Source organism: Sphingomonas sp. 35-24ZXX (assembly GCF_000786215.1).
Classification (GTDB): Bacteria; Pseudomonadota; Alphaproteobacteria; order Sphingomonadales; family Sphingomonadaceae; genus Blastomonas.
Genome location: NZ_JROG01000003.1, coordinates 283601 through 341271 on the forward strand (window position 1 = coordinate 283601; position 57671 = coordinate 341271).

51 protein-coding genes and 1 riboswitch (2 of these 52 running past the window's edge) are annotated in these 57671 nt (G+C 63.9%); of the genes, 32 read left to right on the top strand and 19 right to left on the bottom strand.

Annotated elements, in window-relative coordinates; genetic code table 11:
- From LI72_RS04045 to gcvPB, 5 genes are all read left to right on the top strand, one after another.
- Nucleotides 1-239, top strand: the final stretch of a protein-coding gene (locus tag LI72_RS04045) for a deoxyguanosinetriphosphate triphosphohydrolase (protein WP_033924579.1). The gene continues 931 nt to the left of window position 1, outside the view; 239 of the gene's 1170 nt are visible here — the last part of the coding sequence; the start codon falls outside the window, past its left edge; its stop codon occupies nt 237-239.
- A gap of 88 nt (nt 240-327) precedes the next feature.
- A riboswitch (glycine riboswitch) is annotated at nt 328-420 on the top strand.
- A 172-nt stretch (nt 421-592) separates the two neighbouring features.
- A complete protein-coding gene (gene gcvT, locus LI72_RS04050; protein WP_081984619.1) occupies nt 593-1726 on the top strand; it encodes a glycine cleavage system aminomethyltransferase GcvT in 1134 nt (377 codons plus the stop codon).
- Between the two features lie 28 nt (nt 1727-1754).
- Nucleotides 1755-2126 (top strand): glycine cleavage system protein GcvH, encoded by a 372-nt coding sequence (gcvH, locus tag LI72_RS04055; protein ID WP_033924580.1) that lies wholly within the window; start codon nt 1755-1757, stop codon nt 2124-2126.
- A gap of 52 nt (nt 2127-2178) precedes the next feature.
- Complete coding sequence (gene gcvPA, locus LI72_RS04060) at nt 2179-3537, top strand: aminomethyl-transferring glycine dehydrogenase subunit GcvPA (protein ID WP_033924581.1); 1359 nt, start codon at nt 2179-2181, stop codon at nt 3535-3537.
- A complete protein-coding gene (gcvPB, locus tag LI72_RS04065) occupies nt 3534-5114 on the top strand; it encodes an aminomethyl-transferring glycine dehydrogenase subunit GcvPB (RefSeq protein ID WP_033924582.1) in 1581 nt (526 codons plus the stop codon). The genes gcvPA and gcvPB overlap by 4 nt, the downstream gene beginning before the upstream one ends.
- 39 nt (nt 5115-5153) lie before the next feature.
- Here the strand turns inward: gcvPB and LI72_RS04070 are convergent, their stop codons facing one another.
- Nucleotides 5154-5654 carry a methyltransferase family protein gene (locus LI72_RS04070; RefSeq protein WP_052129489.1) on the bottom strand — a complete coding sequence of 167 codons (501 nt, stop codon included), beginning with the start codon at nt 5652-5654 and terminating at the stop codon, nt 5154-5156.
- 79 nt (nt 5655-5733) lie between these two features.
- Here LI72_RS04070 and LI72_RS04075 point away from each other — a divergent pair, with 79 nt between their 5' ends.
- Together LI72_RS04075 and LI72_RS04080 are read left to right on the top strand one after the other, a co-directional pair.
- Complete coding sequence (locus LI72_RS04075) at nt 5734-6372, top strand: DUF938 domain-containing protein (protein WP_052129490.1); 639 nt, start codon at nt 5734-5736, stop codon at nt 6370-6372.
- Nucleotides 6373-6467: 95 nt separating this feature from the next.
- Nucleotides 6468-8051 carry a fatty acid--CoA ligase gene (locus LI72_RS04080; RefSeq protein WP_033924583.1) on the top strand — a complete coding sequence of 528 codons (1584 nt, stop codon included), beginning with the start codon at nt 6468-6470 and terminating at the stop codon, nt 8049-8051.
- Here the strand turns inward: LI72_RS04080 and LI72_RS04085 are convergent.
- A complete protein-coding gene (locus LI72_RS04085; protein ID WP_081984621.1) occupies nt 8048-8977 on the bottom strand; it encodes a DMT family transporter in 930 nt (309 codons plus the stop codon). The genes LI72_RS04080 and LI72_RS04085 overlap by 4 nt on opposite strands.
- A 214-nt stretch (nt 8978-9191) precedes the next feature.
- Between LI72_RS04085 and LI72_RS04090 the strand changes: the two genes are divergently transcribed.
- From LI72_RS04090 to LI72_RS04105, 4 genes are all read left to right on the top strand, one after another.
- A complete protein-coding gene (locus LI72_RS04090; protein ID WP_033924584.1) occupies nt 9192-10337 on the top strand; it encodes an acyl-CoA dehydrogenase family protein in 1146 nt (381 codons plus the stop codon).
- A 12-nt stretch (nt 10338-10349) separates the two neighbouring features.
- Nucleotides 10350-11405 carry an enoyl-CoA hydratase/isomerase family protein gene (locus LI72_RS04095; RefSeq protein WP_033924585.1) on the top strand — a complete coding sequence of 352 codons (1056 nt, stop codon included), beginning with the start codon at nt 10350-10352 and terminating at the stop codon, nt 11403-11405.
- Complete coding sequence (locus LI72_RS04100) at nt 11402-12175, top strand: enoyl-CoA hydratase (RefSeq protein ID WP_033924586.1); 774 nt, start codon at nt 11402-11404, stop codon at nt 12173-12175. The genes LI72_RS04095 and LI72_RS04100 overlap by 4 nt, the downstream gene beginning before the upstream one ends.
- Nucleotides 12176-12262: 87 nt before the next feature.
- On the top strand, nt 12263-13045 hold the full coding sequence (locus LI72_RS04105; RefSeq protein WP_033924587.1) for an alpha/beta hydrolase: 783 nt from the start codon (nt 12263-12265) through the stop codon (nt 13043-13045).
- Nucleotides 13046-13051: 6 nt separating this feature from the next.
- On the opposite strand, the gene LI72_RS19930 is transcribed toward LI72_RS04105, so the two are convergent.
- Both LI72_RS19930 and LI72_RS04110 read right to left on the bottom strand, forming a co-directional pair.
- Nucleotides 13052-13711: a hypothetical protein gene (locus tag LI72_RS19930; RefSeq protein ID WP_156139477.1), complete on the bottom strand. Its 660-nt coding sequence runs from the start codon at nt 13709-13711 to the stop codon at nt 13052-13054.
- A 31-nt stretch (nt 13712-13742) separates the two neighbouring features.
- Nucleotides 13743-15227, bottom strand: a complete 1485-nt coding sequence (locus LI72_RS04110; RefSeq protein WP_269429425.1) for a flavin monoamine oxidase family protein — start codon at nt 15225-15227, stop codon at nt 13743-13745.
- 190 nt (nt 15228-15417) lie between these two features.
- Between LI72_RS04110 and LI72_RS04115 the strand changes: the two genes are divergently transcribed.
- Nucleotides 15418-15606 (top strand): hypothetical protein, encoded by a 189-nt coding sequence (locus LI72_RS04115; protein ID WP_156139478.1) that lies wholly within the window; start codon nt 15418-15420, stop codon nt 15604-15606.
- On the opposite strand, the gene LI72_RS04120 is transcribed toward LI72_RS04115, so the two are convergent.
- Nucleotides 15607-17163, bottom strand: coding sequence for a CpaF family protein (locus tag LI72_RS04120; RefSeq protein ID WP_033924590.1), 1557 nt, complete (start codon nt 17161-17163; stop codon nt 15607-15609). It lies immediately after the preceding gene.
- A 214-nt stretch (nt 17164-17377) separates the two neighbouring features.
- Between LI72_RS04120 and LI72_RS04125 the strand changes: the two genes are divergently transcribed.
- Complete coding sequence (locus tag LI72_RS04125) at nt 17378-18295, top strand: DMT family transporter (RefSeq protein WP_231562358.1); 918 nt, start codon at nt 17378-17380, stop codon at nt 18293-18295.
- Nucleotides 18296-18334: 39 nt separating this feature from the next.
- A complete protein-coding gene (locus LI72_RS04130) occupies nt 18335-18787 on the top strand; it encodes a DUF6265 family protein (protein WP_052129492.1) in 453 nt (150 codons plus the stop codon).
- A gap of 48 nt (nt 18788-18835) precedes the next feature.
- On the opposite strand, the gene LI72_RS04135 is transcribed toward LI72_RS04130, so the two are convergent.
- The 5 genes from LI72_RS04135 to LI72_RS04155 all read right to left on the bottom strand — a co-directional run bounded on the left by LI72_RS04135 (nt 18836) and on the right by LI72_RS04155 (nt 23697).
- On the bottom strand, nt 18836-19093 hold the full coding sequence (locus LI72_RS04135) for an ATP synthase F1 subunit epsilon (protein ID WP_033924591.1): 258 nt from the start codon (nt 19091-19093) through the stop codon (nt 18836-18838).
- Between the two features lie 52 nt (nt 19094-19145).
- On the bottom strand, nt 19146-20588 hold the full coding sequence (atpD, locus tag LI72_RS04140; protein ID WP_033924592.1) for a F0F1 ATP synthase subunit beta: 1443 nt from the start codon (nt 20586-20588) through the stop codon (nt 19146-19148).
- Between the two features lie 24 nt (nt 20589-20612).
- Complete coding sequence (locus LI72_RS04145) at nt 20613-21488, bottom strand: F0F1 ATP synthase subunit gamma (protein ID WP_033924593.1); 876 nt, start codon at nt 21486-21488, stop codon at nt 20613-20615.
- A 117-nt stretch (nt 21489-21605) separates the two neighbouring features.
- Nucleotides 21606-23135, bottom strand: coding sequence for a F0F1 ATP synthase subunit alpha (atpA, locus tag LI72_RS04150; RefSeq protein WP_033924594.1), 1530 nt, complete (start codon nt 23133-23135; stop codon nt 21606-21608).
- A gap of 7 nt (nt 23136-23142) precedes the next feature.
- Nucleotides 23143-23697 carry a F0F1 ATP synthase subunit delta gene (locus LI72_RS04155; protein WP_033924595.1) on the bottom strand — a complete coding sequence of 185 codons (555 nt, stop codon included), beginning with the start codon at nt 23695-23697 and terminating at the stop codon, nt 23143-23145.
- A 247-nt stretch (nt 23698-23944) separates the two neighbouring features.
- On the opposite strand from LI72_RS04155, the gene LI72_RS04160 reads away from it, so the two are divergent.
- From LI72_RS04160 to LI72_RS04170, 3 genes are all read left to right on the top strand, one after another.
- Nucleotides 23945-25711, top strand: a complete 1767-nt coding sequence (locus LI72_RS04160; protein WP_081984623.1) for a methyl-accepting chemotaxis protein — start codon at nt 23945-23947, stop codon at nt 25709-25711.
- An 89-nt stretch (nt 25712-25800) separates the two neighbouring features.
- Nucleotides 25801-26265: a DUF1203 domain-containing protein gene (locus LI72_RS04165; protein WP_033924597.1), complete on the top strand. Its 465-nt coding sequence runs from the start codon at nt 25801-25803 to the stop codon at nt 26263-26265.
- A gap of 14 nt (nt 26266-26279) precedes the next feature.
- Nucleotides 26280-27296 (top strand): bifunctional transcriptional activator/DNA repair enzyme AdaA, encoded by a 1017-nt coding sequence (locus LI72_RS04170; RefSeq protein ID WP_052129628.1) that lies wholly within the window; start codon nt 26280-26282, stop codon nt 27294-27296.
- Between the two features lie 7 nt (nt 27297-27303).
- Here the strand turns inward: LI72_RS04170 and LI72_RS04175 are convergent, their stop codons facing one another.
- The 5 genes from LI72_RS04175 to lepB are packed head-to-tail and all read right to left on the bottom strand — an operon-like array spanning nt 27304 to nt 33482.
- Entirely contained in the window at nt 27304-28848 is a 1545-nt protein-coding gene (locus LI72_RS04175; RefSeq protein ID WP_197051810.1) for a S1C family serine protease, read from the bottom strand.
- 33 nt (nt 28849-28881) lie between these two features.
- Nucleotides 28882-31047 carry a primosomal protein N' gene (locus tag LI72_RS04180; protein ID WP_033925279.1) on the bottom strand — a complete coding sequence of 722 codons (2166 nt, stop codon included), beginning with the start codon at nt 31045-31047 and terminating at the stop codon, nt 28882-28884.
- A 46-nt stretch (nt 31048-31093) separates the two neighbouring features.
- Nucleotides 31094-32002, bottom strand: coding sequence for a GTPase Era (gene era / locus LI72_RS04185; RefSeq protein ID WP_033924600.1), 909 nt, complete (start codon nt 32000-32002; stop codon nt 31094-31096).
- Nucleotides 31999-32715 carry a ribonuclease III gene (rnc, locus tag LI72_RS04190; RefSeq protein ID WP_231562359.1) on the bottom strand — a complete coding sequence of 239 codons (717 nt, stop codon included), beginning with the start codon at nt 32713-32715 and terminating at the stop codon, nt 31999-32001. The genes era and rnc overlap by 4 nt, the downstream gene beginning before the upstream one ends.
- Complete coding sequence (gene lepB / locus LI72_RS04195; protein ID WP_033924601.1) at nt 32670-33482, bottom strand: signal peptidase I; 813 nt, start codon at nt 33480-33482, stop codon at nt 32670-32672. Before lepB ends, rnc begins: the two co-directional genes overlap by 46 nt.
- Nucleotides 33483-33604: 122 nt before the next feature.
- On the opposite strand from lepB, the gene pgi reads away from it, so the two are divergent.
- Together pgi and gor are read left to right on the top strand one after the other, a co-directional pair.
- Nucleotides 33605-35122 (top strand): glucose-6-phosphate isomerase, encoded by a 1518-nt coding sequence (pgi, locus tag LI72_RS04200; protein ID WP_033924602.1) that lies wholly within the window; start codon nt 33605-33607, stop codon nt 35120-35122.
- Between the two features lie 26 nt (nt 35123-35148).
- A complete protein-coding gene (gene gor / locus LI72_RS04205; RefSeq protein ID WP_033924603.1) occupies nt 35149-36495 on the top strand; it encodes a glutathione-disulfide reductase in 1347 nt (448 codons plus the stop codon).
- A 25-nt stretch (nt 36496-36520) separates the two neighbouring features.
- Here the strand turns inward: gor and LI72_RS04210 are convergent, their stop codons facing one another.
- Nucleotides 36521-37927, bottom strand: a complete 1407-nt coding sequence (locus LI72_RS04210; protein WP_033924604.1) for a helix-turn-helix domain-containing protein — start codon at nt 37925-37927, stop codon at nt 36521-36523.
- Nucleotides 37928-38043: 116 nt separating this feature from the next.
- Here LI72_RS04210 and LI72_RS04215 point away from each other — a divergent pair, with 116 nt between their 5' ends.
- From LI72_RS04215 to alr, 10 genes are all read left to right on the top strand, one after another.
- Nucleotides 38044-39570, top strand: coding sequence for an acyl-CoA carboxylase subunit beta (locus tag LI72_RS04215; protein ID WP_033924605.1), 1527 nt, complete (start codon nt 38044-38046; stop codon nt 39568-39570).
- A 264-nt stretch (nt 39571-39834) separates the two neighbouring features.
- Entirely contained in the window at nt 39835-40278 is a 444-nt protein-coding gene (gene mce / locus LI72_RS04220; protein ID WP_033924606.1) for a methylmalonyl-CoA epimerase, read from the top strand.
- 192 nt (nt 40279-40470) lie between these two features.
- Complete coding sequence (locus tag LI72_RS04225) at nt 40471-41253, top strand: enoyl-CoA hydratase-related protein (protein WP_033924607.1); 783 nt, start codon at nt 40471-40473, stop codon at nt 41251-41253.
- 25 nt (nt 41254-41278) lie between these two features.
- Complete coding sequence (gene scpA / locus LI72_RS04230; RefSeq protein WP_033924608.1) at nt 41279-43417, top strand: methylmalonyl-CoA mutase; 2139 nt, start codon at nt 41279-41281, stop codon at nt 43415-43417.
- Nucleotides 43414-43782 carry a hypothetical protein gene (locus tag LI72_RS18920; RefSeq protein ID WP_052129493.1) on the top strand — a complete coding sequence of 123 codons (369 nt, stop codon included), beginning with the start codon at nt 43414-43416 and terminating at the stop codon, nt 43780-43782. The genes scpA and LI72_RS18920 overlap by 4 nt, the downstream gene beginning before the upstream one ends.
- On the top strand, nt 43761-44774 hold the full coding sequence (bioB, locus tag LI72_RS04235; protein ID WP_033924609.1) for a biotin synthase BioB: 1014 nt from the start codon (nt 43761-43763) through the stop codon (nt 44772-44774). Before LI72_RS18920 ends, bioB begins: the two co-directional genes overlap by 22 nt.
- A 133-nt stretch (nt 44775-44907) precedes the next feature.
- Nucleotides 44908-45774 (top strand): alpha/beta hydrolase, encoded by an 867-nt coding sequence (locus LI72_RS04240; protein ID WP_033924610.1) that lies wholly within the window; start codon nt 44908-44910, stop codon nt 45772-45774.
- Entirely contained in the window at nt 45753-47750 is a 1998-nt protein-coding gene (locus tag LI72_RS04245; RefSeq protein WP_033924611.1) for an acetyl-CoA carboxylase biotin carboxylase subunit, read from the top strand. The genes LI72_RS04240 and LI72_RS04245 overlap by 22 nt, the downstream gene beginning before the upstream one ends.
- A 26-nt stretch (nt 47751-47776) precedes the next feature.
- Entirely contained in the window at nt 47777-49393 is a 1617-nt protein-coding gene (locus LI72_RS04250) for an MFS transporter (protein WP_052129494.1), read from the top strand.
- 1 nt (nt 49394) lies between these two features.
- The gene (gene alr, locus LI72_RS04255; protein WP_033924612.1) at nt 49395-50429 is read left to right on the top strand and encodes an alanine racemase; all 1035 of its coding nucleotides are present in this window, start codon (nt 49395-49397) and stop codon (nt 50427-50429) included.
- Between the two features lie 3 nt (nt 50430-50432).
- On the opposite strand, the gene LI72_RS04260 is transcribed toward alr, so the two are convergent.
- Nucleotides 50433-51605: an acetyl-CoA C-acetyltransferase gene (locus LI72_RS04260; protein ID WP_033924613.1), complete on the bottom strand. Its 1173-nt coding sequence runs from the start codon at nt 51603-51605 to the stop codon at nt 50433-50435.
- Between the two features lie 41 nt (nt 51606-51646).
- On the bottom strand, nt 51647-52687 hold the full coding sequence (locus LI72_RS04265; protein WP_081984624.1) for an alpha/beta hydrolase: 1041 nt from the start codon (nt 52685-52687) through the stop codon (nt 51647-51649).
- 73 nt (nt 52688-52760) lie between these two features.
- Between LI72_RS04265 and phaR the strand changes: the two genes are divergently transcribed.
- The 3 genes from phaR (at nt 52761) to rnr (ending at nt 57308) form a co-directional block, all read left to right on the top strand.
- Nucleotides 52761-53336, top strand: coding sequence for a polyhydroxyalkanoate synthesis repressor PhaR (phaR, locus tag LI72_RS04270; RefSeq protein WP_033924615.1), 576 nt, complete (start codon nt 52761-52763; stop codon nt 53334-53336).
- Nucleotides 53337-53452: 116 nt separating this feature from the next.
- Nucleotides 53453-54985 carry a proline--tRNA ligase gene (proS, locus tag LI72_RS04275; RefSeq protein ID WP_033924616.1) on the top strand — a complete coding sequence of 511 codons (1533 nt, stop codon included), beginning with the start codon at nt 53453-53455 and terminating at the stop codon, nt 54983-54985.
- A gap of 61 nt (nt 54986-55046) precedes the next feature.
- On the top strand, nt 55047-57308 hold the full coding sequence (gene rnr, locus LI72_RS04280; protein ID WP_052129495.1) for a ribonuclease R: 2262 nt from the start codon (nt 55047-55049) through the stop codon (nt 57306-57308).
- 4 nt (nt 57309-57312) lie between these two features.
- Here rnr and LI72_RS04285 read toward each other — a convergent pair whose 3' ends face one another.
- Nucleotides 57313-57671, bottom strand: the 3' portion of a protein-coding gene (locus LI72_RS04285; protein WP_033925282.1) for a universal stress protein. 97 nt of this gene lie beyond the right edge of the window; only the last 359 of its 456 coding nucleotides appear in the window; the start codon falls outside the window, past its right edge; the stop codon is at nt 57313-57315.

Here is a 57671-nt window from a genome sequence, read left to right on the forward strand (position 1 = left end):
ACCACCCCCGCCAGCTGGAGGCGGCCGAACTCGCGCGGCAGGTGATCGCGGCGCTGTTCGCCGCCTATCACGCCGATCCTGCACTGCTGCCGGACGATTGGCGTGAGCGGCTGCCGGCGGATGAACCGCTCAAGAGCCGCCACATTGCCGACTTTCTGGCAGGCATGACCGATCGCTTTGCGCTGACCTGCCACCGCCAGATTTTCGGCCATGCGCTCGAGGGGCTCAGCCACGTCTGACCCGTCTATATTGCATCGCAGCATAATTTGATTGACAGCCCTTGCAGCTTTTGGTCATTCCGTCAGCGTCGATGGGGCGCAAGCTCTTGAAAACGACACGGGAGAGCGCGGGGTGCAAGCCCCGCCACCGAAGGAGCAACCGCCCCGGAATCTCTCAGGTCATCGGGACCGTGTCGTTAGTCGGCGCTCTGGAAAGAGAGTGGTCCTGCCGGGCTGCTCCACCGAAGGGGTAAATGGCCGGGCTCGCCCGCTCATGAAAGCTCTCAGGTTCAAGTGACAGAGGGGGTTGAATGCCGGGCATGGCCTATGGGGGCTATGGACGCTGTTCAGCCTCATGCCACTGGAGTGCCCTGATGACCGACTTTATCGCTGAAATGATGGAACGCCTGCCCGAGAAGCTGCTACCGCTCGATGCTTGGCATCGCGAGCGCGGCGGGCGCATGGTGCCCTTCGCTGGCTATCAGATGCCCGTTCAGTATGAAGGCGTGATGGCCGAACATCTGTGGACGCGCGAGAATGCCGGTCTGTTCGATGTTAGCCATATGGGCCAGGTACTGCTGACCGGCGAAGCGCCGGACGTCGCGCTCGAAGCGGTCGTGCCCGGCGAGATCCAGAAGCTGGGTGTCAACCGCATGCGCTATTCGGTGCTGCTGAACGATGAGGGCGGCATCCTGGACGACCTGATGGTCACCCGGCGCGAGCGCGACCTGTATCTGGTGGTCAACGGCGCCTGCAAATACGACGACCTGGCGCACATGCGCGAAGTCTTTCCTGACGAGGTGGTGATCACCCTGCTCGACGAACGCGCGCTGTTCGCGCTGCAGGGTCCCAAGGCCGGCGAAGCACTCGCCAGCCTGATCCCCGATGTCGCATCGCTCTATTTCATGCAGGCCGGCGCGTTCACGCTCGATGGTATGGCGCTTTGGATCAGCCGCTCGGGCTACACCGGCGAGGACGGCTTCGAGATCAGCGTCGATTGCGATCATGCCGCTGCCTTGGCGGATCGTCTGTGCGCGCTCGAAAGCGTCAAGCCGATCGGCCTGGGTGCCCGCGATTCGCTGCGGTTGGAAGCGGGCCTGCCGCTTTACGGCCATGACCTTGATGAAACGGTGAGCCCGGTCGAAGGCGATCTGGCGTTCTCGATCAGCAAGCGTCGCCGCAGCGAGGGCGGCTTTGCCGGGGCCGAACGCATTCTCGAAGAGCTCGCCGAAGGCGTGGACCGCAAGCGCGTCGGCCTGATGGTCGAAGGCCGCCAGCCGGTACGTGAAGGCGCAGAGCTGTATGTCGGCGACCGCATGGTCGGCAAGGTGACCTCGGGCGGCTTTGCCCCCTCGATGGGCGCGCCGATCGCGATGGGACTGGTCAAGGCCGCCTTCATCGAAATGGGTACCGTTCTCGAAGCCGAAGTGCGCGGCAAGCGCATTCCGGTCACGGTGGCCCCGATGCCGTTCGTGCCGCACCGTTACCACCGCGCGAAAGCTGTCTGATTATCTCACGAGTTGATGGAGCAACAACATGAGCCGTTATTTTACCGAAGAACATGAATGGGTTGAAGTCGAAGGCAAAGTCGCCACGGTCGGCATCACCGAATATGCGCAGGAACAGCTGGGCGATGTCGTGTTCGTTGACGTGCCTGGTGAAGGCAAGCAGTTCGACAAGGGCGACGAAGCCGCCGTGGTCGAATCGGTCAAGGCCGCAAGCGACGTCTACAGCCCGGTTTCCGGCACCATCGTCGAAGGCAATGACGTGCTCGCCGACGAGCCGGCCCTGGTCAATTCCGACCCCGAAGGCGACGGCTGGTTCTTCAAGCTCGAACTTTCCGACCCCAGCGAACTCGAAGGCCTGATGGATGAGGCCGCATACAAGAAGTTTGTCGCAGGTCTCTGATTTCTAACGATCGAACCTGCAGGCACTGAAGCGATAAGGATCTGATAAGGCGATGCGCTATCTCCCCCTCAATACCCAGGACCGTGCCTCGATGCTCGCGACCATTGGCGCGGCATCGATCGACGATCTGTTCATCGACATCCCCGAAGAGGCCCGGCTGACCGGACCCATTCACGATCTGCCGATGCACGCGCCCGAAATGGCGGTCGAGCGGCACATGAAGAAACTGGCGGCACAGAATGTGGTGGCCGGAGACGTGCCGTTTTTCATGGGAGCAGGGGCCTATCGCCATCATGTTCCCGCCTCGGTCGATCACCTGATCCAGCGCGGCGAGTTCCTGACCGCGTACACGCCCTATCAGCCGGAAATCGCGCAGGGCACGCTGCAGATGCTGTTCGAATTCCAGACCCAGGTTGCACGGCTGCTGGGCTGCGATGTCGCCAATGCGTCGATGTACGATGGCTCGACGGCGTGCTGGGAAGCGATCAGCATGGCTCGGCGCATCACCAAGCGCGGCACGGCCCTGCTGTCTTCGGGCCTTCACCCGCATTATGTCGGCGTCGCCAAGACGATGGCGCGGTTCACCGGCGATGCGCTGGTGCACCAGGCACCCAGCCTTTCGGCCGAGACCGACATCGACGCGCTGATCGGCCAGATCGACAAGAACACCAGCTGCGTCGTGGTCCAGTATCCCGATATTCTGGGCCGGATCGACGACCTGTCGGCGCTGGCGAGTGCCGCGCAGTCGGCTGGTGCGCTGCTGATCGCGGTGGTGACCGAGCCGGTTGCACTCGGCGCGCTGCGCAGCCCGGGAGAAATGGGCGCAGACATCGTTGTCGGCGAAGGCCAGTCGCTGGGCGTCGGCCTGCAGTTTGGCGGACCCTATGTCGGCCTGTTCGGCTGCAAGCAGAAATATGTCCGCCAGATGCCGGGCCGTCTGTGCGGCGAGACGGTGGATGCCGAGGGCAAGCGCGGCTTCGTGCTGACGCTGTCGACCCGCGAACAGCACATCCGCCGCGAAAAGGCGACGAGCAACATCTGCACCAACAGCGGCCTGTGCGCGCTGGCGTTCAGCATCCACATGACGCTGCTGGGCGAAAAGGGTCTGCGCGGTTTGGCCGAGATCAACCACGCCATGGCGGTGACCGCCGCCGAGCGTCTGGCCCAGGTGCCCGGCGTAACGCTGCTCAACGATAGCTTTTTCAACGAGTTCACGCTGGTTCTTCCCGAAGATGCTCGGCATGTCGTGCGCGAGCTGGCGGATCGCCAGATCCTGGGCGGTGTGTCGCTGGGCCGGCTGTTCCCCGAAGAGGCGGGCCTTGCCAACGGGCTGGTCGTCGCCGTCACCGAAACCGTCTCGATGGACGATATCGAAGCATTCGCTAACACCCTTCAGGAGTTGCTGGCATGAGCATGAACAATCAGGGCCGCCCCACCCGGCAGGCTGAAGACACCGTGGTCGAATTCGCCGCTGCCACCAGCACCGGCAACCGCGCACTGATGCTGGAAGAAGCGCTGATCTTCGAGATCAGCGATCGGACCCGCACCGGTGTCGATCTCGCCGAAGCCCCGAAGGTCGCCTCGCGGCTTGGCGGGCTGGAGCGCAAGGCGGCGATCGGCCTGCCCGGTCTGTCCGAGCAGGAAACCGTGCGTCATTACACGCGCCTGAGCCGTCAGAATTACGCGATCGACCTCGGCCTTTTTCCGCTGGGATCGTGCACGATGAAGCACAATCCGCGTCTCAACGAGAAGATGGCGCGGCTGCCCGGCTTTGCCGACATCCACCCGCTCCAGCCGATCCACACGGTGCAGGGCGCACTCGCGGTGATCGACGAACTGGGCGAATGGCTCGTCAAGCTGACCGGCATGGCTGGCGTTGCAATGTCGCCCAAGGCCGGCGCGCATGGCGAACTGTGCGGAATCCTCGCGATCCGTTCGGCGCTCGAAGCCCGCGGTGACAAGCGCTCGGTGATTCTGGTGCCTGAAAGCGCACACGGCACCAACCCTGCGACCGCCGCATTCGTCGGCTATCAGGTCGAAGACATTCCCGCCAAGCCCGATGGCCGCATCGATGTCGATGCGCTGATTGCGCGTCTGGGCCCGGACGTCGCTGGCGTGATGATCACCAACCCCAACACCTGCGGCCTGTTCGAGCGCGACCTCAAGGTCATCTCGGACGCGGTGCATGAAGTCGGCGGATTCGTCTATTGCGATGGCGCCAACTTCAACGCGGTGGTCGGCAAGGTGCGTCCGGGCGATCTGGGCGTGGATGCGATGCACATCAATCTGCACAAGACCTTCTCCACCCCGCATGGCGGCGGCGGTCCTGGTTCGGGCCCGGTGGTGTTCTCCGAAGCGCTGGCTCCTTTTGCGCCGCTGCCTTTCGTCGAGCGTCTCGACGATGGCAAGCTGGTGCTGATCGAGGAAGAAAGCGCCGAGGATCACCACGCGTCGAGCTTTGGCCGGATGGTGGCGTTTCACGGCCAGATGGGCATGTTCACCCGCGCGCTGTCGTACATCCTCAGCCATGGCGCTGACGGACTGAAACAGGTTGCCGAAGACGCGGTGCTCAACGCCAACTATGTCCTTCGCTCGCTCGAGGACATTCTCGATGCACCGTTTGCTGCGGCAGGTCCGTGCATGCACGAGGCCCTGTTCTCCGATGCCGGTTTTGCCGAGGGCTTCTCGACCCTTGATCTCGCCAAGGGACTGATCGACGAGGGCTTCCACCCGATGACGGTCTACTTCCCGCTGGTGGTGCACGGTGCGATGCTGGTCGAACCGACCGAGACCGAAAGCAAGGCGGCTCTCGATCAGTTCATCGGTGCATTCCGTTCGGTGGCTTTGCGCGCCAAGCAGGGCGATCCGTCGCTGCACAGCGCCCCGCATTTCGCGCCGCGCCGCCGTCTCGACGAGACGCTGGCCGCGCGCAAGCCGGTGCTGGTGTGGACCGAGCCTGCGATCGAGCAGGCCGAAGCTGCCGAGTAAACCTTCTCAACCCGCCCGGTTCCATGCCGGGCGGGTTTTTCATATCCAGCGCCGCACGCGGGCGCAGTAATCTTCAAACGGCTTGCCAAATCTCTCGGCCAAGTATTTCTCTTCCTTGGCAATGACCGCGCGGTCGATGGCAATGAAGGCAAAGGGCACGAAGCCCAGCACACCCATGCTGCCATCCCACAAGGCATAGCCCAGCTGGATGACCAGCATCCCCAGGTACATCGGGTTTCGGCTGTGCCGATAGGGACCGCGGGCGATGATCGCCTGGCTGGGTGTCCAGGGTTCCGGGTTCTCGCCATAGGCGCGAAACAGGCCCAGCGACACGATCAGCAGACCAATGCCTCCCACGATCAGCGAAAACCCCACCCACTCGACCGATCGCGCCATCGGAATCGGGGGAAGCGCCAACACCCGATCTGCCAGCAGTCCGAGCAGGATGAAGCCGAGGAACACCAGCGGCGGCGGAAATCCCACAGCCGGGGCAATGCTCGCATCCACGCGCGGCAACTGGGGCGGTTCGTCGTTGATCATGCTCCCAACCTGCCGTCTCGCCGGGCGGCTTGCAAGCGGCGCGATTGCGTGGCCCTGTCTTTGACGGCATGATGCACTGATGAGCGAACCCAAACCCTGGCTGATCGACGAGGCTGGCACCGAAGCCCGCCGTCACGCCCCGGCGACATTGCGCAACCGGGATGCAATTGCCGATGTGCTGCAATCGGTCGTCCCCGCGCACGGCACCGTGCTCGAGATCGCGAGTGGCAGCGGCGAGCATATCGTCCACTTTGCCGGGCTTTTTCCTGATGCGCAGTGGCAGCCGAGCGATTGCGAGCCTGCCGCGCTGGACTCGATCGCGGCCTGGAGCGCGCAGGCGGGGCTCGCCAATATCTGCCCGCCGCTGTTGATCGATGTCGAACAGCCAGGCTGGCCGATCGATCGTGCCGACGCGATGCTGTGCATCAACATGCTGCACATCAGCCCCTGGAGCGCGAGCGAGGCGCTGTTCAGCCAGGCAAACCGCCTGCTTTCGCCGGGCGCGCCGCTCTATCTCTATGGTCCGTTCGTGCGTCATGACGTCATGACCGCACAGAGCAATCTGGATTTCGATGCCTCGCTCAAAAGCCGCAACCCTGCCTGGGGGTTGCGCGATGTCGCGGCTGTGGATGATCTGGCGCGTAGCCACGGCTTTGCGCGCGCCGCGCTGATCGAGATGCCGGCCAACAATCTGTCGCTGATCTATCGTCGCTGCTGACGCATATCTATTGTCAAGCGGTCGGCTTTGCGCCTAGCCTTCTCCAAAGGGCAGGGCCGCAAAGGCTCGCCCCACCGCCATAGTGGGAGAGAGATATGCTGGCCAGCGTCACCGAAGCGCGTACCGACCTGGGTTCCACCGTGCGTTACTGGGCCGAGGAGCGGCCCGACGGCATCGCTCTGGACGATGGTGTCACCCGCATCAGCTATCGCGAGCTCGATGAACAGGTCGATCGCTACGCGCGGGCCTTTGCCGCAGCCGGGCTGGAGCCCGACAGCCGCATTGCATGGCTTGGCAAGAATGCGAGCCTCTATTTCATCCTGCTGGTCGCGGCCAGCCGCGCTGGGCTTGCCATGGTGCCCGTGGGCTGGCGCCTGGCCGTTCCCGAAATCCGCTATATCCTGGCCGATACCGGCGCAGCGTTGCTGGTATGCCAGCCCGGCTTTGCCGCCACCGCCCAAGCGGCAGCCGAAGGGTTGGACAGCCTGCGCACTGTGCTGGTCGACACGCCCGAGGATGCCGCAGGACTGGAGACGCTCGACGACTGGGCCGCAGCGCAGGGTTCGGGCGGGCTGCCCGATATCGACCCCGAGCGCGGGGTGCTGCAGCTGTACACATCCGGCACCACCGGCAATCCCAAGGGTGCGGTGCTGTGCAATCGCAACATGTTTGCGCTGCGCCCGATCATCGAGGCATCCGACGTCGACTGGTACAAGATCAGCCGCGAGGATTCGATGCTGGTGATCATGCCGGTGGCGCACATCGCAGGATCCGGCGTCGGCACCATCGCTTTCTACAACGGCTGCCGTGCAGTGATCCGCGCCGAGTTCTCGCCCGACGCCGTGCTCGATTGCGTCAGTGACGGCGTGACACACATGTTCCTCGTCCCCACCGCGCTGCAGATGGTGGTCAACCACCCACGCGCTGGCAGCACTGATTGGTCGCGGCTGAAGCTGGTGATGTACGGCGCAGCGCCGATCCCGCTGGAACTGCTGCGGCAATGCATGCAGACCATGGGGGCCGAGTTCTGCCAGCAATATGGCATGACCGAAACCACCGGCACTTTCTGCGCGTTGCCGCCGGAGGATCATGACCCCGCTGGCAACGAGCGGATGCGTTCCGCCGGCAAGGCGCTGCCGGGCGTGGAAATCCGCATCGTCGATGGCCAGGGCCAGCAAGTGCCCAACGGCACGATCGGCGAGATCGCGACCCGGTCACCGCTCAACATGGTCGGCTATTGGCGCAACGACGCCAAGACACGCGAAACCGTCGATGCCGATGGCTGGCTGCTCACCGGCGACGCGGCGTATATGGACGACGATGGCTATGTCTTCATCCAGGACCGGGTGAAGGACATGATAATTTCCGGCGGCGAGAATGTGTACCCTGCCGAGGTCGAGAACGCGATCTTCGGCCATCCCGATGTGCTGGAGGTCGCGGTGATCGGCACTCCGGACGACAAATGGGGCGAGGCGGTGAAGGCGGTGGTGGTGCCCAAGCCGGGGCACGAGGTCGATCCTGCATCGGTGATCAGCTGGGCGCGCGAGCGGATTGCCCCGTTCAAGGCACCCAAGAGCATCGATGTCATTCCAGAAATGCCGCGCAATGCGACGGGAAAGATCCTCCGGCGCGAACTGCGCGCACCCTATTGGGTGGGGCGCGACCGCGCCGTCGGCTAGCCTCGCAGGCGCGCCAGCCGGTTTTCGCGCCAGGCGATGTACAGGCCCGATCCGATGATCAGCGGTGCCCCGATCCAGGTCGCGGGCACCGGCCAGTTCTCCCAGATCAGCCAGCCGGCCAGCGCCGCCCAGATGAGGCTCGAATAATCCATCGGCAGCACTACCGAGACCGGGGCGAGCCGCAGCGACCAGGTGATGCCCAGCTGCGCCGCCGCACCGAACAGACCCATCAATCCGATAATTCCCCAGGTTTCCGCATCGTGCATCTTGCCGAAGAACAGCATCGCGATTCCCAGCGGCACGAGCGAGCTCAGCGAGAACCAGAACATCGTGGTCACCGGGCTCTCGGTTTCGCCCAGCTTGCGGATGATGATGCTGACCCACGCAGTGATGGCGACCCCGCTGATGCCGACGAGCGCGCCTGCCAGCGGGATATGGCCGCTTCCGGGCTGGACGACGATGATCACGCCGATCAGTCCGGCGGCAATCGCGCTCCAGCGGTGCACGCCCACGGCTTCATGCAGCAGGAAAATCGACAGCAATGTCGCAACGATCGGCACCATGAAGCCAATCGCCGTTGCTTCTGCAATCGGCAGCAGCGCAAAGGACAGGAAGTTCAGCGACATGGCCACCAGCCCCACGACCATGCGCCCTGCATGCGTCCAGGGTCGGTCGGTCTTGAGCACCGACAGCCCGGACCCGGCCAGCGCGACCGGGATCAGCACCAGAACGCCTGTCAGCTGCCGATAGAACACGCTTTCCAGCACGTGCACGCCATGGTTCGACGCCAGTTTGACGCACGCGAACATGGCGGTGATGGAAATCGCCGCCAGAAGCCGGATGCCGATGGCCACCAGCGCCTGGTTGGCGGGCGGGCTGCTGGCAGGCGGGGCAGGAGGGGCAGGCTGGGGTTCGGGCAAGGCCATCGTCGTCGTTGCTATCAGCCCCGGGCGGTTACGTCATCCCGCAGAATGGCATATCTGCCGCAAATCATCGCGGTGCAAACATCGTCCCGGCATTTTCGCATAGGCCGGGACCAAAAGGGCAGGGCTGTGCGCTCTGGCCAAAGCCTGGAGATTGCATTAATCGCCAAGGCCATAGCGGGGCAGCACGACCCCCAGCCACAGCGACAGGATAGCCATGACCGACCAGTTCGAGCTCACCGAGGACCAGCTTGCCATCCAGGACGCGGCGCGCAAATTCACCGCCGACCGGATCACGCCCTTCGCCGCCGAATGGGACGAGAAACATATCTTCCCGCGCGACACCATCAAGGAAGCTGCCGACCTCGGCTTTGCCGCGATCTATGTCAGCGAGGAGAGCGGCGGCATTGGCCTGGGCCGTCTCGAAGCCGCGCTGATCATGGAGGCGATGGCCTATGGCTGCCCCTCGACCAGCGCGTTCATCTCGATCCACAACATGGCCGCGTGGATGATCGACACCTTCGGATCGGACGATCTCAAGAGCCGCTATCTCCCCGACCTGGTGACGATGGACAAGATCGCCAGCTATTGCCTGACCGAGCCCGGCTCCGGATCGGATGCGGCGGCGCTCAAGACCAAGGCAGTGCTCGATGGCGACCATTATGTCGTCAACGGCTCGAAGCAGTTCATCAGCGGCGCCGGCGCCAATGACGTCTACGTCACCATGGTGCGCACCGGCGAGGATGGCCCCAAGGGCATTTCGTGCCTGGTGATCGACAAGGATACGCCCGGCGTCTCCTTCGGCGCGAACGAGAAGAAGCTGGGATGGCACAGCCAGCCGACCGCTCAGGTCATCTTCGACAATGCCCGCATTCCCGTTGCCAACCGCGTCGGCGCAGAAGGTGACGGCTTCCGCTTCGCGATGATGGGGCTTGATGGCGGACGACTGAACATCGGTGCGTGCTCTTTGGGCGGGGCACAGCGCTGCCTCGACGAGGCGATTACCTACACCAACGATCGCAAGCAGTTCGGCAAGCGGATCAGCGATTTCCAGAACACCCAGTTCATGCTCGCCGATATGGCGACCGATCTGGAGGCCGCGCGCGCGCTATTGTATCTCGCTGCCGCCAAGGTGACCGCAAACGCGCCCGACAAGACCAAGTTCGCCGCGATGGCCAAGCGACTGAGCACCGATAGCGGCTCGAAGATTGTCAACGATGCACTGCAACTGTTTGGCGGATATGGCTATTTGCAGGATTATCCGATCGAGCGCTTCTGGCGCGACCTGCGCGTCCATTCGATCCTCGAGGGTACCAACCAGGTGATGCGGATGATCGTCGCGCGCGAAATGCTGCGCCAGTAAGGGGTTATCATCATGACCAACGAAATCCTCACCCGCGTCGAGGGACGCACCGGCATCATCAGCCTCAATCGTCCCGGCGCGATCCACGCGCTGAATACCGCGATGTGCACCGCGATGACCGATGCGCTGACCGCATGGATCGACGATCCTGCGATCGAAGCCGTAATGATCGATCATGCCGAAGGCCGCGGTTTTTGTGCGGGTGGCGATATCCGCATGCTTGCCACCAGCGGCGCAGCCGATGGCGCGGAAGCGCGCGAATTCTTCTTTATCGAGTATCGGCTGAACCATCTGCTGTTCGTCTATCCCAAGCCGATCGTTGCCTTCATGAATGGCATTACCATGGGTGGCGGCGTCGGCCTCTCGCTGCCGTCGCGCTACCGGATCGCGACCGAGAACACCCGCTTTGCCATGCCGGAAACCGGCATCGGTCTGTTTCCCGATGTCGGCGGAGGCTGGTTCCTGTCGCGGCTGCCGGGCCGGACGGGCCAGTTTCTGGCGCTGACCGGGGCGCGGCTCGATGGCGCGGAGTGTCATGCGCTCGGCCTCGCCACGCATTACCTGCCGTCGGATGTGCTCGAAAATGCCAAGGCGCAGATTGCCGAGCATCCTGACCGGATCGACGACATTCTGGCATCGCTCGCAGTGGGACCGCCTGCTGCCCGGATTCTTGGCAACCGCGAGCGGATCGATCAGCTGTTCGCCTCCGACCGCTACGAGGACATCCTGGCCGCGCTGACGGAAGACGGATCGGAATGGAGCGCCAAGGAACTGGCAACCCTGGCCGGCAAATCCCCGCAAACCTGCAAGGTGGCTTTGCGTCAGTTGAAGGATGGCGCGCAAATGCCTGATTTTGCTGCCGAGATGCGCCAGGAATATGCGATCGGTGCACGCGTCGTACAGATGCACGATTTCATCGAAGGCGTGCGCGCGCTGATCATCGAGAAGGACAACGCGCCGCGCTGGAATCCGGATACGCCCGAAGGCGTGACGGACGAACTGATCGATTCCATCTTCGCGCCCTTGCCCGAAGATCAGGCCTGGACCCCATTGGAGATTGCCCGATGACCTATGAAACGCTTTTCGTCGAACAGCGCGGCGCCGTCACGCTGCTCACGCTCAACCGTCCGCAGGCGCTCAACGCGCTCAACAGCCAGGTGCTGGCCGATCTGATCGCCGCGCTGGCCGCATTCGATGCCGATCCGTCACAGGGCTGCGCGGTGCTGACCGGCAGCGAAAAGGCGTTCGCGGCGGGCGCGGACATCAAGGAAATGGCCACGCAGAGCTTTGCCGACATGTACGGCGGCAACTTCTTTGCTGGCTATGACCGCGTCACCGCCACCCGCAAGCCTATCATCGCTGCGGTCGCTGGATATGCGCTCGGCGGTGGTTGCGAGCTTGCGATGATGTGCGATTTCATCATCGCCGGCGACAATGCCAAGTTTGGCCAGCCCGAGATCAAGCTGGCGGTGACGCCCGGCATGGGCGGTTCGCAGCGCATGGCGCGCGCCATCGGCAAGGCCAAGACGATGGACATGTGTCTGACCGGACGGATGATGGACGCGACCGAGGCCGAGCAGTCAGGCCTGGTCGCGCGCGTGGTTCCGGTCGCCGATCTGGTCGAGGAAGCCGTCAAGGCCGCCGCCACCATCGCAGGCATGGCGCCGCTCGCCACGCTGGCGGTCAAGGAAATGGTCAACGCCGCGTTCGAAACCACGCTGCAACAGGGCGTCGTTTTCGAACGCCGGTTGTTCCACGGGCTGTTCGGCAGCGAGGACCAGACCGAGGGCATGGCGGCGTTCGTCGAAAAGCGCCCCGGTAACTGGACGGGTCGCTGATCGACGGCAGTCTGTCTCTGGTGGAGTGAGGCTTAAAACCGCGTCGGCGCGTTCCTATCTTCGTTGCTAGACAGGAACCGCCAGATCATGACCCAGACCGAAACAACCCAATCCAAGGCCCGCCCGCCGCATCCCTTGCTCACGCTGACCGAGGGGCGTGCTGTGTTCGAGCTCGGATCCTTCATCGCGCTGCGGCAGGCGATGAAGCGCCTGCCCAAGGGTGATGGCCATGCGGTGATCGTGCTGCCCGGGTTCCTGGCGGGCGACACCTCGACCCGCCCGATGCGCGGTCTGCTCAAGGATCTGGGCTATGCATCCTTTGGTTGGGATCTGGGGCGCAACCTGCGCTTCACCACCGAACGCGAACACGCGCTTTACGCATTGCTCGATCGCGTGCACGCCGAATCGGGCAGGCCGGTCTCGCTGATCGGGTGGAGCCTGGGCGGTCTGTTCGCGCGCGAGATGGCCAAGCACAGTCCCGACAAGGTGCGGCAGGTGATTTCGCTGGGCAGCCCGATCTCCAACGATCGTGGCTATACCAACGCCAGTCGGCTGTTCGAGCGGTTCAACGGCAAGCAGCCCGAGCCGATGCAGCAGGGGCGGTTCCAGGCGCTCGACGAAGCCCCGCCGGTTCCCACCACCTCGATCCTCAGCCGCAGCGACGGCATCGTCGCCTGGCGCGCCTCGGTGCAGAAGCCCGGTCCGCAGGCAGAGACGCTGGAAGTGTTGGCCAGCCACTGCGGGCTCGGGGTCAACCCGATGGTGATGTACGCCATCGCCGACCGCCTCGCGCAGCCCGAGGGCGAATGGAAACCGTTTGATCGCTCAGGCTGGCGCTCGATGCTGTTCCGGACCGTGGATGCGGGTTAGGATCGATCAGAACGGAAGGGGCGCGGACCGCGACACTAGCAACGTACTGTCTTCATCCGAGTCAAATATTGCTGTGGTTTGAGCCTGACCTTGCGCGCCAAACCAAAATTCGAGGCGCCCCCGCTGATCGATCATCACAAAACTGGGTCGCAACGTTCCGAGCTCGCGCAGCGTCGTTTGCCTGTCTTCGCAGAGGTAAGATGGTGTGCTGTTGCGGCAAACAATGGGGGGATTTGTTGCGCCCAGGATGACTTGTTCCAGCTTGCGCAGTGCGGACAGAGTTGTTGCTGCATCCAGACTCCCCGCAAATCCGGTGTATCCGGTTTCTGGACAACTCTGCTCAATCGCAAGAGCCACCTCGATTCCTCGGCTACTTTCAACCAATCGAGCCTGTTCAACAGGAGTGGCCGGATCATGATTGAACTGCACACTCCACCAGTGCCGGATACAGCCTTCAGGTATTCGTGCAGGTTGCTCTCGCAGGATGAGCCGCACAAATCCTGGCGGACCCATGAGGTCTTGCGGACGCTGCACATGCACGATTGGTCCATGCCGCAGGCCAGACAGCGCGCGCTCGCCAGCTTCAGCGGGCGGCAACCGCAACGCCTCGCCGAATGTCAGCGGCGTCTGCATTGTCAGCAGCAGCGGTATGAATGCCAAGGTCATGTGTCAGCTCAGCCTTAGACGTAACAGCACCTTAACGCCGCGCGCCGATGAGCTGTTCCGCCGCCAGCCGCCCGGTCTGCGCCGCGCCGTTCATATAGCCTGTGTGCGCATCGGACAGATGCTCACCGGCAAACAGGATCGGACCCGAAGGCAGGGGGGCGGTGACCTTGCCGTCATCGTCTTCGGCCCAGAAATGCGCGGCATAGCGGGTGAGCTGGCCCGGCAGGAAGCGCGAATAGGCGCCCTGGGCATAGGGATCCGCGGCCCATGCCGTCCGCCGCAGACTGCGTGCGGCAAGGCCGGGGATGGCAGGCGCAATCTCGCGCTCGCAGGCGCGCAATATGCCTTCGGGCCCAAGGTCCTGCAGCGCGGAAACCTGATGGCCGCCGAAGAACCATGTCAATACGCCCTGCGGCACCGCATCCTGCCCCGCGCTGGCGCCCCAGAACTCGCTGAACAGTCCTGGCTCGCCGGTGCGCACGGCCCAGGCTGCGCCGCCTGCTCCCACCAATGGTTCCCAGGGGCGCGTCGCATAGCCGGCGTTGATCTTTTCATTGCGGCCGCAGCTGAGTTCCTGCGTCAGTGCCTGCCACGCCGGGGGCAGGGTGTCGCCGAAATCGATCGTGCGCAGGATCTGTGCCGGAACGGTGATGATCACGCGGTCGGCGGTGACGCTCTTTCCGTTGGCGAAGGCCAGTACCACTGCCTTGCCCTTCCGGCGGACGCTGACCAGCGCATGCCCGGTCTGGATGCGCGGCATCAGCGGTTCGGCCAGCGCCTTCGGGATCGTCGATGAGCCGCCTGCGAGGCTGTAGCGCTCGTCGCTTCCCGATATCAGCGCGACTTTGTCATCATTGATCGCGGGCAGGTTGAAGAACAGCTCGAGTGCGGAGACCTCGCCGGGTTCCGACCCGAACTCGGTGCGGATCGTCGCCTCGACCAGGGCGCGGGCGCGGGGGCTGGCCGCGGCACCTGCGGCGTCGAGATACTGCTGCACCGACATCGAGTCGAACAGCGGGGCATGCCGGTCGAAATCGGTATCGACCGCGCCGGCATCCTGGGCGATGCGCGCTGCAAGTGGACGAAACTCGGCGATCAACTCGGCCTCCGGCACCTCGCGGCCATCGACGACAAAACGCTCGCGCGCCGTCATCGCGCCGCGGTCGATCAGGCCGATGTTGAACCGCTTGGCCAGTGCAAGGATATCGGCATGGTTGGTGTTCACCAGATGCGCGCCGTCCTCGACGTACAGGCCCGCCTCGGGCAGCCCCGCTGACGTCAGCACCCGACCGCCGATGCGGCCGCGCGCCTCGTAGATCGTGGCATCGAACCCTGCTGCGACAAGGCGGTCGAGCGCCACCAGCCCGGCAAGACCGGCGCCGATGATCGCGATGCGCGACTGCTTGCTGACGGCAGCTTCTGCAGGCTGGCCAAAGGCAGGAGCCAGACCCATGGCGGCAAGCCCTGCCAGAACGTCGCGGCGGTTGAGGCCTGGCCCGCGCTCTGTGTCATTCACTCTCGGTGGTGCAGCCTTGGCCAGCAACCCCCAGACAATGCCCGAACCGCGCATAAGCCCCGCCTCCCCCAAAGCCCTTGAACAATGGCAGGGTGATCCGATCGCTTGTGTGGGTCAAGATTTTTGGGGGCAGGGGATGGACAACGCGCCGCGCGACCCCAGATGGGGCGCTCAAGAAGGAGCGCAGGTGATGCACAGTATCTGGGGCCAGCTGGCCATTGCCATGTCGGCGCTGGCTGGCACTGCCGCCATCGCCGATGCGCGCCGGATGCGGCGGCGCAATTTCGACCGGGTGGGCTTCATGCCGTGGACGGGCATTCTCGTGCTGTCGCTGACGATCGCGGCGTTTGCCGCCGCGATCGCGCTCAAGGGCTTCTGATTACAGGCAGGCCTCGAGATACGCCTGCTCGAAGCCGAACTGGCGGGCCTTTTCGAGCGTATAGGGGCGCAGGCCCGTCGAGCGGTATTCGCCGATGATCTTGCCGTCGCTGCCCTCGTCCATGTACTCGAACTTGAACAGCTCCTGGGTGACGATCACTTCGCCTTCCATGCCGATCACTTCGGTGACGTTGGTGACGCGGCGTGAACCGTCGCGCAGGCGCTTGACCTGGACGATGATATCCACCGATTCGGCGATCTGACGGCTGATCGCTTCCTTGGGGATCTTGATGTCGCCCATCAGGATCATGTTTTCCATACGACCCAGGGCCTCGCGCGGGCTGTTGGCATGGAGCGTACACATCGATCCGTCATGGCCGGTGTTCATCGCGGCGAGCAGATCGAAGCACTCCGCGCCACGAATTTCGCCGAGGATGATGCGGTCAGGGCGCATACGCAGCGCGTTCTTGACGAGATCGCCGATGCTGATCGCGCCCTTGCCTTCCAGGTTGGGCGGGCGGGTTTCGAGCGGCAGCCAGTGCGGCTGCTGCAGACGAAGTTCGGCCGCATCCTCGATGGTCAGCACGCGCTCGCCCGGATCGATCATCTTCGACAGCGCGTTGAGCATTGTCGTCTTGCCCGAACCGGTACCGCCCGAGATGACGACGTTGAAGCGGCAGGCGCCTGCGATCTTGAGGGCGGTCGCCATCTTCTCCGACATCGCGCCCCAATCCTTGAGATTGTCGAGCGTGATCGGCTTTTCGGAAAACTTACGAATGGAGATCGCGGTGCCACGCAGCGACAGCGGCGGGATAATGACGTTGACGCGGCTTCCGTCCTTGAGACGGGCGTCGGCGAGCGGGGTGGTCTGGTCGATCCGGCGGCCGACCTGGTTGACGATCCGTTGGGCAATCTGCAGCAGATGTTCCTCATCGCGGAACTGGATCGGCGCGATGGTGAGCTTGCCCTTCTTTTCGATGTAGGTCTGCTCGGGACCATTGACCATGATATCGGTGATTTCCGGGTCGTTGAGCAGCTCCTCGAGCGGGCCGAAGCCTAGCAGCTCGTCGATCAGCACCTTTTCCAGCGCAAACTGTTCGCGCCGGTTGAGCGTCAGCTTGAGCTCGGCGAGCACTTCCAGAATGATCGGGCGGAACTCTTCGGCAAGCTCGTCCTTGGTCAGCGTGGCAGCCGCTTCGGGATCGACGCGCTCAAGCAGGCGCGGCAGCACCTGTTCCTTGATCTTGTGGACCGACGCTTCGAAGCCTTCGACCTTGGGGCCGGTATCGGCGACCGAGTTGGCGCGATCCGAAAGGCGCGTCATCGCATCCGAAAGCGCAACGCTTTCCGGTGTCATGTCCAGCGTATCGAGGCCGGGCAGATCGACGGAATCGAGATCAGGGAACTGGTCTCCGCCCATGTCCATCGACAGGCCAAGGCGGGATTCTGTGGGGGCAGGGGCTGCCCCGCCGCCCTTCATCGGTCGGGCGACGCCGAAGCTCGGCCTGGCGCCGGCACCCATCTGTCCAATCCCGTTTTTTCTGCCAAACGCGCTCATGGTGACCGATTTTCCCGAAAAATATCATTCGGCCAGCCCAGATGAGCTGCCCTGGTTGTGCATGGTGAATAGCCCGGAAACTTTGATAATGTCCTAACAGCCTGTGAATGCAGCCAAACATCACCCTGTCGCAGGGCTCCATGGCGCTTGCATCGCCGCCAATATCGGGCATTAAGCCCAGCAAAAGTTAACAATATCCCAGCAGGCGCACCCCTTGGCCGACAATTTAGTGAACCAGGCTTCGACCGAAGCGCCCCGCAGCAATGTCGCTGCCGGCATGCTGTTTGCGCTGGCAGGCTTTGCCCTGCTGTCGTGCGGTGACGGGCTGATCAAGTCGACCAGCGGCCACTGGCCGGGCACCGCCGTGGCCGCGTTGCGCTTCACGATGGGGGCGCTCGGCCTGGGGCTGGTGCTGCTGATCCGGGAGGGGCCTGGGGGCTTTCGTTTCCCGCGGCCCAAGGTGCAGCTGGCGCGCGGATTTTTCCTGGCCGGGGCAACGGTGACCTTCTTTTCCAGCATCTTCCTGATGCCGCTCGCAACGGCGACCTCGATCCAGTTCATGGCACCTTTGCTGACCGCCGTGATATCGTCGATCCTCTACAAGGAGAGGCTGAGCCGGGGCCGCTGGATCGCCACGCTGGCGGCGTTCATCGGCGTCATGATCGTGCTGCGCCCCAGCTTTGCCGATCTGGGCTGGGCGGCATTGCTGCCACTGGCGGCAGCCTTCGGGATGAGCGGCCTGATGATGACCAACGCCCGCGCTGCAGGGTCGGGCAGCGTGCTGCTCAACCAGTTCCTGGTGGCAGCCCTCGCTGCTCCCCTGCTGGTGCTGTACGCGGTGCTCGGGCACGTCTCCGGCGTCGAAGCGCTGCAGGTCGGTTGGCCCGACCGCTATGTGATCATGGTGTGCGCGACGATCGCGGTCACCGCCAGCTTCAGCCACATGCTGATCTACCTGGCCACCGCCCGCAGCTCGGCCGCGACCGTGGCGCCGATGGTGTACATCCAGATTATCGTCGCGATTGCGATTGGCGTGGTCTTCTATCGCGACTATCCTGATCTGGTGGCGCTGGCGGGCACGTGCGTGATCATCGTCAGCGGGATCTATCTGCTGCGCAGCGGGCGCACATAGGGGCAGGACACGGCGCTAGAGCATGGGGGCAGGGGCATTATGGCACTGACAGGCTGGATCTTCGCGATGGCGATGCAGGTCGCGAGCCTGCCTGCACCGCCGACGCTGCCGTGCTGGATCGAAGGGCGCTGGGTCTCCGAGGAAGCCGAAGGCCGCTGGACCGAGGAAAACTGGACCGGCTGCCGCGCCGAAACGATGATGGGCACCGGGCGCGGCGGACGCGGGGACGCGGTCACCAGCTACGAGTTCATGCGCATTGCGCGCAACGAGAATGGTGATCTGATGTTCTACGGATCGCCGTTCGGCAATCCGGCTGCCGCGTTTCGTGCGGTCAAGGCCGGCCCGACCGAGGTCGTGTTCGTCAACCCCAACCACGAATATCCGCAGCGCATCCGCTACTGGATGGAAGGCGACATGCTGCTGGCCGAAGCGAGCATGCGGGACGGGTCGCGGCCACAGGCGTGGCGCTACAAACGGATACCGATAAAATAGAAAAGGTTCGTCCGCGCCAGACTGGTCAGGCGCAGCAAACCGCGAAAGTCAGCCCGAAACGCGTTCGGCCAGGATGGTCAGGCCCTGTTCGTTGACTTCGGCAAAGCCGCCTTCGATCGCGATGGTTTCCGGCTGGCTGCCTTCGGTCTTGTAGATCGAGACCAGGCCGTCGCGCACGGTCGACATCAGGGGCGCATGGCCCTCCAGCACGCCGAACTCACCCTCTGCGCCGGGCACGACAACCATGTGCACCGCTTCGGAGCGGACCAGCTTTTCAGGGGTTACGAGTTCAAACTGCAGTGCCATTTACAAATTCCTCAATGCCCTCTCCCTTTGGGGGAGAGGGCAGGATGTTCAATCAAGCCGCTTCTGCGAGCGTCTTGGCCTTTTCGACGGCTTCGTCGATGCCGCCAACCATGTAGAAAGCGGCTTCGGGCAGGTGGTCATACTCACCGTCGACAACAGCCTTGAAGCTCTTCACGGTGTCTTCGAGCGAGACGAACTTGCCCGAGATGCCGGTGAACACTTCTGCCACGTGGAAGGGCTGCGACAGGAACTTCTGGATCTTGCGCGCGCGGGCGACGGTGAGCTTATCTTCTTCCGAAAGCTCGTCCATGCCCAGAATGGCGATGATGTCCTGAAGCGACTTGTACTTCTGCAGCGTCGACTGAACCGCGCGAGCGGTTTCGTAATGCTCCACGCCGACGACGCGGGGTTCCAGAACGCGGCTGGTCGAATCGAGCGGATCCACCGCAGGATAGATGCCGAGTTCCGAGATCGCGCGGTTAAGCACGGTCGTTGCGTCCAAGTGGGCAAACGAGGTGGCAGGGGCAGGGTCGGTCAAGTCATCTGCGGGAACGTAGATGGCCTGCACCGAGGTGATCGAGCCCTTGTTGGTCGAGGTGATGCGCTCCTGCAGCTGGCCCATGTCGGTCGACAGGGTCGGCTGATAGCCCACGGCCGAGGGAATGCGGCCAAGCAGAGCCGACACTTCCGAACCTGCCTGAGTGAAGCGGAAGATGTTGTCGACGAAGAACAGCACGTCCTGGCCTTCCTGGTCGCGGAAATATTCCGCGATGGTCAGACCCGACAGAGCGACGCGTGCGCGGGCACCCGGGGGCTCGTTCATCTGGCCATAGACCAGAGCCACCTTGGAACCTTCGCTGATCGCTTCACCAGCTTCGTTCTTGGCGATAACGCCGGCGTCGAGGAACTCGTGGTACAGATCGTTACCCTCGCGGGTGCGCTCACCGACGCCCGCGAACACCGAGGTGCCGCCATGGCCCTTGGCAATGTTGTTGATCAGTTCCTGAATGAGAACGGTCTTGCCCACGCCGGCACCGCCGAACAGGCCGATCTTGCCGCCCTTGGCATAAGGCGCGAGCAGATCGATCACCTTGATGCCGGTGACCAGAATTTCCGATTCGGTCGACTGGTCGACGAAAGCCGGAGCCTGAGCGTGAATGGGAGCGGTCTGCTTGGCGCCGATCGGGCCACGCTCGTCAATCGGCTCGCCGACGACGTTCATGATGCGGCCGAGCGTTTCGGGGCCAACGGGCATGCGGATCTGCGCGCCGGTGTCGGTGACGTTCTGGCCGCGAACGAGACCATCGGTGCCGTCCATGGCGATGCAGCGCACGGTGTTCTCACCCAGATGCTGGGCGACTTCGAGCACGAGGCGGTTGCCGTTGTTCACGGTTTCCAGCGCGTTCAGAATGGCGGGGATTTCGCCGTCGAAGGTCACGTCGACGACCGCGCCGATGACCTGGCTGATCTTGCCGATATTGTTGGTGGTTGCCATGAGCTGTTTCCTGCTTTCGGACGGTTAAAGGGCTTCGGCGCCCGAGATGATTTCAACGAGTTCGGTGGTGATCGCGGCCTGACGGCTGCGGTTGTATTCGATGGTGAGCCGGTTGATCAGATCGCCCGCGTTGCGCGTGGCGTTGTCCATCGCGGTCATCGAAGCACCCTGTTCGGACGCGGCATTCTCCAGCAGCGCACCGAAGATCTGCGTGGTGACGTTGCGCGGCAGCAGTTCGGCGAGGATTTCCTCCTCATCAGGCTCGTATTCGACCGCTGCGTCGGTCGCAGGCGCACCGCCCGCGGGGATAGCAACCGGGATGATCTGACGACCCACCGGTTCTTGCAGCAGAGCCGAGCGGAACTTGGAGTAGAACAGATGGGCGACGTCGAATTCGCCCTTTTCGAACATCGCGATCAGCTCGGCCGAAATCGCCTGCGCTTCGGCAAAGCCCTGGTTCTTCAGCGCAGTGGTGTCGAAATAGCGCACGACCTGCTTGGGATATTCGCGGATGATCATCGCGCGGCCCTTGCGGCCCACGAGATAGAACAGCACGGTCTTGCCGGCGGCTTCCAGTTCACGTGCCTTGAGCTTTGCAGCCTTGACGATGTTCGCGTTGAACGCGCCGCAAAGGCCACGGTCGGACGAGGTGACGATGATCAGGTGAACCTGATCCTTGCCGGTACCTGCCAGCAGCTTGGGGCTCGAATCGCTGATCGCGATCTTCGATGCCAGCGACGCCATGACCCGTTCCAGACGCCCGGCATAGGGACGCGCGGCTTCCGCCGCCGCCTGCGCCTTGCGCAGCTTGGCGGATGCCACCATCTGCTTGGCCTTGGTGATCTTCTGGGTCGACTTGACCGAGGCGATCCGGCCCTTGAGTTCTTTCAGACTGGCCATGATGTCCTAACTTCAAACCCTGTTCGGTCTCCCCCGGAATTGCGGGGAGCCAGTGTGTGCCAATTCACCTCGCGCCGCCGGCGCAAGATGGGCCCCTGCCTGCGCAGGGGCCAGCCATCAAGCAAACGTCTTGGCGAATGCGTCCAGCGCAGCCTTCAGGCTGGCCTTGGCTGCGTCGCCCAGATCCTTGGTATCGCGGATCGTGGTCAGCAGGTCGGCGTGGTCCGAACGCAGGAAGCTGAGCATAGCCGCTTCGTACTCGTTGACGCGGTTGACCGGCAGCGCATCGAGATAGCCGTTGGTGCCGGCGAAGATCGATGCGGTCTGCTCTTCGAACGGCAGCGGGCTGAACTGAGCCTGCTTGAGCAGTTCGGTCAGGCGCTGGCCGCGGTTGAGCAGCTTCTGGGTCGAGGCATCGAGGTCCGAACCGAACTGCGCGAACGCCGCCATTTCGCGGTACTGCGCCAGCTCCAGCTTGATCGAGCCCGAAACCTTCTTCATCGCCTTGGTCTGCGCAGCAGAACCCACGCGCGACACCGACAGGCCGACGTTAATGGCCGGACGGATGCCCTGATAGAACAGGTTGGTTTCGAGGAAGATCTGGCCGTCGGTGATCGAGATCACGTTGGTCGGAATATAGGCCGACACGTCGCCCGCCTGGGTTTCGATGATCGGCAGCGCGGTGAGCGAGCCCGAACCATTGTCCGAGTTCATCTTCGCGGCGCGCTCCAGCAGACGTGAGTGCAGATAGAACACGTCGCCGGGATAGGCTTCACGGCCCGGAGGACGACGCAGCAGCAGCGACATCTGACGATAAGCCACGGCCTGCTTCGACAGATCGTCATACACGATCAGCGCGTGCATGCCGTTGTCACGGAAATATTCGCCCATGGTGCAACCGGTGTACGGTGCCAGGAACTGCAGCGGAGCGGGCTCTGATGCGGTTGCGGCGACGACGATGGTATATTCCATCGCGCCCGATTCCTCGAGCTGGCGCACGATCTGCGCGACGGTCGAACGCTTCTGGCCGATGGCGACATAGATGCAGTACAGCTTCTTGCCTTCATCGTCGCCGGCGTTGGCTTCCTTCTGGTTGATGAAGGTGTCGATCGCGACGGCAGTCTTGCCGGTCTGACGGTCACCGATGATCAGCTCGCGCTGGCCGCGGCCGACGGGAACGAGCGCGTCGATCGCCTTGAGGCCGGTCTGCACGGGCTCGTGCACCGAGGTGCGCGGGATGATGCCCGGAGCCTTGCTTTCCACGCGCATGCGCTTTTCGGCAACGATCGGGCCCTTGCCATCGATCGGGTTGCCCAGACCATCGACCACGCGGCCGAGCAGGCCCTTGCCGACGGGCACGTCCACGATGGTGCCGGTGCGCTTGACGACGTCACCTTCCTTGATCTCGGCGTCCGAGCCGAAGATCACGACGCCAACATTGTCGGCTTCGAGGTTCAGGGCCATGCCCTGCACGCCGTTGGAGAATTCGACCATTTCACCGGCCTGGACGTTGTCCAGTCCGTGGATGCGCGCGATGCCGTCACCGACGCTCAGCACGCTGCCCACTTCGGATACTTGCGCATCCGTGCCAAAATTGGCGATCTGATCCTTGATAACCTTGGAGATTTCTGCGGCACGAATGTCCATGAGAATGTTAGCCTTTCATCGCTTGGCTGAGCGTGTTGAGACGGGTCTTGATGCTGGAGTCGATCATCTGACTGCCCATGCGGACAATCAGGCCGCCCAGAATGGACGGATCGACCTTTGCGGTGATCTTGATGCTGTGACCGGCGCGGTCCTTCAGCTGCTTGCGGATTTCGTCGATCTGCGCTTCGCTGAGCGGGAAGGCAGAGGTGACCTCGGCGGTGACTTCGCCGCGATGCGCAGCGACCAGCATGTCAAAGGCGGCCAGAATGTTAGACAGCTGCCCCAGGCGGCGATTGGTCGCCAGCACGCCGAGCAGGTTGCCGGTCATGGCGTCGAGCTTCAGCATCTCGGCGAGCGACTTTACGATGCCTTCTGCTGCAGCGCGGCTGATGGTCTGGCTCTTCGTCAGAGTCGCGAAATCTTCCGACTCGTTCAGTGCCGCACGCAGCGTCGCAACGCTGGTCTCGACCTCGGCAAGCTGCTTGTCGTCGCGCGCGAGCGAGAAGAGTGCCGAGGCGTAACGCCCTGCCAGACTGGCCTGTATCCCGCCGGAAATGTCCACGCGAATGCTTTCCCTTGCCGTTATGGTATTGCATCAGGCTCGAGCGGGAGATGTGCACCTCCCTCACCTGTCGGCGCGGCGGTTAGCACTCATCATGTTGCATTGCAAGACGGGGGAAGCGATCGCCGGTACGCTGGAAATTTCCCGGCGAATCGCCGCTTTGCGGCAGTATGCTGAAGGATGCCTTTACCATTTGTTTGTAACCTCACGCATATCGCGAAGCCGATAGGTTACTGACAGGTCCGCCATGGAATCGCCGCCACTGAAATTGAATTTTGCCCGAACGCGGCTGGAAGTGATGGCTTGGGCGGCGAGTCTGAGCGTCCAGGCCAAGATGCGCCTCGTCCTCAATACCATGCTCGGCCTGCTGGCTCTGCTCGCGCTGGGGGCGATTACCGTGATCGCAGTCACCCAGTATACGACGAGCACGCTACTGACCGAGCGGATCCAGCCGACCATTCGGCTGCAGGCGATAGTCGATGGATATCGCGAATCTCTCGTCGTTTCGAGCAAGGTCAAGGCCAGCATGATGTCGCCGCAGGCAGGGCTCGTAGTGCTCAACGATCTGGACCGGAAGATCGAGGTCAACTGGGTCTGGATGGAGCAGAGCACCTTCGCGACAGAATTCCCCAAGGAGATGGCGGCTCTGGAAATAAACCGCAGGACTGCGGATACAGCGAAGGGGAAGCTGCGCAGCCTGATGCAGTCGGGATCGGTTGACAGTATCGAAGACTTCATCGCGACCGATCTGCACCACGGGCTCGACCCGATGCTGGTGACGAGCCAGAACGCTATCGAAATGATGCGTAAGCGCGGCGCAGCGCAGCTCAAGACCCTGCGCGAATTCTATATCGCCTCGCTGGCATTCTCCACAGTGCTGGTGCTGTTTGCCGGGGTTTTCGCGCATTGGTGTCTGCGCCATGCCAACCGGGACTTTCTGGTCCCGCTGATGGCGCTGGCGCAATATGCCATGCCAGAGAAGCGGCAAACCGCGCCGGTCCGTGACCTTGGCCTGCGACGCCGGGATGAAATCGGGGCCATTGCCAGGGCGATCCACCGGTCGCATGCCAAGGCTGATCGCGTGTTACAGGCCGAACGGGATCGTCAGGCGGCGACGCTCCAGCTGCAGCGTGAGCAGATGGATCGCCAGGAAGAACGCAACCGGCGCTCGGTCGAGATCGACCGGCTTTTTGCCATGCACGAAACACGGCTGTCCGAGCTGTCAGAGAAGCTCGCCAAGGCCGCTCTTGGAATGCGCGAAGGCGTTCAGGAGATGAAGCGCAATGCTGCGCAGGCGCAGGACCTCAGCCAGCATTGCGCCGACCGTGCTAACCGTGCGGCGCAATCGGTCAACCTGATCAACCGCCACGGACGCAGGCTGCAGGAAACCGGCGGCGGCGTGCGCGGGCTTGTCGCCGACAGTGCCCGCAACATCTACGACGCCCATGATGCCAGTCGATCAAGCCGCGAAATTGCCGCGCAGCTGCAGGAGGTGGCTGGAGAAATCTCCGGAATTCTCGCGCTGATCACGCATATTGCCAAGCAGACCAACCTGCTGGCGCTGAACGCCACGATCGAGGCCGCTCGTGCCGGCGAGGCAGGCCGTGGCTTTGCCGTGGTGGCGCAGGAGGTCAAGAATCTCGCCAGCCAGACCCAGAGTGCTGCTGCCTCGGTCGAGCAGAGGCTGGGCAGCGTCGCCGCCATGACCGAGCAGGTCTCCAGCGCGGTCGTATCGGTGGACGGTCATGTCGATGTGATTCGCCAGAACGCCGACCGGATCGATGCCGCAGTGTCGGAGCAGGATGATGCCAGCCGCGATATTCTCCAGGCGCTTGGAAACCTGCTCGATGGCACCAACTCGGTCGTGGTGCAGATCGGCGAGCTGACCGCGACATCCACCACCGCCAATATGTCAGCCCAGGCGTTGAGCGAGACCGCCGAAGACGTGGCGCGGCAATCGCAGGAACTGCGCGAGCAGATGCTGCAACTCGCAAGCGCGGTGCGCGCGGCTTAGCTCGTCAGGGCTTTGAACGCATGATCCGGGACGCGCGGCGCGCTGTCGCCGGTTAGGCAAGGGGCAGACCTCAAGCAGGAGCTGCCCTGATGACCTACACCATCGCCGGACTTGACCCGGCCTCCTTTTCCCACCTGTTCGCCTTGTCGGATGCCGATCTGGAAAGGCACGATGCCTTGCGGGTAACTGCTACGAGCTATCCCGGGTTTCCATGCCGGATCAGCCTTGAGGATGCGGCGCTCGGGGAAACCGTGATCCTGCTCCATCATGTCAGTCACCGCGCCAGGACCCCGTATCGCAGCAGCTACGCGATCTATGTTCGTCAGGTTGCCGAGGCCGCCCAATACCGAGATAGTTTGCCTCCGGTCATGCTCGGTCGCCCGCTGGGCCTGCGCGCATTCGACGAGGCGGGCATGCTGCGCGATGCCAGGCTGGCGATGCCCGGAGAGGGCGATGCAGCCATTCGAGGACTGTTTGCCAATCCGGAAATTGCCTATATCCACGCGCACAATGCGGCCCATGGCTGCTTTGTCGCACAGATCGACAGGGGGTGACGGTGGACGCGACCATGGATGACACCGCTGCCTGGGCTGCGGTCTTGCGCCGCGACCGCGCATATGATGGCCGGTTCGTGACGGGGGTGCTCACCACGGGCATCTACTGCAGGCCCTCCTGCGCGGCGCGGCACCCAGCGCGCGCCAATGTGCGCTTCTTTGCCGATGGCGCTGCTGCCCGGGCCGCAGGGCTGCGCGCCTGCAAGCGATGCCTGCCCGACGATGTCGCGCGGGATGCGACCGCTGTGCTCGCTGCCATCGAGGCGATTCGCGGCAACCAGGAACCGCTCGCGCTGTCCGCCCTGGCTGCGGAGTGCGGCTATTCTCCGGCCCATTTCCAGCGGATATTCAGCCGCCATACCGGCCTTTCGCCAGCCGCTTATGCTCGCGCACTGCGCACCGAGCGGGCGCGCGAGGCGCTGACCATCAACGACAGGGTGGTGGATGCCATCTATGAGGCGGGGTTCAATGCGCCTTCGCGCTTTTACGGAACGATGAAAGGACGGATCGGCATGGATCCTTCGGCATGGAAGAATGGCGGGCAGGGGGTCGATATCCACTGGACGAAGACCGACACCAGCCTTGGACAAATGCTGGTGGCATGGACCGACAAGGGCGTGTGCCGGCTGTCGTTCAACGAGGATGCGCAGGCGCTGGCCGTCCGCTTTCCGGCTGCACGGCTGACCGAGGCCGGAGACGATGCCGCGACCTATGTTGCGCGCATCGTGGCCGGTGTGGAGGCGCCAGCCGCAAGCGCTGCCATTCCGGTGGATGTGCGTGGCACGGCCTTCCAGGAGGCCGTCTGGAAAGCCTTGTCCGAAATACCGGCGGGCGAAACCCGCAGCTATGCGCAGCTGGCCGCCGCCATCGGCAGACCGGCTGCGGTCAGGGCGGTGGGGTCAGCCTGCGGAGCCAATCCGGTGGCAGTGCTGATCCCCTGTCACCGTGCGCTGCGGAGCGATGGCACGCTGGGCGGCTATGCCTATGGGCTCGGGATCAAGACCGAACTGCTCAAGCGCGAGGCGGATTGACCGCCGCCTATTTCTTCGCGTTGGCCTTGGGCCGGACGGTGCAGCTGTAGGTCAGGACCTCGTTGGGCTGGGCAGGCAGCGCCTGACGCAGCGCCTTCTGCATGTCTTCCAGCTCGGCGAGCCGGTCGGGTTCGGTCGTGCAGCTCTTGCTGGTGTAGCGCGCGCGGATCTTGCGGGCGGTCTCCATGGTGGCGAGACCCAGCTGGAAATTCTCGGTTCGGAATTCGCGGGTTGCCGGGTTGAACTGGTTGATCGCCACCAGCTGGTCCTCGTTGCGCACGAAGACCCGGGTCCAGCCATCGGCATCCTGGCCATATTGCGTCCGATCATTCACGCAGCCGCTGGCGGTCCAGCCGATTTCGACGGACGGTGGCGTCGAGCGCGTGATCTTGCTGCGTTCGGGAACGATCCGGCATTCGTAGACGCCATCGCTTGCGCCGGCCAGCACGCCCTTTTCGCCGAGCTCCTTCTTGACCGCGGCCATGGCGATGTCTTCGGCCTTGTCGAAGCTCGGACGGAGCGCGAGTCCCAGTGCTGCGGTCAGCACCAGCGCGCCGGTCACGGCACCGGCGATCTTGCGCTTGTCGCCATCGCCGCGCTCGTGCAGCACGAAGGTCGCACCGGCGCCCAAGCCCGCCAGCACCAGCATCAACGCCGCAAAAGCGACATGGTTTTCACGGGCCGCGATCACCTCATGTTCGGCCTCGCGCAGCGCGCGTTCCTCCAGATCGCGCCGCTCGGCCTGCTCGGACTGCTGCCGCTCACGGGTGTTGATAGCGGCGGCTGCGGCACGCGTGCGCTCTTCTGCCGACAGTTCCGCGACCGAGCGGCAGGGCGAGTCCGCCAGCTGGTAATCGATCTTGGCCGACCGCAGAAAGCTGAACAGTTCGCGGTTCGACACGGCAAAGCCATATTCGGCATCGTTGCCGTCGGACAGCGACCCAAAGCTGTTGACCCCGGCCACGCGGCCGCACAGGTCCACCAGCGGTCCGCCGCTGTTCCCCTTGGCGAGCGCGGCGGTGTGCAGGATTGTGTCGAAGTCACGGGTGGTGCGCCCGCCCGAGATCACGCCCGGGGTCTTGACCGGCGCCATCGGCGCTACCGTCTCGCGGGCATCCAGCCCCTGGGCCCGGTCGACCGCGGCGGGATAGCCGATCGCCATGACAGAAGCGCCATCGTCCAGCGGGGTCGCCAGCAGCGCCAGGCTGGGCAGGCGGCCCTTTTCCAGCTGGATCACGGCAAGATCGTTGCGCGCCGAGATTGCGGTCAGCTTGCCGCCATAGGTGGTGGTGCCCTCTGACGGGATGATGCCGATGCGGATACTCGCATCCTCGCGCATCGGTGCGACGAGATGGGCATTGGTGATGATCTTGTCCGGCGCGACGGCAAAGCCGCTGCCATGGCCGACATAAAATGTCTCGCCATCCTCTTCGGCGACCAGCACGACCCGCACCACCGAGCGGCTGGCAGCCTGGATATCGGCGGGATCGGCGGCGAGCGGGGTGGCGAGGAGCGCCGTACAGGCGGCGAACAGCAGGGCGAAAAGGCGCATCGGGTTCATGGCCGCCATCTCATAGCGCGGCGGTCAGACAAAGCTATAGGGATCGACGTCGACCGCCACCCGCACGCCCGGCGGCCAGCGCAGAGGTTGCAGCCAGTCGCGGATGATGCGCTGCATCTCGACATTGCGCCGGGCATGGACCAGCAACCGGAAGCGGTGTCGCCCGCGCAGCAGCGACAACGGCGCCGGCGCAGGGCCATAGACCGCAAAGCCATCCAGCTCGGGGGCGACGGCGCCTGCCTGCCGCGCGGCATCGCGGGCCTCCTCATGGTCCTCGGACGAGATGATGATTGCTGCCAACCGCCCGAACGGGGGCACATTGGCATCGCGCCGGGCTTGGGTTTCGGCGGCGTAAAAGGCCTCGCGATCGCCTTGCACCAGCGCATCGATCACCGGCGCATCAGGGTGGCGGGTCTGGATGAACACCTCGCCCGGCTTGGCGGCCCTTCCGGCGCGGCCTGCAACCTGGGCGATCTGCTGGAAGGTGCGTTCGCCCGCGCGCAGATCGCCGCCCTCCAGCCCGATATCGGCATCGATCACCCCGACCAGCGTCAGGTCGGGGAAATGATAGCCCTTGGTGACCAGTTGGGTGCCGATGATGATGTCGATCGCGCGTGCCTCGACCGCGGCGACAAACTCCGCCGCCTTTTCTGGCGACCATATCGTGTCCGATGTCACGATCGCGCGCCGGGCCTGCGGGAACAGGGCGGCGACCTCGTCGGCGATCCGCTCGACGCCGGGGCCGCAGGCGACCAGACAATCGCTCTCGCCGCATTCGGGGCAGGCGCTGGGCGACGGTTCGGCATGGCCGCAATGGTGGCAGGCCAGTCGACCCGACAGCCGGTGATCGACCATCCAGGCGCTGCAATTGGGGCATTTGAACCGGTGGCCGCAATTGCGGCACAGGGTCAGCGGGGCATAGCCGCGCCGGTTGAGGAACAGCAATGACTGTTCGCCCTTGTCCAGCCGTTCCTGCATCGCGGACAGCAGCGGCGGCGCGATCCACTGGCCGCGCGGCGGCGGGTGTTCGGTGAGGTCGATCAGCGCGATGCTCGGCAGCTGCGCGCCGCCGAAGCGGTGGGTAAGCAGCAACGCTTCGTAGCGTCCCGCCTCGGCCATCACCCGGCTTTCGAGCGCCGGGGTGGCGCTGGACAGCACCACCGGGCAGCCCTCGAACCGCCCGCGCATCACCGCGACGTCGCGGGCGTTGTAGCGCACGCCATCTTCCTGCTTGAAGCTGGTCTCGTGCGCCTCGTCGACGATGATCACGCCCAGGTTCGCATACGGTAGGAACAGCGCCGAACGCGCGCCGACGATGATCCTGGCATCGCCGCCGATGATCGCGTTCCACGCCCGCCGCCTTTCGGTCTGCTTCAGGCCCGAGTGCCAGGGCACCGGGGCCGCGCCGAAGCGCGCCTCGATCCGGGTGAGGAAGGGCTGGGTCAGCGCAATCTCGGGCAGCAGCAGCAGCGTCTGCTTCCCATGGCGCAGCGCTTCGGCCACCGCCTCGAAATAGACTTCGGTCTTGCCCGATCCGGTTACGCCATCGAGCAGGAACGGCACCGGTTCGGAATGCCGCACGGCCTCGGCGATGCGATCGGCGGCGGCGCGCTGTTCGTCATTGAGCGCGGGGCTGATGAAGTCCGGATCCGGCCGCGGATAGGGGCGATCGATCGGGACTTCGATGGCCTCGAACGCGCCGGACTGCACTAGCGATCGGATCACCCCTTCGGACACGCCCGCCAGCGCCGCCAGCTCGCGTACCGTGGCCTGCGCATCGCCCAGCGTATCGTACACCACCTGGCGCTGCGGAGTCATACGGGCAGGGGGGGCGCCACTCAGGCGGTATTCGGTGATCGCCCGGCCCGGCCCCATCAGCGATCCGCTGGGCAGAGCCATGCGTGCCACCGCTGCTGGGCTGGCGAGATAATAGTCCGCCGTCCATTCGATCAGACGGCGCAATGCAGCCGACAGCGGCGGAATGTCATGCCGTGCGAGCACCGGACGCAGCCGGCTGGCCTCGATCTCCTCCGCACCGAAACTGCCTGCTTCCCAGACGATGCCATCGATCCGGCGCGGGCCGAGCGGCACCTGCACCACCGATCCTGCAGGCAGATCCATGCCGACAGGCACGCTATAATCCAGCGGCCCGAGAGCGGCATTGAACAGGAGGACGCGCACGCGATTCATCGTGCCTTCTCCCATAGGGAGTGCAGGCCTGTGCGTACAGGCGGTGTTACTTGACCCAGCCCAGTCCGATGGTTTCGTAGATCTCGCGGTCCTCGTCCCAGCCTTCCTGGACCTTGACGTGCAGGAACAGGTGCACGGTGACGCCGAGCACCTTGGCCAGCTCGGCGCGCGCCTTTTCCCCGATCTCCTTGATCCGTGCTCCTCCCTTGCCGAGCACGATCGCGCGTTGGGTGTCGCGCGCGACCAGGATCTGCTGGTGAATCTCGATCGAGCCATCCTTGCGGGTCAGGTACTTTTCGGGAACTACGGCGCTGGCATAAGGCAGCTCGGCATGCAGCTGGTTGAACAGCTGCTCGCGGGTGATTTCGGTCGCGAGCAGCCGTTCGCTGGCATCGGACACCTGGTCTTCGGGGAAGTGCCAGGCGCCCACGGGCATCGCGGCCGCCAGCCAGGCCTTGAGCTCGGCAACACCATCTCCGGTCAGCGCGCTGACGAAGAACACCTCGTCGAAGCCGCCGGCGGCATGCAGATGCTGCGCCTGGACGAGCAGCTTGTCCTTGGCCGCGATATCGACCTTGTTGAGCACCAGGATCTTGCGCTCGGGCCGCATGGCGACCTGTTCGATGAGTTTTTCCAGACGTTCCGACCGCTTCGCCTTGGCGTCGACCACCAGTGCGATGACATCGGCACCATCGGACCCCTCCCAGGCGGCGCTGACCATCGCGCGGTCGAACCGGCGATCGGGGTCGAAGATGCCGGGCGTATCGACCAGCATGATCTGCGTCTTGTCGGCCAGCGCGATTCCCAGCAGCTTGGTCCGCGTGGTCTGCGCCTTGGGGCTGGTGATCGCGACCTTCTGCCCGACCAGATGGTTGACCAGGGTCGATTTGCCGGCATTCGGTGCGCCCAGCACGGCCACCAGGCCGCAACGCGAGGGGTTGGTGTCTTCGCTCATCGTCCATGCTCCGCGAGAAATTGTTTTGCTGCCAGCGTCTCCGCCTCCTGCTTGCTGGTGCCGGTGGCCTGCGCCGTGCCCAGCCCCTTGACCTCGACCTGCACGTTGAACCGCAGATCGTGATCCGGCCCCGATTTGCGCAACAGCGTGTAGACCGGGGTCTTGCGGTTGCGCGCGGCGGCCCATTCCTGCAATTCCGATTTCGGATGCCGCGGGGCTTCGCTGATTGCGCCGATCCGGTCGGCCCAGTGGCGTTCGATGAACGCCCGGGCAGCGGCAATGCCGCCATCGATATAGAGCGCGCCGATCAGCGCTTCGACGACATCGCCCAGGATGTTGGTGCTGCCCGCACCGCCATCGTCGCGCGCCTGCTTGCCCAGCCGGATCAGCGGACCCAGGCTGCATGCGCGGGCGATATCGGCGCAGCTTTCGCGCGAGACCAGCCGATTGAGAAAGGCCGACATCTGGCCCTCTGCCGCCTTGGGAAACCGGGTGTAGAGCAGATCGGCCACGACCATGCCCAGCACGCGGTCGCCCAGGAATTCCAGGCGCTGGTAGTCGGGGGTGATGCCAGTACTGCCATGGGTGAGCGCCTGGACGAACAGTCCCGGGTCACGCGGCTGGTAGTCGATAATGGGCAGTAGCGCCGTCAGTTCCACGTCGGGGTTCAAAACCCTTCCCCGATACGGTCCCAGCGGGCCGCGGTGAACCATGTCCAGGGCAGGAACCAGCTGGCCGAACCATCGGTGGAGAACACCGTCACCAGCGCCCGGCCGACCAGATAGTCCTGTGGGACTATGCCGATACCCTGGCCCTCGATCGCCGGGAAGCGGCTGTCGAGACTGTTGTCGCGATTGTCGCCCATCAGGAACATATGGCCCTCGGGCACGATGATCGCCTCGGTGGTGTCGCGCGGGGCATCGATCAGGTCGAGCACGAAATAGCTTCGGCCGCTGGGCAGCGTCTCGCGGAACCGGGGATAGCTGCACACGGCAGTGCCATCCTTGGCGGGAACCTCGAAGCTGCGGTCATAGCAGCGCGTATTGGGCGAAACGGGAATGACGAAATCGGCAACGCGTTCCTTGCGGATAGGCTTGCCGTTCAGCCACACGGTGCCGTCGCGCATCTGGATGGTGTCGCCGGGCAAGCCGATCACCCGCTTGATGTAATCCGCGCTGGCGCTCGGCGGCGCCTTGAACACGACCACGTCGCCGCGATCGGGTTGGCTGGCCAGCACGCGTCCCGGGATCAGCGGCAGGTTGAAGGGCAGGCTGTAGCGCGAATAGCCATAGGACCATTTCGACACCAGCAGATAGTCGCCGACGACCAGGCGGGGCTGCATCGATTCCGACGGAATATTGAACGGCGAGATGATGAAGCTGCGCAGGATGAAGAAGAAGATCGCAAGCTTGACCAGAAATTGCAGAAAATCCGCCGTTTCCGACTTGGGCTTGGGGCTGGTGGCGGCGGTTTCGTTCATCTGACCCCTTTGCTGACCCGAAATTGCGGCGTCAAGCCCTGTCGCATGCCGGGAAACCCTCTCGCCAAGCTTGGACCGGGTCGCTAAACCCCCCGGCGTTCGTCCAGCCCGAAAGGTAAATCATGTCCGACCAAGCCGATGCCATCTGGCAATCGATTGCGAATTCGCCCCGCCAGACGCTGTCTGCCCTGTTCGAACAGGACCCGGAAAGATTGAGCCTGCTGGCGCATCGCATTCCGCTCGCGGGCACGGACATCCTGTTCGACTTTTCCAAGACGCACCTTGATTCTGCTTTGCTCGCGCAGTTCGAGCAGCTGGCTGGAGCGATGCATCTGGCGGGAATGCGCGATCAGTTTCTTTCCGGTGCGAAGATCAATTCCAGCGAGGATCGTTCGGCCGAACACCCTGCCGAACGCGGCATGGGCGCTGTGGACTCGGTGGAGAGTGCCAACAGCCTTCACGCCCGGATGGCGGCCCTGGTCGATGCGATCGACCAGGGTGTGTTCGGCGAGATCAAGCATGTGCTGCATATCGGCATCGGCGGATCGGCGCTGGGGCCGAAGCTGGTGATCGATGCACTGTGCCGCGACAGCGACCGCTATGACATCGCCGTCGTCGCCAATGTCGATGGCGAGGCCCTATCCGAGGCGGTGGCGAAGTTCGATCCGGCCAGGACTCTGGTCGCGATTGCCTCGAAGACCTTCACCACCACCGAGACGCTGATGAACGCGACCAGCGCAATCGAATGGATGCGCGAGGGCGGGGTGGAAGATCCCTATGGCCAACTGGTCGCGCTGACCGCTGCGCCGGACAAGGCCGCCGAATGGGGCATCGACGAAACCCGCATCCTGCCGTTCTCGGAAACCGTGGGCGGACGCTATTCGGTCTGGTCGAGCATCGGCTTCCCGGTCGCGATGGCGCTGGGCAACGATGGCTTCGCCGCCTTCCGTGAAGGCGCAGCGGCCATGGACGCGCATTTCGCCAGCGCGCCGTTCGCGCGCAACATGCCGGTGCTCGCCGCCTTTGCCGACCTGTATTATGCGCAGGTTCGCGGCTGCCAGACCCGTGCGGTGTTTGCCTATGACGAGCGCATGCGACTGCTGCCCGACTATCTCCAGCAGCTCGAGATGGAAAGCAACGGCAAGGCCGTGCGCCGTGACGGCACCGCTCTGGGCCGCCCGAGCGCGCCGGTCACCTGGGGCGGGGTGGGCACCGACGCGCAGCATGCGGTGTTCCAGCTGCTGCACCAGGGCACCCATCTGATCCCAGTCGAGTTCATCGCGGCGCGCCTGGCAGGGCACGAGTTCGACGAGGCGCATCATCGCGCGCTGCTGACCAACTGCTTCGCACAAGGCGCGGCGCTGATGCAGGGCAAGGCCAGTGACGATCCGCAGCGCAGTTATCCGGGCGACCGCCCTTCGGCAACGATCCTGATCGACAGTGTCGATCCGCAAAGCCTTGGCGCGCTGATCGCATTCTACGAACATCGCACCTTCGCCAATGCGATGCTGTTGGGGATCAATCCTTTTGATCAGTTCGGTGTTGAACTGGGCAAGGAAATCGCCAAATCCATGGGCAACCGCCAGTCCGGCGATTTCGACCCTTCTACGGCTGCTCTTATCGACGCGGCAGGCCTGTAGCGGTCGTTCCCAGGAGTTTGAAGAATATGAGCGAGTTTGATTACGACCTGTTCGTCATCGGTGCAGGGTCCGGCGGGGTGCGCGCATCGCGCATCGCATCGGCTTATGGCGCCAAGGTCGCCGTGGCCGAGGAATATCGCGTCGGCGGAACCTGCGTCATTCGCGGCTGCGTGCCCAAGAAACTGCTGGTCTATGGATCGCACTTCGCCGAGGATCTGGAGGACGCCCAGAACTACGGTTGGACCATCGAGGGCACCAAGTTCAGCTGGCAGGTGCTGCGCGACCGGGTGCTGGCCGATGTCGATCGGCTGAACGCCGCGTATAAGAGCACGCTGACCAACCACAACGTCACGATTATCGAGGAGCGCGCGACGATCATCGCGCCGCACCGCGTCAAGCTGGCGAGCGGGCAGGAAATCAGCGCCAAGTATATCCTCGTCGCGGTTGGCGCGCGGCCGTACGTGCCCGAGTTTCCGGGCGCGGAGCATTGCCTTACCTCGAACGAGATGTTCCACCTCGACGAATTGCCGCGGCGCGCGGTGATCGCGGGCGGCGGCTATATCGCCAACGAATTTGCCGGGATCCTCAATGGCCTTGGCAGCAAGGTGACCATCGTCAACCGCGGCGACACCATCCTGCGCGGCTATGATGAGTCGCTGCGCGATCGCCTTCTGCAGATCTCGATGACCAAGGGCATCGAGTTCAAGTTCAAGGCACCGTTCGAGAAGATCGAGAAGCGCGAAGACGGCACGCTTGACGTGTTCCTCACCGGGCAGGATCCGATCAACACCGATATCGTGATGGTCGCCACGGGCCGCGTGCCCAATGTCGAAGGCCTCGGGCTGGAGCATGTCGGCATCGAGACCGACGATCAGGGCGCGATCCCGGTGGACGAATACAGCAAGACGACGTGCGACAGCATCTATGCGGTGGGCGATGTTACCAACCGGGTGCAGCTGACCCCGGTGGCGATCCGCGAAGGCCAGGCGTTTGCCGACACCGTGTTCGGCGGGACGCCCAAGACGGTGGATTACAACTGCATTCCCACCGCCGTGTTCTCGCAGCCGCCGATCGCGTCGGTGGGCCTGACCGAAGGCGAGGCGCGCAATCGCTATGGCAATATCCGCGTCTATTCGGCCGATTTCCGCCCGATGCGCAATGTCTTCGCGCATCGGGCCGAGCGTGGTCTGTACAAGATGATCACCGAGGAACCCTCTGGCAAGATCCTGGGCCTGCACATGATCGGTCCGGATTCGCCGGAGATTCTGCAGGCGGCAGCGGTTGCGGTGAAGGCAGGGCTGACCAAGCAGGCGTTCGATGACACCGTCGCGCTGCACCCCAGCATGGCCGAAGAGCTGGTGCTGATGAAGTAATCGCGCCGGCGCGCTATCTTGATCGTTACCCGATCCGGTACGGCACCATGCCGCGCCGGTCGGGATCGATCAGCAGTGGGCGATCGGTGGGCGGGAACGCGCGCTGATCGCAATTGTCGCGCGGGCAGGTGCGGCAGCTGATGCCGATCGGCGTCACCGCCCCTGCTGCTGCGGTATCCAGACCGTCGGCGTAGATGAAGTGCCGCGCGTGCTCGACCTCGCAGCCCAAGGCGACCGCATAGCGGCGCGGCTTGCGGCCATAGCTGCCCGAAGGCTTGACCAGCCCCTTGGCCATCGAAACATAGCGCACGCCATCGGGCGTTTCGGCCAGCTGTACCAGGATGCGGTCGGGGATCGCGGCGGCCTCATGCACCACCCAGAGCGGGCACGCGCCGCCGAAGCGCGCGAACTGCAGCCGCGTCGCGCTGTGCCTTTTGGTGATGTTGCCCGCCATGTCGACCCGGCAGAAGAACACCGGCAGCCCGCGCGCGCCGGGGCGCTGCAGCGTCGAGAGCCGGTGGCAGGCCTGTTCGAAACTGACCCCGAAGCGATGCGTGAGCTGGTCGATATCATGGCGGCAGGCCATCGCGGCCTCGCGGAAGCGCCGATAGGGCATCATCAACGCGCCTGCCGCGTAATTGGCGAGCCCCACCGAGACGAGCTGCTGCGCCTTGTCGCTGCGCAGACTGGCATTGGCGACCAGAATGGCGATGGCAAAGCGCATCTCCAGCGCCATCAGCCGGTGCGCGAGCAGGAAATAGCGTGATTCCGGCGCAAGCCCGTCCGCCAGCGACAAGGTCCGGCTCGCCGGATCGAACTGGCTCAGCGGAGCATTCGGATCGGTCGCGCGCAGCGGCTTGACGGTAATCCCATGATCGCGCTGCAATCGTGCGGTCAGCCCGTCGATATGCAGATCGTCGCCTAGCTCTTCGGCGATCGATTCTGCGGTCCGGTCGAGCTGATCGATATAATTTCCCGCCTCGTGAAACCAGTCGCGCACCTCTTCCCAGGGCAGGCGGGCATTGTGTTGCCCGGTCGCCGCCAGGCTGTCGTCGAGCATCGCCGCGCGCTCCTGCGCCTGGCGATAGCCCTGATAGAGGTTGGTGATGATATGGGTCAGCTCGGGATGGCTGTCCTGCAACCGGGCAAAGCGTACCGGGTCGATCTCGATCCCTGCGAGCACCGGATCGTCGAGCACCGTCTGCCAGTTGAGCGAGGGCGGCTCGCCCGGCGTCTCCTCCAGCTCGAACGCAAAGTGACGCGACAGCGCGGTCAGCACCTGCGGCGTGATCGGCCGCTCGTCATTTTCGATCTGGCTGAGATAGCTGGTCGAGATGCCCAGGGCCTCGGCCATCGCGGCCTGGTTGAGGCCGGAGTGGCGGCGGACGGCGCGGACTCTTTGCCCGGCGTAAAGGCGTTTGCGGCGTGACATTTGCCTATCGCGCCTAGTTTGCAAAGTGGGGCTTTGCAAGTTCGCTATTTAACATTTGCGTGAGGGTCCAAAGGCTGGAAAGGAAGCATCCCGAGTTTCGAAAACAAGAGGATGCGATGCAGGCCATATTGGAAGAACTGGCAGCCCGGCGCGACAAGGCGCATATGGGCGGTGGCGAGAAGCGCATCGCAGCCCAGCACGCCAAGGGCAAGCTGACCGCGCGCGAACGCCTCGACGTGCTGCTCGATCCGGGCAGCTTCGAAGAGCTCGACATGTATGTCGAGCACAATTGCGTCGACTTCGGCATGCAGGACCAGATCATCCCCGGGGATGGCGTGATCACCGGATCAGGCACGGTCAACGGCCGCCTCGTGTTCGTGTTCAGCCAGGATTTCACCGTGTTCGGCGGATCGCTGTCCGAACGGCACGCGCAGAAGATCTGCAAGATCATGGATATGGCGCTGAAAGTCGGCGCGCCTGTGATCGGCCTGAATGACTCGGGCGGCGCGCGCATCCAGGAAGGTGTCGCCTCGCTCGGCGGCTATGCCGAGGTGTTCCAGCGTAACGTGCTGGCCTCCGGCGTCGTGCCGCAGCTCAGCCTGATCATGGGGCCCTGCGCAGGCGGCGCGGTCTATTCACCCGCGATGACCGACTTCATCTTCATGGTGAAGGATTCGAGCTACATGTTCGTCACCGGTCCCGATGTGGTCAAGACCGTGACCAACGAGGTCGTTACGCAGGAAGAGCTCGGCGGCGCGGTGACGCATACCGCCAAGTCGGGCGTTGCTGATGTGGCGTTCGACAACGACATCGAGGCCTTGCTCGCCGCGCGCGACCTGATCGATTACCTGCCGCTGTCGAACCGCGAGGACCTGCCAGAGCGGCCGACCGCCGACCCGTTCGACCGGATCGAGAACAGCCTCGATACGCTGATCCCGGCCAACCCGAACATGCCCTATGACATGCACGAGCTGATCCGGAAGACGCTCGACGAGGGCGAGTTCTTCGAAATCCAGCCGACGCACGCAGGCAACATCATCACCGGCTTCGGCCGCATCGAGGGCCGCACCGTGGGCGTCGTCGCCAACCAGCCGATGGTGCTGGCGGGATGCCTGGACATCAACTCGTCGAAAAAGGCCGCACGCTTTGTGCGCTTCTGCGATTGCTTCGACATTCCGATCATCACCTTCGTCGACGTCCCCGGCTTCCTGCCCGGCGTGGCGCAAGAGCACAGCGGCATCATCAAGCATGGCGCCAAGCTGCTGTTCGCCTATGCCGAGGCGACCGTGCCCAAGATCACCGTCATCACCCGCAAGGCCTATGGCGGCGCGTATGACGTGATGGCCTCAAAGCACCTGCGCGGCGACCTCAATTATGCCTGGCCCACCGCCGAAATCGCGGTGATGGGGGCAAAAGGCGCGGTCGAGATCATCTTCCGCGGCAAGACGCCCGAAGAGATCGCCGAGCGCACCAAGGAATATGAAGCGCGCTTCGCCAACCCGTTCGTGGCCGCATCCAAGGGCTTTATCGACGAGGTGATCATGCCGCATTCAACGCGGCGTCGGATCGCGCTGGGGTTGAGGAAGCTGCGGAACAAGAGCCTCGAGAACCCCTGGAAGAAGCATGACAATATTCCGCTTTAGGAGCAGCGCGTGAACAACAACTCCTCACGCAAAGACGCGACTCAGGTCGCGATTTTAGCCCTTGGGGTTACCGTGGGCGCTATCGTCTATATGGTCATCAGGTATTCATGATCGAATTTTTCGATGCGGTGTATGACCCGCGCCCCAAGGCTTCGGGTTGAACTTGTTTCAGGGTCCAGCTCGCCCCACGCGCCGACGTTACGGGGAGCCGATTGGATGCTGAAACAAGTTCAGCTTGACGGGATTTGAGAGAGGAATACGCCAGTGAAGCTCGGAAGACTGAACCACATCGGGGTTGCCACGCCCTCCATAGCGGACTCGATCGTGTTCTATCGCGATGTCATGGGCGCGACCAAGATTCATGAACCTTTCGACCTGCCCGAACAGGGGGTGAAGGTGTGCTTTGTCGATACGCCAGGCGCGGATGGCGCGCTCAATGGCACGCAGATCGAGCTGATCGAGCCGCTGCCGGGCAATGCCTCGATCGCGTCGTTCCTCGAGAAGAACCCGAACGGCGGGCAGCATCATGTCTGCTATGAGGTGCCCGATATTCACGCGGCGAAGGCGGAGTTCGAGGCGCTGGGCAAGCGCGTGCTGGGCGATCCGCGGGTCGGCGCGCATGGCACGCTGATCTTCTTCGTGCACCCCAAGGATATGGGCGGGGTGCTGACCGAGATTATGGAGACGCCTGCGGGTGGAGCGCACTAAACCTTCTCCCTCGATGGGAGAAGGATACGAAGCCTTGCCAGCTTGCTGGCTAGGCGCAGTTGGATGAGGGTGATGCAGAGCGACGTCAGCGCATTTTCACCCTCACCCAGCTTCGACTAGGTGCTTTCAGCACCAAGTCTTCGCAGCCCTCTCCCATCAAGGGAGAGGGGTAACGAGAAGGGAGAGTTCAGGATGACCTACGAAACCATAAAGCTCGATATCGCCGACCAGATCGCCACCATCACGCTCAACGTGCCCGAGCGGCTCAATGCCTGCTCGCTGCCGATGGCGGGCGAGATCAACGATGCGCTCGATCATCTCGGCGATGCGCGCGCATTGGTCATCACCGGCGCGGGCAAGGGTTTCTGTTCGGGGGCGGACCTCACCGGCGGGCGCGATAGCTCGATCTCGGGCGGGCAGGGCAGCTACAAGGCGCTGACCCAGCATTACAACCCGATGCTGCTCAAGCTGCACCGGCTGCACATCCCTACGATCAGCGCGGTCAATGGACCTGCTGCCGGTGTCGGCTGCTCGATCGGCCTTGCGCCCGATTTCGTGGTCGCGAGCGAGAAGGCCTATTTCCTCCAGGCGTTCGTCAACATCGGCCTGGTGCCTGACGGCGGCGCGAGCTGGATGCTCACCCGGCTGATCGGCAAGGCGCGCGCCACCGAGATGATGATGCTGGGCGAGAAGATCCCCGCCGCCAAGGCGCATGATTGGGGGATGGTCTACAAGGTCGTCGAGCATGACAGCCTGATGGATGAGGCGATGGCGCTGGCCAAGCGGCTCGCCGCGATGCCGACCGTCGCGCTGGGCATCATGCGCAAGAACCTGGTCGAGGCGCTCGAATGCGATTTCCACACCGCACTCGCGCGCGAAGCCGAGGGCCAGCGGATCGCAGGCGACACCAATGATGCACGCGAAGGCGCCATCGCCTTTCTGCAGAAGCGCAAGCCGAACTTCACCGGCAGCTGATCCAAACAGACATGGGACCGATAGAATGACCGATACACCCAATATCACCGACTGGCAGGCTTTGGCCGACAAGGAGGTCAAGGGACGCGATCTGACCTGGCAGACGCCAGAGGGGATTGCGGTCAAGCCGCTGTACACGGCGGACGATGTGTCGGTCGATCCCGGCCTGCCTGGCTTTGCGCCGTTCACCCGCGGGGTGCGCGCCAGCATGTATGCAGGCCGCCCGTGGACGATCCGGCAGTATGCCGGTTTCTCCACCGCCGAGGAATCGAACGCTTTCTATCGCCGCAACCTGGCTGCGGGTCAGAAGGGGCTTTCGGTCGCGTTCGATCTGGCGACGCATCGCGGTTATGACAGCGACCATCCGCGCGTCACCGGTGATGTCGGCAAGGCGGGCGTGGCGATCGACAGCGTCGAGGACATGAAGATCCTGTTCGATGGCATCCCGCTCGACAAGATGTCGGTCTCTATGACGATGAACGGGGCAGTGATCCCGATCCTCGCGTTCTTCATCGTCGCAGGCGAAGAGCAGGGCGTCGATCGCAAACTGCTCGACGGGACCATCCAGAACGACATTCTCAAGGAGTTCATGGTCCGCAACACGTACATCTATCCCCCTGAGCCTTCGATGCGGATCATCTCGGACATCTTCGGGTACACGTCACGCGAGATGCCCAAGTTCAACAGCATCTCGATCTCCGGCTATCACATGCAGGAAGCCGGCGCGACGCAGGTGCAGGAGCTCGCCTTCACCATCGCCGACGGCATGGAATATGTGAAATACGGCGTCGCCTCAGGCCTCGACATCGACAAGTTCGCAGGCCGTCTGAGCTTCTTCTTCGCGATCGGCATGAACTTCTTCATGGAAATCGCCAAGCTGCGCGCGGCGCGCGTGCTGTGGCACCGGGTGATGACCAAGCTCGGCGCGCAGGACGAGCGTTCCAAGATGCTGCGCACCCACTGCCAGACCTCGGGCGTGTCGCTGACCGAGCAGGACCCGTACAACAACGTCATCCGCACCACGATCGAGGCGATGGCTGCGATGCTGGGTGGCACGCAGTCGCTGCACACCAATGCGCTCGATGAAGCCATCGCGCTGCCCACCGATTTCTCCGCACGCATCGCCCGCAACACGCAGATCGTCATCCAGGAAGAGACCGGGATGACCAAGGTCGTCGATCCGCTGGGCGGCAGCTATTATATCGAGAGCCTGACGCAGGAACTGGTCGACAAGGCGTGGGAGATCATCGAGCGCGTCGAGGCCGAAGGCGGCATGGCGAAGGCCGTGGCGGCAGGCTGGCCCAAGGCGATGATCGAGGAAGCCGCCGCCGGACGGCAGGCGCGGGTCGATCGGGCCGAGGACGTCGTGGTCGGCGTGAACAAGTACCGCCTGCCGAGCGAGGATCAGCTCGATACGCTCGACGTCGACAACGCCAAGGTCCGCGAAGGCCAGGTTGCGCGGATCGCTGCGGTCAAGGCCTCGCGCGACGAGGCCGCATGCCAGGCAGCGCTCGATGCTTTGCGCGAGGGTGCAAAGGGTGACGGCAACTTGCTGGCGCTCGCGGTGGATGCGGCACGGGCGCGCGCGACGCTCGGCGAAATCAGCCAGGCGATGGAGGATGTGTTCGGCCGCTATGCCACCGTGCCGACCCCGGTCAAGGGTGTGTACAGCGCGCCTTATGTCGATGACGGCCGCTGGGCGCAGGTGGTCGAAGGGGTGAAAGCGGTCGAACGCCGTCTGGGGCGTAAACCCAAACTGCTCGTCGCCAAGATGGGGCAGGATGGGCATGATCGCGGCGCGAACGTGATCGCCTCGGCCTTTGGTGACCTCGGCTTTGAGATCGTTTCGGGCCCGCTGTTCCAGACCCCGCAGGAAACCGTCGTTCTGGCGCTCGAGAGCAACGTCGATGTCGTCGGCGCATCCTCGCTCGCCGCCGGACACAAGACGCTGATCCCCGAGCTGATTGCGGGTCTCAAGGAGGCCGGGCGCAACGACATCAAGGTGATCGCAGGCGGCGTCATCCCGCCGCAGGATTATGATTTCCTCCGCGATGCCGGGGTGCAGGGTATCTACGGCCCGGGATCGAATGTCGTCGAATGCGCGGCAGACGTGCTGCGTCTGCTGGGGCACAACATGCCGCCGCTGCAGGAAGCGGCGGAGTGAGCGAGGAGCTCGAATCCAAGGTCGACGTCAAGGACCAGGCGCCCGAGGGCCATTACGGCGAAACCTTGCTGTATGACTTCGCGAAGACGCTGACGTCACTATCGCTGATCGTGCTGGGCGGCGTGCTGTCGCTGAGTGGAACCGAGCAGGCGGCAAAAATCCCGGTTTTCAGTCTGGTGCTGATAGCGGGAGCCGTTGCAATGGCTGGGGCGCTGGCATTGTCTACCGCATTCGGGATTGTGGACGCGCGGGCCAAAAACCGCGAACCGTCTGCCAATCTCACCAAATTGATCAAGGCCGCGAACTTCCTGCTGGGAGTCGGCCTGGGAGGATTTACATTTACATGGCTGGAATCGCTCAAGTGACTGATGCTCGTACCGACTGGACCCGCGAAGATATTACCGCGCTGTTCGACCTGCCGTTCAACGATCTGATGTTCGAGGCGCAGACCATTCACCGCGCGAATTTCCCGCGCAACGAGGTGCAGCTGTCCACTTTGCTGTCGATCAAGACCGGCGGTTGTCCGGAGGATTGCGGCTATTGCAGCCAGTCCAAGGATGCCGACAGCGGCGTCAAGGCGACCAAGCTGATGGACGTGCAGGCGGTGCTGCAGGCGGCAGCGCAGGCGAAGGACCATGGCTCCGGCCGCTTCTGCATGGGTGCCGCCTGGCGCAACCCCAAGGATAAGGACATTCCCAAGCTCGCCGCGATGGTCAAGGGCGTGCGCGAGATGGGCATGGAAACCTGCATGACTTTGGGAATGCTCACCGCGAGCCAGGCCAAGCAGCTCGCCGATGCGGGGCTCGATTACTACAACCACAACATCGACACCGCGCCCGAGAACTACGCCAACGTCATCACCACCCGCACCTTCGAGGACCGGATGGAGACGCTGGACAATGTCCGCTCGGCGGGCATCAACGTGTGCTGCGGCGGCATCGTCGGCATGGGCGAGACCCGCTCCGATCGCATCGGCTTCATTCACGCGCTCGCCACCATGCCGCACCCCGAAAGCGTGCCGATCAACGCGCTCGTCCCGGTCAAGGGCACCGTGCTCGGCGACATGCTCGCCGATACGCCGCTCGCCAAGATCGACGAGATCGAGTTCGTCCGCACGGTCGCGGTCGCCCGCATCACCATGCCGCGCTCGATGGTGCGCCTGAGCGCGGGCCGCGAAAGCATGTCAGAAAGCTGCCAGGCCTTGTGCTTCATGGCCGGCGCAAACAGCATCTTCACCGGCGACAAATTGCTCACCGCGCCCAACGCGGGCGACGACAAGGATGGCGCGCTGCTGGCCAAGCTCGGCATGAAGGCGATGGCCGCGCAGCCGCACGGGCATCTGGAGGCTGCGGAGTGAAATCCGCTTCCCTCTTCTGTCATGTTGAACTGGTTTCAGGGCCCATTTCTCCCCGCGCAGCTTCGGCTGTTGGGGCGGGATGGATCCTGAAAAAAGTTCAGGATGACGGATTGGTGATGGCGGAAACCCGCGCATGAATTTCGTCCGATCAGCCTTGATTGCGATCGCGCTCGCCTGCGTCGTACCCGCCGCCGCGCAGCCGGTGCCGATCACCATCGGCGAGACGCATACTTTGGCGTCAAAGCCGTTGGCGCAGGAGCGGGTGGTGAACGTCTATCTGCCTGCCGGTTATGCGACATCGGGCAAGACCTATCCGGTGCTCTACCTCATTGACGGAGGGCTGGATCAGGATTTTCTGCACATCACCGGCACGAGTGCGCTGGGAGCGTTGTGGGCGCGGTCGCAGGAGCTGATCGTCGTTGGCGTTGCCACGAAGGATCGCAGACGTGAACTCACCGGACCGACGCAGGATGCCGCGTTGCTCAAGGAATTTCCGACCGCCGGCGGCTCGGCGGCGTTCCGCGCTTTCATCCGCGACGAGGTCATGCCGTTGGTCGCCAAGACCTACCGTGTCTCGGGCGAAACCGGCGTGATCGGAGAGTCGCTCGCCGGGCTGTTCATCGTCGAGACCATCCTGACCGAGCCTGACCTGTTCGATCATTATGCCGCGATCAGCCCCAGCCTGTGGTGGGATGACGAGCGCTTGTCCAGGTCCGCCGGCACGCTGCTCAAGACACCGATGCAAAAGCCGCACCGGTTGTACCTCACGATCGCCAACGAAGGCCGCGAGATGCAGACCGGCGTCGATCGGCTGGTCTCGGCCCTCAACGCCGATCCGCGTGAAGGCCGCGCGTGGTGCTACGCGCCGCACCCCGATCTGACCCACGCCACCATCTATCACAGCGTGTCGCCCGAGGCGCTCCAGTTCCTTTTCCCAACTGCGGTCGAGCAAGACCCAAAAAGTGGATTTGACCTATCATGCCAATCACCAAGATCCTGATCGCCAATCGCGGCGAGATTGCCTGCCGCGTCATCCGCACCGCCCGCAAGATGGGCATCAAGACCGTGGCCGTTTATTCAGATGCCGATGCGCGCTCGCCGCATGTCGAGATGGCCGATGAAGCCGTGCATATCGGTCCGTCGCCTGCTGCGCAGTCGTACCTGCTTGCCGACAAGATCATCGAAGTGTGCAAGGCGACCGGTGCGGATGCGGTGCATCCCGGCTACGGTTTCCTGTCCGAACGCACGAGCTTTGCCGAGGCGCTGAAGGCAGCGGGCATCACCTTCATCGGCCCCCCTCCCGGCGCGATCGCCGCGATGGGCGACAAGATCGAATCCAAGAAGCTGGCGTTGCAGGCCGGCGTCAATGTCGTCCCCGGCTTTGTCGGCGAGATCGATGATACCGAGCATGCCGTGCGGATCGCCGAGGAAATCGGCTATCCCGTGATGATGAAGGCGTCGGCAGGCGGCGGCGGCAAGGGCATGCGCCTCGCCTATAGCGAGCAGGATGTGCGCGAAGGCTTCGAAGCCACCAAGCGCGAAGGGCTCGCCAGCTTCGGCGACGACCGCGTGTTCATCGAGAAGTTCATCCTCCAGCCGCGCCATATCGAAATCCAGGTGCTGGGCGACCAGCACGGCAACATCGTCTATCTCGGCGAACGCGAATGCTCGATCCAGCGCCGCCACCAGAAGGTGGTGGAAGAAGCCCCGTCGCCGTTCGTCACGCCCGAAATGCGCAAGAAGATGGGCGAGCAGGCGGTCGCACTGGCGCGCGCCGTCGGCTATTACAGCGCAGGCACGGTCGAACTGATCGTCTCGGGCGCGGACAAGACCGGCGATGGCTTCTACTTCCTCGAGATGAACACCCGGCTTCAGGTCGAGCATCCCGTCACCGAGCTGGTCACCGGTCTCGATCTGGTCGAGCAGATGATCCGCGTTGCCAATGGCGAGCCGCTCGCGTTCACGCAGGACGACGTCAAGCTGACCGGCTGGGCGGTGGAAAACCGCGTCTATGCCGAAGACCCGTATCGCGGCTTCCTGCCTTCGATCGGTCGTCTGGTCCGCTACAATCCGCCCAAGCAGAAAAAGGGCGTGCGCGTCGATGACGGCGTCGAAGAGGGCGGCGAGGTCTCGATCCATTACGACCCGATGATCGCCAAGCTGATCACTTATGGCGATACCCGCATCGAGGCGATCGACCGGCAGATCAAGGCGATCGACCGGTTCGAGCTGGAAGGCCCGGGGCACAATCTCGATTTTGTCTCGGCGCTGATGCAGCATGAGCGCTTTCGTTCGGGCAACATCACCACCGGCTTCATCGCCGAGGAATATCCCGATGGCTTCCATGGCGCGCCTGCATCGCCCGAGCTGCTGCAGCGGCTAGCAGCGATGGCGGCATTCATCGCCACCGCAGAGGCCGACCGTGCCTTGCGGGTCAGCGATCAGTTGGGCAACCGGCTCACCCCGCCATCCGAATGGCGCGTGCGCCAGGGTGATATCGCAATGGAGGTCTCGGTCAGCGAGGATGCGATCGTCGTCGATGGCGAAATCGTCGACATGAGCATGGGCTACACGCCCGGCGATCGCCTCGCGGTGGCCGATTTTGGTGACGAGGAAGACAGCGACGAGCTTGCGGTGAAGGTGCAGCGCACCCGCACCGGCTTTGCGCTGACCGCGCGCGGTGCGACGCACAGGTTCGAAGTTCTGCCCGCGCATGTTGCGCAGCATGCCCGCCACATGATCGAGAAGGTGCCGCCCGATCTGTCGCGCTTCCTGCTCTGCCCGATGCCCGGTCTGCTGGTGAAGCTGCACGTTGCCGAAGGTGACAAGGTGCAGCCCGGCCAGCCGCTGGCGATCGTGGAAGCGATGAAGATGGAGAACATCCTGCGCGCCGAAAAGGCGGCCACGGTCAAGACGATCAGCGCCGCCGAAGGGGATAGCCTTGCCGTCGATGCGGTGATACTCGAACTCGAATAAGGGACGCATTTCGGGGGAGAAGCTGGATGACCGCAACGGTCGCAGCGGACGGCAAGATCGCGCAGCCAGGCAAGTCGGAAATCCGGCTGGTCATTGGCGCGTCTTCGCTGGGTACCATTTTCGAATGGTATGATTTCTTTATCTACGGCACGCTCGCCGCGATCATCGGGCGCACGTTCTTCCCCAGCGGCAATGTCACGCTGGAGACACTGCTGGTCTGGGCGGGCTTTGCCGTCGGCTTCGGCTTTCGGCCATTGGGCGCGATCCTGTTCGGCTTTCTGGGTGACAGGCTTGGGCGCAAATACACCTTTCTGGTGACGGTGACGCTGATGGGTGTCGCGACGGCAGGGGTGGGGCTCATCCCGTCTGCAGATACCATCGGTATTGCTGCCCCGATCATCATCATCCTGCTGCGTATTCTGCAGGGCCTGGCGCTGGGCGGCGAATATGGCGGCGCGGCGATCTATGTGTCCGAGCATGCCCCGCCCGAAAAGCGCGGCTTCTACACCAGCTTCATCCAGGCGAGCGTGGTCGGCGGGTTCATCCTCAGCCTTGTCGTCGTGCTGGGATGCAAGGCGCTGATGAGCGACGAATTTTGGAATGACTGGGGCTGGCGCGTGCCGTTCCTACTGTCGCTGCTGTTGCTGGCGGTATCTTTGTGGATGCGGCTCAAGCTGTCCGAAAGCCCGGTGTTCAAGGCGATGAAGGAAAGCAACGAGCTGGCCGCCAACCCGTTTATCGAGAGCTTTACCTATCCCGGCAACAAGGCGCGGCTGTTCGTCGCGCTGTTCGGCATCGCCGCGGGGCTCACCGTGATCTGGTACACCGCGATGTTCTCTGCGCTGTCGTTCCTCAAGGGACCGATGCGTGTCGAGGAAACCGCAGCCGAGATCATCGTCGGCGGCGCGGCGTGCATTTCGACGCTGTTCTATATCTATTTCGGGCACCTGTCGGACAAGATCGGGCGCAAGAAGCCGATCGTCTGGGGCTATGCGCTGACGTTGCTGCTGCTCTTCCCGCTGTTCTGGGTGATCGGCAGTGTCGCCAACCCGTCGCTCAATGCAGCGATGGAGCGTGCCCCGGTGATCGTCTCCGGCCCCGATTGCGATTACTCGCCATTCGCCAAGGAACAGACCAGCGATTGCGGCAAGCTGCTCGCGCAGCTCACTGCCAAGGGTGTTGCTTACACCTTGAGCGAAAGCCCGCGTCTCGCGGTCAAGGTGGGGGACAGCCCGGTCGGCGATGTCAGCGGCGATGGCGTCAACGCAGCCCTGACGGCAGCCGGCTATGACTTCACCCCGCGTGTGCCGCCTGCAGCCAGCATCGCGGTGATCGTGCTCGCGCTCGCCGCCCTCGGCGCGCTCTCTGCGGCCACCTATGGACCGGTCGCGGCCGTGCTGGCCGAGATGTTCCCGCCGCGCATCCGCTACAGCTCGATGTCGATCCCCTATCATTTCGGCACCGGCTATTTCGGCGGGTTCCTGCCGTTCATCGCCAGCTTCATCATCGCCAAGACCGGCAACCCGTATTCGGGGCTGTGGTATACCTGGGGCGTGGTGCTGATGGCCTTCCTCGTCTCGATGTTCATGCTGCGCGAAACGCATCATCCGGGAAGCGCGGGCACCGCTCCGGCGAACTCCTGACATGGCCAATATGCGGCTGGTTCTGGATGGCGCGGCGCTGGCCGAAAACTGGCGCGCGCTCGACCGTCTGAGCGGCGGTGCGCGCGCGGGCGCAGCCGTCAAGGCGGATGGCTATGGCCTTGGCGCGGTCGAAGTCGTCACCCGCCTGGCACGCGCCGGGTGCACCGACTTTTTCGTGGCCCACTGGCATGAAGCGCAGGCGCTGGCCGGGCTGGTCGATCCCGCGCGCCTTGCCGTGCTGCACGGCATCGCGCCAGGCGAAGAGCAGGTGGCGGTCTCGGGCGTGGCCGTGCCCGTGCTGAACAGCGCCGACCAGATCGCACGCTGGCGGCAGGCGGGCGGGGGGCTGTGTCATGTCATGATCGATACCGGCATGAGCCGGCTTGGGCTCGACTGGCGCGAGGATATCGCTGGCCTGTGCGCGGGGCTCGATGTCGATCTGTGCCTCAGCCATCTGGCATCGGCCGACGAGGACAGCGCGCAAAACGAATTGCAGCGCCAGCGGTTCGAGCAGGTGCGCGGACAGGTTTCCGCCCGGCGCTACAGCCTGGCCAACAGCGCCGGGATAGCCCTTGGCAGCGGTTTTCATTTCGATTGCACCCGGCCAGGACTTGCCCTGTACGGCGGGGTTCCGTGCCCGGCGCTGGCAGAGCACATCAGGCCAGTGATGCGGCTCGAGGCGCGGGTGCTTCAGGTCCGGCAAGTGCGCGCGGGCGACACCATCGGCTATGGCGCGACCTTCGCTGCCCCACGCGACATGCGTACCGCGACACTCTCCCTGGGCTATGCGGATGGTTTCAAGCGCGCACTGTCGTCCATCGGTGGTTTTTCCTGCGAGGGGCAGCGGCTGCCGCTGCTCGGCCGCGTGTCGATGGACCTGACCTGCATCGATGTCAGCGCTGCGCCGGCGCTGGGCGAGGGCGACTGGATCGCCGCCGATCTCGATCTGCCGCTGGCCGAAGCCGCGACCGGGATCAGCCAGTATGAATGGCTGACCCAGATCGGACGGCGTTTCGACAGAGTTTGGCTGGACTGAGCGTCAGCGCTCGATGCAGAGCGCGATGCCCATGCCGCCACCGATGCACAAAGTGGCGAGACCCTTCTTGGCGTCGCGGCGGCCCATTTCATAAAGCAGAGTGGTGAGCACGCGTGCGCCGCTGGCACCGATCGGATGGCCGATGGCGATCGCGCCGCCGTTGACGTTCACCTTTTCCGGGTCCCAGCCCATCTCCTGTGTCACCGAGAGCGCCTGCGCGGCAAAGGCTTCGTTGGATTCGATGAGGTCCAGATCCTCGACGCTCCATCCGGCCTTGGCCAACGCGCGGCGGCTGGCCGAAACCGGGCCGATGCCCATGACCGAAGGATCGACCCCCATAGAGGCCCAGCTGGCGATACGACCCAGCGGGGTGAGGCCGCGCTTGGCGGCGTCTTCCTCGCGCATCAGCACCAGGGCCGCCGCGCCGTCGTTGAGCCCGCTGGCATTGGCAGCGGTCACGGTGCCGTCCTTCTTGAACGCAGGCTTCAATCCCGCGACGCTTTCATAGGTCGCACCGGCGCGGATGTATTCGTCATCGGTGACAATGGTGTCGCCCTTGCGGCCCTTGATGGTGACCGGGGCGATTTCGTCCATGAAGCGGCCATCGGCGCGGGCATGTTCGGCCAGGTTTTGCGAGCGGACGGCAAAGTGGTCCTGCGCCTCGCGGCTGATCTGGTACTTTTCGGCCAGGTTCTCGGCGGTGATGCCCATGTGATACTGGTTGAACACGTCGGTCAGGCCATCATAGACCATGGTATCGACGAGCTTGAGATCGCCCATCTTCTGCCCCGCGCGCAGCATCTGGCAGTGCGGCGACATCGACATGTTTTCCTGGCCGCCCGCGATCACGACATCGGCATCGCCATTGGCGATCGACTGGAAGCCCAGGGCCACTGCGCGCAGGCCCGATCCGCAAACCTGGTTGACGCCATAAGCGGGGACTTCCTTGGGGATGCCGGCGTTGAGCGAGGCTTGGCGTGCCGGGTTCTGGCCCTGGCCTGCGGTCAGCACCTGGCCCAGGATGACCTCGGAGACCTCGTCGGCGCTGAGGCCCGACTGCGCGAGGGCAGCCTCGATCGCGATGCGGCCCAGTTCGTGGGCGGGCGTTGCGGCATAGGCCCCCAGAAAGCTGCCGACGGGCGTGCGCTTGGCGGCGGTGATGACAATGCTGGACATGGCCAGGAAACTCCATTTGCGGGAAGGAAAGGACGTGGAAACTAGATAGAACTTTCGTGTGACAATATCCACCGTTTGAGCATCAGCCACAGCGTCTGCGGCGCACTGCCACCGATGACCATGCCAACATGGCCCGATGCCAGCACCTCGCGCCCCGGGAGATCGGGCGAGCATGCCAGCGGCACGATGGCATCGCTGGCCGAGGCGAACTCCATCGCCGGCCCGCGGATCGCATCAGGGAGGATGGTCAGGCCGCCCACGGTCCACTGGCCCTGGCCCGTGACATCGTCGCGGTAGAGTTGCTCGAACAGCTGTTCGCCCAATGCGAACGGCATCGGCTCGCCGCCATTGGCCCAGTCTTCGACCGCGACAAACCGCCGCGCGCTGGCGCTGTCGGGCAGCATCGCGCCGAACTTGAGGTATTTATCCATCAGCTTGTCGGGCGAAAGCGTCCAGAAGCCGTGCTGCATGACCTCCATGGGCACGAGACCCATGGCATCGCAGCTGGGCCGATGGTGTTGCCACATCGCGGTCAATTCGGCGCGGCGCTGCGCCGGATAGCCGCTGAAATGCCATGGCGTCGCGATCAGCGACAGGCTGCGCACCGGCAGGTGACAGGCCGCCGCCATCGCGATCAGGCCGCCCAGGCAATAGCCGACCAGATGCACCGGACCGTCCAGCGCCTGCAGCAGGGGCAGCAACCGCGCCATGACGAACGTATCGAGAGATTCGGCGCGATCCTCCGGCGAGACCTGGCCCCAGTCGACGAGCGCCGATGGAAGGCCCTGCTCGCCCATCCACCCCATCAGCGAGCATTCGACATCCATGTCCAGCACGTCGGGCGCGTTGATCGGCGAGGGGACGAACACGACGCGCGGCGAAGCCGGTGTCCCGCTATCGGACGCCAGCGTTCCTGCTGCGGTGCGCAACATCGCCTTGCCGTGCTGCAGCAAAGACTGACCCGGGGGACGCAGAAAGCCACGATCGGCGCGCTGATAGCGGTCAAGCGCCTGCAATAGCAGGACCAGCCGGGCAGGGTCGTCTGCCAGCTGCTGACGGGCCAGTGCAAGGAAAAGCGGCAAAGGACGGGGTGCATGTTGCAGTGCACTATGCTGCGGTGCTACAGTGCGGCGGGATTTAGCGGGAGATGAACGCATGGCCAAATCTGGCACCTCGGATTCGGATGATGTCATCATCATCAAAAAGTACGCCAATCGCCGTCTGTATAACACCCGGTCGTCGAGCTATATCACGCTCGATTTTCTGGCAAAGCTCACGCGTGAAGGCAAGGACTTCCAGGTGGTCGATGCCAAGACCGGCGACGACATCACCCACAACATCCTGACTCAGATCATCATGGAAGAGGAATCGAGCGGCCAGCAGATGCTGCCCGTCGGCTTCCTGCGCGAGCTGATCTCGATGTACGGCAATTCGATGCAGTCGATGATCCCGCAGTATCTCGAAGCCTCGATGGAAGCGTTTCGCAAGAACCAGGAAAAGTTCCAGACCGCGATGGAAGGCAGCATCAAGAACAGCCCGTTCGCGCAGCTGGCCCGCCAGAATCTTGCGATGTTCGAAGCCGCGTCCAGCGCCTTCAGCCCGCGCAAGGACAAGCAGGCCGCTACCCCGGCCCAGCCAGCCGCCAGCTCCTCCGACGACGAGATCGCCGCGCTGAAGGCCGAGCTTTCGGCCATGCAGCGCAAGATCGACAGCCTGGTCGACAAGAGCTGACCGGCTGATCGACAAAAGACATCAGGGCCCGCGCCCACCCAAACAGGTGATTGCCTGATGGCCACCATCGGCCTAGGCACGCGGGCCTTGTTCTACAGCATCAGGACCGAATTTACGTGACCCAGAAGAACGCACTGCCCGTCACCCGGCAGGAAGATTTTGCCGCATGGTATCAGGCCGTGATCCAGGAAGCCGATCTCGCCGAGGAATCGGGCGTGCGCGGCTGCATGATCATGCGGCCCTGGGGCTATGGCATCTGGGAGCGGATCCAGATGCTGCTTGATCGCAAGATCAAGGAAACCGGTCACGAGAACTGCTATTTCCCGCTGTTCATCCCGTTGAGTTATTTCGCCAAGGAGGCCGAGCACGTCGAAGGCTTCGCCAAGGAAATGGCGGTGGTGACGCATCACCGGCTGAAGATGGAAGATGGCGCGCTGGTCGTCGATCCCGAGGCCAAGCTGGAAGAGCCGCTGGTGGTTCGTCCGACGTCGGAAACCGTGATCGGCACGGCGTTCTCGCGCTGGCTGCAGAGCTGGCGCGACCTCCCGATCATGGTCAACCAATGGGCGAATGTCGTGCGCTGGGAAATGCGCACCCGCATGTTCCTGCGCACATCGGAATTCCTCTGGCAGGAAGGCCATACCGCGCACGAATCCGAAGCCGATGCGATGACCGAGACGCTGACCATCCTGGCGATGTACCGCGATTTCGCGCAAGGCGCGCTGGCGATGCCGGTGATCGCGGGCGAAAAGCCCGAGAACGAACGCTTCCCCGGCGCGGTGGCGACCTATTCGATCGAAGCGATGATGCAGGACGGCAAGGCGCTGCAGGCAGGTACCTCGCATTATCTGGGGCAGAACTTCGCGCACGCGCAGAACATCCGCTTCCAGGACCGCGAGGGCCAGTTCCAGTTCGCGCACACGACCAGCTGGGGCGTCTCGACGCGGCTGGTCGGCGGCGTGATCATGACGCACGGCGATGACGACGGCCTGAAAGTGCCGCCGCAGGTTGCGCCGCACCAGATCGTCATCATCCCGATGCTGCGCGAAAACCCCGAAGACGAGGCGCTGCTGGCTTATTGCGCCAAGATTCGCGCGGCCCTGCTCGATGCTTCGGCCTTTGGCGAGCCCTTGCGCGTGCTGATCGACAAGAAGGCGGGCAAGGCCGGTCCCAAGCGCTGGGGCTGGGTCAAGAAAGGCGCGCCGATCATCCTCGAGATCGGTGGCCGTGATGCTGCCGGTGAGCAGGTCACCATGCTGCGCCGCGATTCGCTCTACGGTGAGGACGGTAAGCTTGCCAACCAGGCGATGCATTGGGAATCGTTCGTGGGGCAAGCGCCTGCGCTGCTCGACCAGATTCAGACGCTGATGTTTTGCGCCGCCAAGGCCCGTCTCGACGATCAGGTTCGTTCGGACATCACCGACTTCGATGGCCTCAAGGCGCATTTCGAGGACAGCAAGTACCCCGGCTGGGTGGCCGTGGACTGGTGCCGCCCGACCGGCGAGGTGCTTGACAAGGTGGTCGAGCAGCTGAAGGCGCTCAAGCTGACCATCCGCAACACGCCCGAAGGTTCGTCACCTGCCGGATCAACCTGTTTCTTCACCGGAGCTCCGGCGGTCGAGCGCGTGCTGCTCGCCCGGGCCTACTGAGCGGCCGGTGGCGCAAGATCGTCCCGGCAAGGCCAAGGCTTCCCGCTCTCATGATGGCGGCATGCCCGATCGTGCGGCGATCCTGAAGTTCATCACCGAATCGTACGAGCCTGCCGGCAAGCGCGAGATCGCCAAGCATTTCAAGCTGCGCGGAGCCGAGAAGATCGCTCTCAAGGCGCTGCTGAAGGACATGGCCGACGAAGGCCTGATCGACAGCGCGCCGGGCCGGGCCTTCCACAAGATGGGTGGCCTGCCCAAGGTCACCGTGCTCAAGATTATCGAGGTCGAAGGGCGCGAGCTGATCGGCGTTCCCGACAACTGGCAGGCCGAAGGCATGCCCGCCCCCAAGGTCCGCATTTCCGAGCGCGGCCGTTCGGGCGCGCTGGCGGTGGGCGACCGGGTGCTCGCGCGCACCGAAGAGGCGGGCGGCGGCTATCGCGCGTTCGTGATGAAGAAGCTGCAACGCGCGGGCGAGCAGTTGCTGGGCGTGGTCGAGCGCGACGAGAGCAACGGCAAGCTGTGGCTCAAGCCCGTCGACAAGCGCATCCGGCGGCTGGTGCCGATCTCCGATCGCGGCAATGCCGAGCCGGGGCAGCTGGTGCTGGCCGAGCAGAGCGGGCTGCGCGATCGGGTGTCCGCCAAGGTCACCGAGGTGCTGGGCGAACCCTTTGCGCCGCGCTCGTTCAGCCTGATCGCGGTGCACAAGTTCGGTATCCCCTCAGAATTCCCGGCAGAGGCGATCACCGAAGCCGAGCGCGCGGCCAAGCTGCCGCTCAATGCGGATACCCGCGAAGACCTGCGCCACGTCCCGATCGTCGCGATCGACCCTGTCGATGCGCGCGACCATGACGATGCCATATGGGCCGCGCCGGACGAGGACCCCGCCAATCCGGGCGGCTATCGCGCGATCGTCGCGATCGCCGATGTGTCCTATTACGTGCGCCCCGGTGGCGCGATCGACCGATCCGCCCGCAAGCGCGGCAACAGCGTCTATTTCCCCGACCGTGTCGTGCCGATGCTGCCCGAGGTGCTGTCGGCCGACATGTGTTCGCTCAAGGCCGGGCAAGATCGTGCCGCAATGGTCTGCCATCTGGTGATCGACGCCAAGGGCAAGCTGACATCGTGGAAATTCACTCGCGCGATTGTCCGGCTCGCGGCAAACATCGCCTATGAGGATGCGCAGGCGGCGATCGACGGCACAAAGCCGCATGACCTGACCGACAGCGTCCTGCGTCCGCTCTGGGCGTGCTGGAAGCTGCTGTTCAAGGCGCGCGAGGCGCGTGAGCCACTCGATCTCGATCTGCCCGAACGGCGTATCGTGCTCGACGAGGCGGGCCGGATCGTCAGCGTCGCGACGCGCGAACGGCTCGACGCGCACCGGCTTGTTGAGGATTACATGATCGCGGCCAATGTCGCGGCGGCCAAGGCGCTGGAAGCGAAAAAGGCGCCGGTGGTCTATCGCGTCCACGAACCGCCCTCGCGCGAGAAGCTGGTCGCGCTCAAGGATTACCTCGAAACCTTCGAGATCTCGTTTGCACTGGGCCAGGTTGTCCGGCCTGCGACGTTCAACGCCATTCTCGGCAAGGTGACCGATGACACGGTCAAGCCTTTGGTCATGGAACAGGTGCTGCGCAGCCAGACCCAGGCCTATTACGGCCCACGTAACATGGGCCATTTCGGCCTGTCCCTCGCCTCGTACGGCCATTTCACCAGCCCGATCCGTCGCTATGCCGATCTGCTGCTGCACCGTGCCCTGGTCGACGCCTTTGCGCTCGAGCAGCCACCGGTTCCCAGGCTCGACCTGCCGCCGACGACGGGGCTTGCCGAGCACGACGCTGCCTCGCTCGACCGCATCTGCCAGCTGATCAGCCAGTTCGAGCGGCGCGCGATGGAGGCCGAGCGCGAAACGGTCGATCGCTATGTCGCTGCGTTCCTGGCGACTCGCGTCGGCGAGATCCACAAGGTGCGGATCACGGGCGTGCAGAATTTCGGCTTTTTCGCGACGATCGAGGAATTCGGTGGCGACGGGCTGGTCCCGGTTTCGACGCTGGGCGCGGAACGCTTCTGGTATGACGAAAAGGCCCAGACGCTGACCGGCGAGACGACCGGCGAGCAGTATTCTGTCGGTCAGAGGCTGGAACTGCGTCTGGCCGAGGCCGATCCCATCACCGGCGCGGTGAAATTCGAATTGCCCGAGGGCGGCAATTTCATGCGCGAACCCTATCGGGGCAAGCCCGGCGGCAAGCCGGGTGGAAATCGCCCGGGCCGCCCCCCGATCAAGCGGCGCGGCAGGCCCGCCAATATCCGTCACCAGAGCCGCTGAAGGCTCACGACATGCGGTCGATGTCCTCGTCGGACAGCCCGCCGGGGACAATGGTCAGCGGGCAGGGCAGGGCACCTGCATCGGCGCCGGCAAAGTGCGTGATCAGCGGTCCCGGAGCGCCGGTGGCCGCAGCCCCCAGAACCAGCATGGCAAGGTCGGGGCATTCCTGCATGTAATTGCGGATTTCCTTGGTGGCATCGCCCATCCGCACGGTGATCACAGGGCGCTGGCCCATGTCCTCGAACAGAGCGCCGGCGGCATCGGTGACCAGGGCCTCGGCGCGGCTGCGCGCCTCGTCCTCGATGGTCGCCTGCACGCCGCCCCAGGCGACGAAATCCTGCTTGGGCACCAGCGCCAGGATAT

What these genes read in the sequence shown, in the direction of transcription:
- gcvT (WP_081984619.1), top strand. Translation starts at nt 593, where the DNA reads ATGACCGACTTTATCGCTGAAATGATGGAACGCCTGCCCGAGAAGCTG.
- gcvH (WP_033924580.1), top strand. Translation starts at nt 1,755, where the DNA reads ATGAGCCGTTATTTTACCGAAGAACATGAATGGGTTGAAGTCGAAGGC.
- gcvPA (WP_033924581.1), top strand. Translation starts at nt 2,179, where the DNA reads ATGCGCTATCTCCCCCTCAATACCCAGGACCGTGCCTCGATGCTCGCG.
- gcvPB (WP_033924582.1), top strand. Translation starts at nt 3,534, where the DNA reads ATGAGCATGAACAATCAGGGCCGCCCCACCCGGCAGGCTGAAGACACC.
- LI72_RS04070 (WP_052129489.1), bottom strand. Translation starts at nt 5,654, where the DNA reads ATGATCAACGACGAACCGCCCCAGTTGCCGCGCGTGGATGCGAGCATT.
- LI72_RS04075 (WP_052129490.1), top strand. Translation starts at nt 5,734, where the DNA reads ATGAGCGAACCCAAACCCTGGCTGATCGACGAGGCTGGCACCGAAGCC.
- LI72_RS04080 (WP_033924583.1), top strand. Translation starts at nt 6,468, where the DNA reads ATGCTGGCCAGCGTCACCGAAGCGCGTACCGACCTGGGTTCCACCGTG.
- LI72_RS04085 (WP_081984621.1), bottom strand. Translation starts at nt 8,977, where the DNA reads ATGGCCTTGCCCGAACCCCAGCCTGCCCCTCCTGCCCCGCCTGCCAGC.
- LI72_RS04090 (WP_033924584.1), top strand. Translation starts at nt 9,192, where the DNA reads ATGACCGACCAGTTCGAGCTCACCGAGGACCAGCTTGCCATCCAGGAC.
- LI72_RS04095 (WP_033924585.1), top strand. Translation starts at nt 10,350, where the DNA reads ATGACCAACGAAATCCTCACCCGCGTCGAGGGACGCACCGGCATCATC.
- LI72_RS04100 (WP_033924586.1), top strand. Translation starts at nt 11,402, where the DNA reads ATGACCTATGAAACGCTTTTCGTCGAACAGCGCGGCGCCGTCACGCTG.
- LI72_RS04105 (WP_033924587.1), top strand. Translation starts at nt 12,263, where the DNA reads ATGACCCAGACCGAAACAACCCAATCCAAGGCCCGCCCGCCGCATCCC.
- LI72_RS19930 (WP_156139477.1), bottom strand. Translation starts at nt 13,711, where the DNA reads ATGACCTTGGCATTCATACCGCTGCTGCTGACAATGCAGACGCCGCTG.
- LI72_RS04115 (WP_156139478.1), top strand. Translation starts at nt 15,418, where the DNA reads ATGCACAGTATCTGGGGCCAGCTGGCCATTGCCATGTCGGCGCTGGCT.
- LI72_RS04120 (WP_033924590.1), bottom strand. Translation starts at nt 17,163, where the DNA reads ATGAGCGCGTTTGGCAGAAAAAACGGGATTGGACAGATGGGTGCCGGC.
- LI72_RS04130 (WP_052129492.1), top strand. Translation starts at nt 18,335, where the DNA reads ATGGCACTGACAGGCTGGATCTTCGCGATGGCGATGCAGGTCGCGAGC.
- LI72_RS04135 (WP_033924591.1), bottom strand. Translation starts at nt 19,093, where the DNA reads ATGGCACTGCAGTTTGAACTCGTAACCCCTGAAAAGCTGGTCCGCTCC.
- atpD (WP_033924592.1), bottom strand. Translation starts at nt 20,588, where the DNA reads ATGGCAACCACCAACAATATCGGCAAGATCAGCCAGGTCATCGGCGCG.
- LI72_RS04145 (WP_033924593.1), bottom strand. Translation starts at nt 21,488, where the DNA reads ATGGCCAGTCTGAAAGAACTCAAGGGCCGGATCGCCTCGGTCAAGTCG.
- atpA (WP_033924594.1), bottom strand. Translation starts at nt 23,135, where the DNA reads ATGGACATTCGTGCCGCAGAAATCTCCAAGGTTATCAAGGATCAGATC.
- LI72_RS04160 (WP_081984623.1), top strand. Translation starts at nt 23,945, where the DNA reads ATGGAATCGCCGCCACTGAAATTGAATTTTGCCCGAACGCGGCTGGAA.
- LI72_RS04165 (WP_033924597.1), top strand. Translation starts at nt 25,801, where the DNA reads ATGACCTACACCATCGCCGGACTTGACCCGGCCTCCTTTTCCCACCTG.
- LI72_RS04170 (WP_052129628.1), top strand. Translation starts at nt 26,280, where the DNA reads ATGGATGACACCGCTGCCTGGGCTGCGGTCTTGCGCCGCGACCGCGCA.
- LI72_RS04175 (WP_197051810.1), bottom strand. Translation starts at nt 28,848, where the DNA reads ATGCGCCTTTTCGCCCTGCTGTTCGCCGCCTGTACGGCGCTCCTCGCC.
- LI72_RS04180 (WP_033925279.1), bottom strand. Translation starts at nt 31,047, where the DNA reads ATGAATCGCGTGCGCGTCCTCCTGTTCAATGCCGCTCTCGGGCCGCTG.
- era (WP_033924600.1), bottom strand. Translation starts at nt 32,002, where the DNA reads ATGAGCGAAGACACCAACCCCTCGCGTTGCGGCCTGGTGGCCGTGCTG.
- rnc (WP_231562359.1), bottom strand. Translation starts at nt 32,715, where the DNA reads ATGGTTCACCGCGGCCCGCTGGGACCGTATCGGGGAAGGGTTTTGAAC.
- lepB (WP_033924601.1), bottom strand. Translation starts at nt 33,482, where the DNA reads ATGAACGAAACCGCCGCCACCAGCCCCAAGCCCAAGTCGGAAACGGCG.
- pgi (WP_033924602.1), top strand. Translation starts at nt 33,605, where the DNA reads ATGTCCGACCAAGCCGATGCCATCTGGCAATCGATTGCGAATTCGCCC.
- gor (WP_033924603.1), top strand. Translation starts at nt 35,149, where the DNA reads ATGAGCGAGTTTGATTACGACCTGTTCGTCATCGGTGCAGGGTCCGGC.
- LI72_RS04210 (WP_033924604.1), bottom strand. Translation starts at nt 37,927, where the DNA reads ATGTCACGCCGCAAACGCCTTTACGCCGGGCAAAGAGTCCGCGCCGTC.
- LI72_RS04215 (WP_033924605.1), top strand. Translation starts at nt 38,044, where the DNA reads ATGCAGGCCATATTGGAAGAACTGGCAGCCCGGCGCGACAAGGCGCAT.
- LI72_RS04225 (WP_033924607.1), top strand. Translation starts at nt 40,471, where the DNA reads ATGACCTACGAAACCATAAAGCTCGATATCGCCGACCAGATCGCCACC.
- scpA (WP_033924608.1), top strand. Translation starts at nt 41,279, where the DNA reads ATGACCGATACACCCAATATCACCGACTGGCAGGCTTTGGCCGACAAG.
- bioB (WP_033924609.1), top strand. Translation starts at nt 43,761, where the DNA reads ATGGCTGGAATCGCTCAAGTGACTGATGCTCGTACCGACTGGACCCGC.
- LI72_RS04240 (WP_033924610.1), top strand. Translation starts at nt 44,908, where the DNA reads ATGAATTTCGTCCGATCAGCCTTGATTGCGATCGCGCTCGCCTGCGTC.
- LI72_RS04245 (WP_033924611.1), top strand. Translation starts at nt 45,753, where the DNA reads ATGCCAATCACCAAGATCCTGATCGCCAATCGCGGCGAGATTGCCTGC.
- LI72_RS04250 (WP_052129494.1), top strand. Translation starts at nt 47,777, where the DNA reads ATGACCGCAACGGTCGCAGCGGACGGCAAGATCGCGCAGCCAGGCAAG.
- alr (WP_033924612.1), top strand. Translation starts at nt 49,395, where the DNA reads ATGGCCAATATGCGGCTGGTTCTGGATGGCGCGGCGCTGGCCGAAAAC.
- LI72_RS04260 (WP_033924613.1), bottom strand. Translation starts at nt 51,605, where the DNA reads ATGTCCAGCATTGTCATCACCGCCGCCAAGCGCACGCCCGTCGGCAGC.
- phaR (WP_033924615.1), top strand. Translation starts at nt 52,761, where the DNA reads ATGGCCAAATCTGGCACCTCGGATTCGGATGATGTCATCATCATCAAA.
- rnr (WP_052129495.1), top strand. Translation starts at nt 55,047, where the DNA reads ATGCCCGATCGTGCGGCGATCCTGAAGTTCATCACCGAATCGTACGAG.